Source organism: Kitasatospora sp. NPDC059795, assembly GCF_042732175.1.
In the GTDB taxonomy this organism is placed as follows: domain Bacteria; phylum Actinomycetota; class Actinomycetes; order Streptomycetales; family Streptomycetaceae; genus Kitasatospora.
The window spans coordinates 419018-474289 of sequence record NZ_JBHWID010000003.1; the positions used below are offsets into that span (position 1 = coordinate 419018).

A 55272-nucleotide genomic window follows, 5' to 3' on the forward strand; every position below is an offset into this window, starting at 1 on the left:
GACGTTCGCCATGGTGTGCTCCTCTGTGGTGTGTGCTTCCTCCGCCCGACCGGTCGGCCGGCGCGGTATGGCGGCAATGCGCCGCCGGACTTCAGAAGACCTGTGCGGGTCAGCAGCTGTGCGAGTCGCAGGACGAGATGCTCCAGGACTCCTGGTCCTTGGTCGCGTCGCCCTCGGCGGTGATCATCTTCTGCAGGTTCAGGACGTTCGCCATGGAGTGCTCCTCTGCGGTGTGTGCTTCGTCCGCCCGGCCGGTCGGCCGGCGCGGTATGGCGGCAATGCGCCGCCGGACTTCAGAAGACCGCTGCGGGTCAGCAGCTGTGCGAGTCGCAGGACGAGACGCTGACGGCGTCCTGGTCCTTGGTCGCGTCGCCCTCGGCGGTGATCATCTTCTGCAGGTTCAGGACGTTCGCCATGGTGTGCTCCTCTGCGGCATGTGCTTCGTCCGCCCGGCCGGTCGGCCGGCGCGGTATGGCGGCAGTGCGCCACCGAGGCCCCGAAGGCCTCTGCGGGTCAGCAGCTGTGCGAGTCGCAAGAGGAGATGCTCCAGGACTCCTCGGGCTCGGTCTTGCCGCCCTCGACGGTGATCATCTTCTGCAGGTTCAGGACGTTCGCCATGGTGTGCTCCTCGGTGTGTTTCCCTCCGCCCGTCCGGTCGGCCGGTGCGGTGTGAGACAAGAACACCAGGGCCCGCTCCGAGAGCACTCCGAGAGCACTCCGAAGCCTCCGCCGACAGTGCCGCGTGACAGACTCCGCGCCATGAACATCACTGCCACGCCCCATAGTTGGGACGAATCCGTCACGCTCTTCGAGAGCCGCGGACTACCTCTGAGCAGCTACCAGAACCTCTACGACGAGACCTACGACGTCCACTCCGGCAGCCTGGCCGTCACCGGCCCGCTCGACCTGGACGCGACCGAGCCGTACGGCACCGGGTTCGTGATCGACGGCGACCTGGAGGTGACCGGCGCGATCCTCAACGTGGACGACGGCTGCCCGGCGCTGGTCGTCCTCGGCGACCTCACCGCCGGCGCGATCTACCTCGGCGGCGACGCCAAGCTGCTGGTCCGCGGCACCGTCCGGGTCGGCGCGTTCGTCGGCCACATGACGGACAAGCTGGTGATGATCGGCGGCGACCTGCACGCGGGCGTCACCGTCCTGTCCGCCGGGTTCTTCCCCGACGAGATCACCGGTGCCCTGACCGGCCCCGTCCTCGCCCCGCCCTACGCCCTCGCCGAGTTGGACCGCGACGACGTCGCCACCCCGCCCGCCGCCGAGATCCTCCTCCCCGCCCTCCTCGGCACCGACCAGGACGAGGACGACGACGGCTGCTTCGACGCCCCGGGCGTCCACGGCGCCCGCCTCCTCGCCCACCTGGAATCCGGCCGCCCGGTCCTGCGCGAGTGACCTGCCGCAGAGCCGGCGCCTAACGGGCCGGCGCCGCCTTCGGCCGGGGCACCCGGCCCAGCACCGGCCGCAGCACCGGCGCGTGGCGGGCCAGGAAGTCCCACAGTTGGTCGGCGACCGGGCCGTGCGGCCGGTCGCGCCGGCGGGCCGCCGAGAGCTCTTCGACCACGCCGGGGAAGTGCCGTCCGGCGATGGAGAGCAGGCGGCCGTCGCGCAGCTCCGACTCGATCAGGAACCGCGGCAGGTGCCCCCATGCCATGCCGTGCAGGATCAGCTCCTTCTTCATGAGGTGGTCCGGCACGGAGCACCTGGGCGCGCCCTCGACCAGGAAGTGCCCTTGTTCGGACGGGCGCCGCGCCGAGTCCCGGACCACGCACTGGGTGAAGGCCTGCATCCGCTGCGGCGTGATCCCGGCGTCCGGGGCGAAGGGCAGGAAGCCGGGCGCCACGACGGGCACCAGCGCGACGCGGCCGAGATCGATCCACTCCATCCGCACGTCGCTCTTGGGGACGCGGTGCACGATGAGGTCGGCCTCGTCCTCCAGCAGCCGCTCCCACGGGCCGGTCACCGTCTCGAACTGCAGGTGCAGGCGCGTCTGCGGGCGTCCCGCGAAGAAGCCGCCGAGCAGCGCCAGCACCGGCGGCAGCGGGCACAGGTCCCCGAGCACCACGCGCAGCTCGGCCTCCTCGCCCACCGCCAGCTGCGCGGCGAAGATCTGCAGCTCCTCGGCCTCGTGCAGCAGGAGGCGCACCTTGCGGTGGAAGGCCTGCCCCGCCTCGGTGAGCCGCACCCGGTAGCCCGAGCGGTCCAGCAGCTCCAGGCCCAACTGGCGTTCGAGCTTGGCCACCGCCGCGAAGACCGACGGATGCGAGCGGTGCAGCCGCTCGGCGGCGGCCTGGAAGCCGCCGTCGCTCACGACGGCGTCGAAGCACTGCAACTCGTGGAGCGTGAAGTCGGACATTGTCCGGGCAACCTACAGGCTTCTGCCGATCTTTGTCATAGAACTCTGCGGGCGGCGTTCCTAGGCTGAGCACATAGCCGCTGGACCACTGGAGCCGAGATGACTTCCCAGACCCCCACCGCCGCCACCACCGCCACCGCCACCACCGCCGCCACCACCGCCGTCACCACCGGCGACGGCGTCCGCATCGCCTACCGCTTCGACGGCGACGAGAACAAGCCGGTGCTGCTGCTCTCGAACTCCATCGGGACCGACCTGCACATGTGGGACGGCCAAGTGCCGGCCCTCACCGAGCACTTCCGGCTGCTGCGCTACGACGCGCGCGGCCACGGCGCCTCCGACGTCCCGAGCGGCCCGTACTCGCTGGACCGGCTGGGGCGCGACGTGGTGGAACTGCTGGACGCGGTGGGCCTGCAACGGGTCCACGTGCTGGGCCTGTCCCTCGGCGGAATCGTGGCGCAGTGGCTGGGGATCCACGTTCCGGAGCGGGTCGACCGCCTGGTGCTCTCGAACACCGCCGCGCACCTCGGCCCGGCGGGCCAGTGGGACCGGCCGATCGCCGACCTGCTGGAGGCCCCCGACATGCGGGCCACCGCGGAGACGTTCCTGCGCAACTGGTTCCCGGCCCACCTGCTGGACGGGGGCGACGAGACGGTCGAGGGCTTCCGCCGCACCCTGCTCGCCACCCGACGCGAGGGCGTGGCCGGCAGCTGGGCCGCGGTACGCGACTTCGACCTGCGCCGCACCGTCGCGCTCATCGGCAGCCCGACGCTGGTCATCGCCGGCGAGCACGACACCGTCACCACGGCCGCCCACGGACGGGAGATCGCCGCCACCGTCCCCGGCGCACGGTTCACCGTCCTGCCCACGGTCCACCTGGGGAACGTCGAACGGCCGGCGGAATTCGTGGACGCCGTGGTGGCCTTCCTCGGCGAACGCCCCTGACGGCCACCGCCGGTGACCAGGACGAGTCACACCCCGACCGACGCCGAACCTCCGACCCGGGTCGCCGGCCGTTCGCGTCGGCCGGTGGGGGTCAGGCGTTCTGAACCTGGACCTCGCCGGTGGCGACGGCCTCGGTGAGGCGGGTGTGGTCGGCGGCGTTGAGCCGGGTGTAGTGGTGGGCGAAGGCGGCGATCGCACGGTCGAAGGTGTCGCCGCGGCCGAGGTAGGCGGCGAGGGCGATGCGGTCGCCGGAGCGGGCGTGGGCGCGGGCCAGGGCGGTGCCGCAGAGGGCCGCGTAGGCGCGGAAGGTGCGGGTGGTCATGGTGCCGACCTCCGCGGTGCCCTTCATGTCGCGCAGTTGCCGCCAGTAGAAGTGGCGGTCGGCGGGGCCGGTCATCCAGCCGAGGAAGATGTCGCTGGTGGCCTGGATGAGCTGCTGCCCGGCGACCACCCGCTCGCCGTGGTGCCGGTACCGGCAGGGCGCCAGATGGGGTTCGAGGACGGACGCCAGGGCCTCCTTGACCTGGAGGATCAGCGGGTCGGCGGCGTCCCGTCCTTCCAGCAGCACGATGTAGCAGCGGGTGCCGACGCTGCCGACGCCGACCACCTTGCGGGCGACGTCCACGAAGCGGTAGCGGTCGAGCAGGCGGCGGCGGTCGTCGGGGAGGCTGTCGGCGTAGTCGGTGAGCAGGCCGCGCACCTCGTCGGTGTCGAAGCCCATGTGCTCGACCAGCGGGGGCTGGTCCTTGAAGCGGCGGCGGCCGCTCGCGGTGGTCTCGGTGAGCTTGCCGGCGGCCTGGAGGCTGTCGCGGCGGCGGGCGGAGGCGAGGCCGGCCTCGATCCGGCGGCGGGGCTTGCCCTTGAGGGTGTCGGCCAGGCGCTGGGCGTCGATGCGCCGGTACCAGACGGCGAGTTCGCCGAGGCGGGCGAGTTCGCGGAGGTGTTCGCGGTAGGCGCGGACGGCGTCCAGCACCACCTGGTGGGCGTCCTCGGGGCCCTCGCCGTTCTCCCGGGCGGCGACGGCGAGACTGGCGGCGAGCCGCTGCACGTCCCATTCGAACGGGCCGGGCAGGGTCTCGTCGAAGTCGTTGAGGTCGAACACCAGGGCGCGTTCGGGCGAGGCGAACAGCCCGAAGTTGACCAGGTGGGCGTCGCCGCAGAGTTGGACGGTGAGGCCGCTGGTGGGGGCGGTGGCGAGGTCGTTCGCCATGACGGCGGCCGCGCCGCGCAGGAACGCGAACGGGGAGGCGGCCATCCGGCCGTTGCGGATCGGGACGAGTTCGGGCACCCGGTCGGCGGCCTGCGCGCGCAGCACGTCGAGCGGGTCGGGCCGGTCGGCGGCGGCCCGCCAGTGGCCGGCGGTGGAGCGCGGGGCGTGCTTGCGGGCGGCGCGGCCGATCTCGGTGCGCTCCTCGACCGTCAGGTACGGGACGTCCATGCGGGCCGACTCCTCGCGTCCGGGGGGGTGGTGGACGCAGAACGTACCGCCCCGGCGCCTTCCGTCGGGGGACGGAGGACGCCGGGGCGGGCCGGGCTCACCCGAACAGGGGAACTACATGTTGATCATGTGGCCGGCCAGGCCGTGCACGGCCTCCTTGACGGCCTCGCCGAGCGTCGGGTGGGCGTGGATGTTGCGGCCGACCTCGTGCACGGTGAGGTCCCACTGCTGGGCGAGCGTCAGCTCGGGCAGCAGCTCGGTGACCTCGGGGCCGATCAGGTGGGCGCCGAGCAGCTCGCCGTGGGTGTTGTCGCAGATCACCTTGACGAAGCCGACGGGCTGGCCGAGGCCGTGCGCCTTGCCGTTCGCGGTGAACGGGAACTTCTGCACCTTGACGTCGTGGCCGAGCTCGCGGGCCTGCGCCTCGGTGTAGCCGAACGAGGCCACCTGCGGCTGGCAGTAGGTGGCGCGCGGGACCATCACGAAGTCGATCTCCATGGTCTCGTGCTTGCCGATGGTCTCGGCGGCGACCACGGCCATCGCCTCGGCGGCGTGCGCCAGCATCAGCTTCGCGGTGACGTCGCCGATCGCGAAGATGTGGTCGACGCTGGTGCGGCCCCGGCCGTCCACGGCGATCGCGCCGCGCTCGGTGAGCTGCACGCCGGTGACCTCCAGGCCGTAGCCCTGGGTGCGCGGCGCGAAGCCGATCGCCTGCAGGACCTTGTCGGCCTCCAGCACCTCCTGCTTGCCGTCGCGGGTGACGGTGACCCGGACCGGCTTGTTCGGGTCGGAGTCGTCGATCGCGTCGACCCGGGTGGAGGTCAGCACCTGGATGCCCAACTTACGGTACTGCTTGGCGAGTTCGGCGGAGACGTCGGCGTCCTCCAGCGGCACCATGCGGCCCAGGAACTCGACGATGGTGACCTTGACGCCGTAGTTGTGCAGCACGTACGCGAACTCGACGCCGATCGCGCCGGCGCCCGCGATGATGATCGACTCCGGGAGCTGCTCGGTGAGGATCTGCTCCTCGTAGGTGACGACCCGCTCGCTGAGCGAGGTGCCCGGCAGCAGCCGGGTGGTGGCGCCCGCGGCGATGATGCAGTGGTCGAAGGTGACCAGTTCGAACCCGCCGCCGCGCAGCGCGACCTGCAGGGTGTGGTCGTCGACGAAGGTGCCCCAGCCGTCGTACTCCGTGATGTCGTTCTTCTTCATCAGGTAGTGGACGCCCTTGACCCGGCCGTCGGCGACCTGCCGGGAGCGGCTGAACGCCTTGCCGTAGTCGAAGGACACCTTGCCCTCGACCCGGATGCCGAACAGGTCGGCCTCCTTCAGCACGGTGTGCGCGAGCTCGGCGTTGCGCAGCAGCGCCTTGGAGGGGATGCAGCCGACGTTCAGGCAGACGCCGCCCCAGTACTTGGCTTCGATCACGGCGGCGCGCAGACCGAGCTGGGAGGCGCGGACGGCGGCGGTGTAGCCGCCGGGGCCGGCGCCCAGGACGACCACGTCGTAGTGCGTGCTCATGTTCCTCGTTCCTCCGAAGACTTCGACAACCGACGGTGGCTTCGCGGCCATGGGGTCAGTACATCAGGTCACGAACAGTCAGAGCTCGGGGAGGTCGGGCAGTGCGGGCCGGAACAGCCAGTCGTCGAGCAGCGGGCGCAGCGGGCGGTCGGTGTAGTGCGAGGCGTGGGCGGCGAAGTCGTCGGTGGTGACGACGGAGTGCCGGTGGGCGGTGGCCCAGCCGTGCAGCAGGCGGAAGAACGCGGCGTCGCCGAGGGCGCTGCGCAGGGCGTGCACGGTGAGGCCGCCGCGTTCGTACACCCGGTCGTCGAACATGTGCCGTTTGCCGGGGTCGCCGATGGCGAGGTCCTGGGGCAGGCCGCGCAGTTGGCGGTGGGCGTCGGCGGCCCTGGCCTGCGCGGTGGGGCCTCCGGTGCGCTCGGACCACAGCCATTCGGCGTACTTGGCGAAACCTTCGTTGAGCCAGATGTGCCGCCAGTCGGCGATGGTGACGCTGTTGCCGAACCACTGGTGGGCGAGTTCGTGGGCGACCAGGCGTTCCCAGCCGCGCTGCCCGTCGACGTGGTTGCGGCCGAAGGTGGCCATGCCCTGGGCCTCGACGGGGACGTCGAGTTCCTCGTCGACCACGGCGACGGTGTACTCGCCGAACGGGTACGGGCCGAACAGTTCCTCGAACAGGCTCATCATCTGCGGCTGCCGGCCGAAGTCGTGCTCGAACGCGGCCTGCAACGCCAGCGGCACCCAGGCGATCTGCGGGACGGTCCCGGGGACGCGTTCGGTCAGCGGGAACTCGCGCAGCGGGGCGATCGCCAGCCCGACCAGGTAGGACGCGGCGGGCGCGGGCTGTTCGTAGACCCAGGTGGTGGCGGAGGAGCGGGTGGTGCGGCTGAGCAGCCGTCCGCCGGTGACGACGGTGTACGGGGTCGCGGTGGTGACGGTCAGCTGGTAGGCGGCCTTGTCGGCGGGCCGGTCGTTGCACGGGAACCAGGACGGCGCGCCGATCGGCTGGGAGGCGACGAGGGCGCCGTCCTCGATCTCCTCGAAGCCGACGCCGCCCCACGGGCTGCGGACCGGGCGCGGGTTGCCGGACCAGTGCACCTCGCAGGTGAAGTGCGCGCCGGCGGCGAGGGCCTTGGCGGGCTTGATCCGCAGTTTGCCGTCGCGGTGCGCGTAGTGCGCGGGCCGGCCGTCGACGAGGACCTTGCCGAGCCGGAACGCGGCCAGGTCGAGGGTGAACTCGCGCAGCGGCTCCGGCCCCGCTATGGCGGAGATCCGGGCGGAGGCGGCCAGCCGGTTGGGGCCGGGCCGGTAGTCGAGGGCGAGTTCGTAGCGGTGGGCGCGGTAGCGGGGGTCCCCGTTGCGGGGGAAGTACGGGTCGGCGCTCACCGGTGCGTGTCCCCCTGCTGCGTGTCCCCCTGGTGCGCGTCCGCCTGGTGCGCGTCCGCCTGGTGCGCGTCTTCCTGGTGCGCGTCTTCCTGGTGCGCGTCCTCCTGCTGCCAGGCCTCGATCGGGTTGCCGAGCCAGCGGGTGTCGGCGGGCACCGTCTCGGCGCGCATCACCAGGGACGCCGGGCCGAGGGTGGTGCGTTCGCCGACGGTGCTGCCGGGCAGCACGATCCCGCCCGGGCCCAGGGTGGATCCGGCGCGGAGCTCCACCGTGTCCAGCCGCATGATCCGGTCGTGGAAGAGGTGCGTCTGTAGGACGCAGCCCCGGTTGACGCTGACGCCGTCGCCGAGGGTGACCAGGTCGGCCTCGGGCAGCCAGTAGCTCTCGCTCCACACGCCGCGCCCGATCCGGGCGCCGAGCGAACGCAGCCACAGCGTCATCAGGGGCGTGCCGGCGGTGCGGCCGACCAGCCAGGGCACGGCCAGCACCTCGGTGAAGGTGTCGGCGAGCTCGTTGCGCCACACGAAGGCGGACCACAGCGGGTGCTCGACGGCCCGGAAGCGGCCGACCAGCAGCCACTTCGCGGCGGCGGAGACGGCGCAGGCGACCAGGCCGGCGGCCAGCAGGACCAGCCCGGACAGCAGCGGCCGGTCGAGCGCGCACAGCGCGGCGGCGGTCAGCACGGCCAGTGCGGCGGAGGCCAGCACGGGGACGATCCGGCCGAGTTCGGTCGCCCCGCGCGCCCAGCGCAGCCGGGCCGGGGGCTCGTAGGTGAGGGCCAGGTCGGCGGTGTCGGCGGCCCGGGGCAGCTTGACCGGCGGCATGCCCAGGTAGGAGCTGCCGCGCTTGGCCTTCTTCGGCGTCGCCGACAGCACCCCGACCAGGCCCCGGTCCGGGACGGCCCGGCCGGGCGCCGTCATGCCGGAGTTGCCGAGGAACGCCCGCTCGCCGATCTCGGCCCGCCCGATCCGCACCCAGCCGCCGCCCAGCTCGTACGGGGCGATCAGGGTGTCGTCGGCGAGGAACGCCCCGTCGCCGACCGTGGTCAGGCTGGGCAGCGCGAGGACGGTCGACACCTCGGCGCCCTTGCCGACCCGCATGCCGAGCAGCCGCAGCCACACCGGGGTGATCAGCGCGGCGTACAGCGGGAACAGCGTCTCCCGGGCCAGGTCCATCAGTTGGCTGACCGTCCACGCCTGCCAGCCGATCCGGCCGTGCAGCGGGTGGTAGCCGGTGCGCAGCCCCCGCGACAGCAGCCGGACCCCGATCAGCACCTTCGCGGCGTACGCCAGCCCGTAGGCGAGCGTGGCGGGGACGAGGGCGAGCAGCGCGCCCTTCAGGGCCTGCGCCAGGCCGTCGCCGGGGTGCACGAACTGCGCGGCGATCAGCAGGGCGGGCAGCGCGGACAGCAGCGGCAGCGCGGACAGCACGAAGCCGGTGGCGCCGTAGACGGCCGACCAGCGCAGGGTGCGCGGCGGGCGCTGCTTGGGCCAGCCGCGTTCGGCCTTGCCGGTCTTCACGGCGGGCGCGCCGGCCCAGCGCTGGCCGGTCGGGACGTGCCCGGTGACGCCGGAGCCGGGCGCGACCTCGGCCCGCTTGCCGATCTTCGCGCCGGGCAGCAGCGTCGAGCGGGTGCCGACCACGGCGCCCGCGCCGATCCGCAGCGCGCCGATCTCCAGCCGGTCGCCGTCCAGCCAGTGGCCGGACAGGTCCACCTCGTTCTCGATCGAGCAGCCCTTGCCGAGCCGCAGCAGGCCGGTCACCGGCGGCAGCGCGTGCAGGTCGACGTCCGGGGCGACCCGGCAGCCCAGTGCCCGCGCGTACCTGACCAGCCACGACCCGGACAGCTGCACCGCGCCCGACGCCTCCGCCAGCCGCTCCGCCGTCCACAGCCGCAGGTGCACGCTGCCGCCGCGCGGGTACGTGCCCGGACCGACGCCGCGCAGCAGCAGCCGGGCGCCGCCGGCGGCGATCGCCAGCCGGCCGGGCGCCGAGTACAGCAGCGCCGCGCCGGCCGCGAGCAGCCACCAGGGCGCGGTGGGCGCCCACGGGTGGTCGCCGAGCAGGTTGAGCACGGTGCCGAGGGCGGCCAGCGCCAGCGACCACTTCAGTCCGGTGAGGGTGGCCAGCGGCAGCATCAGCAGCAGTTGCAGCAGCTGGGCGCGGCGCGGCGTCGGTTCGACGGTGCGGGCCGGGCCCTCGGACTGCGCGGACCTCTCCAGCAGCCGGGCCAGCTTGCGCAGCGTCGGCTGCTGGTAGATGTCGAGCACCGAGACGGCCGGGTAGCGGCCGCGCAGCAGGGTGGTCAGTTGGGCGGCGGCGAGCGAGCCGCCGCCGATCGCGAAGAAGTCGTCGTCCGCGCCGCGCACCGGGGCGCCGAGGATCTGCGTCCACTGCTCGGCCAGCCACGCCTCGGTGCCGTACAGCTGCTCGGCGGGCCCGGAGGTCTCCAGGTCGGGCAGCGGCCAGGGCAGCGCGTCCCGGTCGACCTTGCCGGACGTCCGGGTCGGCAGGTGGTCGACGGCGGCGAGCAGCGGCACCAGCGCGGCGGGCAGCTCGGCCCGCAGCGCGGCCACGGCCGCGTCCCGGTCGAAGCCGTCCTGGACCACCAGGTAGCCGACCAGCAGCTGGTTGCCGCCGCGTGCCGTCCGGACGGCGGCTGCCGCGCCGGACACGGCGGGCAGCGCCTGGAGCGCCGCGTCCACCTCGCCCAGTTCGATCCGCCGGCCGCCCAGCTTGATCTGCTCGTCGGCCCGGCCCAGGAACACCAGCCCCTCGGGCTCGGCCCGCACCAGGTCGCCGCTGCGGTACGCCCGCTCCCAACCCAGCGCGGCCAGCGGCGCGTACTTCTCGGCGTCCTTCACCGGGTCCAGGTACCGGGCCAGGCCGACGCCGCCGATCACCAGCTGCCCGCTGCCGCCCATCGGCACCGGCGCGCCGGCCTCGTCGACGACCGCCAACTCCCAGCCGTCCAGCGGCAGTCCGATCCGGATCGGCTGCTCGCCGGTGAGCAGCGCCCCGCACGCGACGACCGTGGCCTCGGTCGGGCCGTAGGTGTTCCACACCTCGCGGCCCTCGGTGACCAGCCGCTCGGCGAGCTCCGGCGGGCACGCCTCGCCGCCGAAGATCAGCAGCCGCACCTCGTTCAGCGCCCGGGCCGGCCACAGCGCCGCCAGCGTCGGCACGGTCGAGATGACGGTGATCTCCTGCTCGGCCAGCCACGGCCCCAGGTCCGCCCCGCTGCGCACCTGGGCGCGCGGCACCGGCACCAGGCACGCGCCGTGCCGCCACGCCAGCCACATCTCCTCGCAGGACGCGTCGAACGCCACCGACAGCCCCGCCATCACCCGGTCCCCGGGCCCGATCGGCTCGTCCTGGAGGAACATCGCCGCCTCGGCGTCCACGAACGCCGCCGCGCTGCGGTGCGTCACCGCGACGCCCTTGGGGCGGCCCGTCGAACCGGACGTGAAGATGATCCACGCGTCGTGCTCCGGCGTCGGGCTCCCGGCCTGGTGCCCCGACGGCTTCACCTTCTCCAGCCGCAGGTCCGCGCCGATCACCGCGTTGACGTCCGCCTCGCCGAACACCAGCTCGGCCCGTTCGTCCGGGTCCTCGAAGTCCACCGGCACGTACGCCGCCCCCGCCGCGAGCACCCCCAGGATCGCCACGTACAGCTCGTTGCCGCCCGACGGCACCCGCACCCCGACCCGGTCCCCCAGCCCGACCCCGGCGTCCCCCAACTGCCGTGCCGTCCGCTCGACTTCGCCCAGCAGGGCGGCATAGCTCAACGTCACCCGCCCGTCGTCCAGCGCGGGCTCCTGCGGGAACGCGGCCGCCGTCGCCGCCAGCACATCCACCAGCGTCCGCGGCGGGGAGGCGGGTCGGGCACGGAACAACGCGGTGTCGGAATCGGTGATCACGGCCATACGGTCCTTGTCCTGGGTTCCCCGTCAGTCAACCTAAGGCATCTGAAACGTGACAACCCGGACAAGTCTAGGTGAACAGGGGTGCACCAAACCTCGCAGTCGAGCCCCCGACAGCACCCAGGACTGTCGGGGGCTGTCGGGGACTCTGCGGCGCTACCGCCCCCTCGTGGGCTCGCCGCGCCGGACCGCGCCCGGCGCCCGCCCCGCCGGACGGCCGGTGCGGCGGCTCGCCGAGGTCAGCTGCCAGGGCACCGAGATCACCATCACGCCGGGGGTGAACAGCAGCCGGCTCTTCAGCCACAGCGCCGACTGGTTGTGCAGGAGGTTCTCCCACCAGCGGCCGACGACGTACTCGGGGATGAAGACGGCCACCGCGTCGCCGGGCCGCTCGGCCTTCAGCTCGCGGACGTGGGCGACGACCGGCTTGGTGATCTCGCGGAAGGGCGATGCCAGCACCCGGAGCGGAACGTCCAGGCCGCTGGCGTCCCACTGCGCCCGCAGGTCGGCCGTGGCCTCCGGCTCGACGTCCACGGTGACGGCCTCGACGGTGTCCGGGCGGAAGGCCTCCGCGTAGCCGAGAGCGCGCAGGGTGGGCTTGTGGAGCTTGGAGACCAGCACCACGGCGTGGACCTGGCGGGGGCGGGAGCTCTCCGCGGCGACGTCCTCGACGGCGAGTTCGGCGGCGACGGCGTCGTAGTGGCGGCGGATGCCGCGCATGGTGAGCCAGAGCAGCAGCGCGGCGACCACGGCCAGCCACGCGCCCTGGGTGAACTTGGTGATCAGGACGATCACCAGCACCAGCGCGGTGGTGACGGCGCCCAGGCCGTTGATCAGGCGCGAGCGCTGCGCGCCGGCCCGCACCGCCGGGTCGGTCTCAGTGGCGAGGGCCCGGTTCCAGTGCCGGACCATGCCGATCTGGGAGAGCGTGAACGAGGTGAACACGCCGAGGATGTACAGGTGGATCAGGCTGGTGACGTCGGCCTTGTAGAACCAGAGCAGTCCGCCGGCCACCACGGCCAGCGCGATGATGCCGTTGGAGAAGGCCAACCGGTCGCCGCGGGTGTGGAGTTGGCGCGGCAGGTAGCGGTGCTGGGCGAGGATCGAGGCGAGCAGCGGGAAGCCGTTGAAGGCGGTGTTCGCGGCGAGGATCAGCACCAGCGCGGTCACGGCCTGGATGAAGTAGAACAGCAGCGTGTCGGAGCCGCCGAAGACGGTCGCGGCGAGCTGCGCGATCACGGTCTGCTGGGTGTACGAGTGGCAGTCGCCGGCCAGGCCGGTCAACTGGCAGGCGTCCTCGACGTAGTGGACGTGCGAGGTGAGCGCGAGCAGCGTGACGCCGGCGAACATCACCACGGCGACGACGCCCATCACGGCCATGGTGGCGGCGGCGTTGCGGGACTTGGGGGCGCGGAACGCGGGGACGCCGTTGGAGATCGCCTCGACGCCGGTGAGCGCGGTGCAGCCGGAGGCGAAGGCGCGCAGGCCGAGCATCAGCAGGCCGAGGCCCTGGAGGGTGTCCTTGCCGTCGACGGCGGCGACGCCGAGGGCGGCGGTGGGGGCCTGCGGGTTGTCGCCGAAGGCGAGGCGGATCAGGCCGGTGACGACCATCAGCAGGATGCCGCCGATGAACAGGTAGGTGGGGGCGGCGAAAGTCCGTCCGGACTCGCGGACGCCGCGCAGGTTCATCGCGGTGAGCAGCGCGACGAAGCCGACGGCCAACGCCACCCGGTACTCGGCGAGCGAGCCGAACGCGGAGATGATGTTGTCCACGCCGGAGGCCACCGAGACGGCGACCGTCATCACGTAGTCGACCAGCAGCGAAGCGGCCACCACCAGGCCGGAGTTGGCGCCGAGGTTGCGGGAGACCACCTCGTAGGAGCCGCCGCCGCTGGGGTAGGCGTGCACCACCTGCCGGTAGGACATCACCACCACGGCCATCAGGCCGATCACGCCGAGCCCGACCCAGGGGGTGAGGTAGAGGAAGGCGGTGCCGCCGACGGTGAGGACGAGCAGGATCTCGCCGGTCGCGTAGGCCACCGAGGAGAGCGGATCGGAGGCGAAGATCGGCAGCGCGAGCCGCTTGGGGAGCAGCGTCTCGCCGAGCTCCTCGCTGCGCATGGCGCGGCCGATCACGAGGCGCTTGAGCGCCTGGGGGAGGTTGAACACAGCACGGGAGCGTATGCGTCATCACCGTTAAGACAAGCAGCCCGTCCGATGGTCGGACTTACCGCATTTCCGCAGGCCAGAGCGGGTGCGGGTGATCGAATCGAAGGCCTGGACGGCGTTAACGCCTGCCGTTAAGGATTCGTCAATGTCTGCGTCAGGACACCCCAAATCGTGACAGAACGGTCATCCGGCGGCGGGCAGCCGCGCCTCGATGGCGGCCAGCACGGCCCTGAGCGCCGCCACGTCGTTCTTGTCGGCGACCTGGTCGCCGTCCTTCAGCCGCACCAGCAGGGTGCCGCCGGGTTCCAGCACGATCAGCGAGGTCTCCTCGACGGAGTCGCCGCCCTGGTGGCGGATCGCCACGTCCAGGTCCGGCACCCGGATGCCCTGCCGGGCGACCTCCCGCCGGTCGTACGCGCCGTCCCGGCCGAGCACCGTCGGCGTGCCGTCCAGCAGCCGGTTGAACCAGTCCCAGCGGGCGGCCTGCCGCACCAGCACCCAGTCGGTGAGCAGCAGCACCAGCGCCCCGTACAGGCCGCCGACCAGCGAGTTGTCGTTGCCGATCACCGCGTTCTGCACCACGTTCGACAGCAGCAGCATGACCACCAGGTCGAAGGTGTTCAGCTGCGCGAGGCCGCGTTTGCCGATCAGCCGCAGCAGCACGAGCAGCGCCAGGTAGACCAGCACGGTGCGCAGCGTCTTCTCGCTGTACGAGATCCCTGCCTGGAACATGTCGTGCCACATGCCCGCCACCGTAGGCACCGGCACGATCGGCGTCCCCCGCCCCCACGCCCGCACTCCCCCATACGGCCCACCGGCCCCTGGTAGCTATCGGCGGCGGGTGGCGAGCAGCAGGCCGGTGGAGCAGTCCAGGTAGGTGGTGTGCAGGCGGGGGTCGGTGGTGAGCCGGTCGATCAGCGTGCGGACGGCGCGGGCGTGGTCGGTGGGCCAGTTCCGCTGCGGGAGCAGGTCGTCGACCAGGTACTGGCCGCCGGTGGCGAGCAGGTCGAGCGTCCGGTCGAGGTGGTGGAACGTGCCGGGCCGGGTGTCCGCGAAGATCAGGTCGAAGCGGCGGCCGGCCAGCGCGTCGATCAGTTCGCCGCCGTCGCCGACCACCAGCTCCAGCCGCGGGTCCGCGCCCAGGTGCGCGGCCGCGACCGCCGCCACCACCGGGTCCTGTTCGACGCTGAGCAGGGTCGCGTCCGCGTCCATCCCCTCCAGCAGCCAACCGGCGGAGACGCCGGTGCCGGTGCCCAGTTCCAGGATGCGTCCGCCGGGCCGGGCCGCCGCGAGGGTGCGCAGCAGTTGGCCGGTGACCTCGTCGCACGGCGCCGCGGGCCCGGGTGTCGTACGGCCGTCGGCGGGCGTGGCGGAGTGGGAGCAGGTGGTGAGCGTCATGGCGCAGCCCTCCGGAAGTGACGGTCCGTCAGCGACTGTCCCACCGTAGCGACGACGCCCGACAGCACTCGACTTGGTCCATACCTTGGACGGCCGGCCGGGTGCGCGGCCCGGCCGCCGTCGGCGCACGTCCGGTGGCGGATCGCGGGGCGGGCCGCGAGGGTGACTGTCGGGGGTACACCGGATCGCCTCACCGGAAAGAGCGAGAAATGCCCGAAGTCACCACACCGTACGCGACCGGCACGCCGTGCTGGGTCGATCTGATGGCGAAGGACCAGCAGGCGGCGCTGGACTTCTACCGCGACCTGTTCGGCTGGCAGGGCAAGCGCGGCCCGGCCGAGTTCGGCGGGTACGCGGTCTGCGAGCTGGACGGCAAGGCAGTCGCCGGCATCGGCCCGGCGATGGCCCCCGAAGGCATGCCGGAGCCGCCGACCGTGTGGACCAGCTACCTGGCCACCACCGACGCGCAGGCCACCCAGGACGCGATCGTCGCGGCGGGCGGCACGCTGCTGGCGCCGGTGATGGACGTCGGCAAGCTGGGCCGGATGCTGATCGCGTCCGACCCGCAGGGCGCGGTGTTCGGCGTCTGGCAGCCGGGCGAGTTCTTCGGCGCCAAGGTGGTCAACGAGCCCGGCGCGGTGACCTGGAACGAGCTGCACACCAGTGACGTCCCGGCGGCCACCGCCTTCTACGGCGACGCGTTCGGCGCCGACATCGAGCCGATGGAGGGCGCGGACAACTACTGGTCGCTGAAGGTCGGCGGCCGTGACGTCGGCGGTGTCACGCTGCTGGCCAACGACCCGCCCGGCACGCCCGCGCACTGGCTGACGTACTTCTCGGTGGACGACGTGGACTCCACCGTGGACGCCCTGGTGCGCGCCGGCGGCACCGTGCTGGCCCCGCCGTTCGACATGGTCGCGGGCCGGATGACGGTGGTCACGGACCCGCAGGGAGCGCCGTTCGCGATGATCAAGCCGAAGCCGATGTAGGCCGTCGTCGCCGCCGCGCCGCAACGCGCCGCACCGCCCGTCCGGGTCCGCCCCCGGCGGGCGGTGCGGCGCGTCGCGGGGCGGGCGGCGCGGCGCGTTTTGGGGCGGGCGGTGTGGCGCGTTTTGGGGCGGGCGGTGTGGCGCGTTGCGGGGCGGGCGGTGTGGCGCGTTGCGGGGCGGGCGCGGGTTCAGGGCAGCACCGGGCCGCAGGTGAATAGCAGCGGCAGGACGGGGGCGGCGGCTGCGGCGAGGACGGCGGCGGCGCGCAGCGCGGGGTGCGGGGCGGCGGCGGGGGCGAGCAGCCGGCGGACGCGCAGCACGGCGGCGGTGCCGGCGGCGGCGAACGCGGCCTGCGGGACCTGCCCGCCGGCCACCCGGTACATGGCGGCGGCGAGCGCGGTGCGCGGGTGTCGGCGCACCGCGCGGTCGTCGGCGGCCATCTCCAGCAGCAGCGGGGTCTCCCGGGCGGCCAGCCGGGCCAGCGGCAGGAACGGGAACGCGGCGGCGAAGGCGTCCGCGGCGGTGCGGGCGAGGTGGTGGCGGCCGGTGACGTGGGCGCGTTCGTGGGCGAGCACGGCGGCCAGTTGCGGGGGCGTCAGCAGGTCGAGCGCGCCGCGGGTGAGCACGATCCGGGAGCGGCGGCCGGGCAGGCAGTACGCGGCGGGGGTGTCGTGGTCGAGGACGTGCGCGCCGAGCTCCGGGTCGCGGGCGGCGACCAGGTCGAGCAGCTGCCGGTGGCGTCGGCGGTGCCGGGCCGCGCGGGCGAGGACGGCGGCGTACCGGCCGAGCGGCCAGAGCGCGGTCGCGACGGGTGCCAGCAGTCGCCAACCGCCGTCCAGGGCCTGCCCGTCGGGGTGGTCGACGCCGCACAGGTGCATCAGGCCGGCCAGCCCGAGGTGCAGGTGTCCGCCCGGCACGGCGAGGTGGTGGACGGCCAGCACCAGCGCCGTGACGAAGGACAGCGCGAGGCCCTGCCAGAGCGCGACGGCCAGCCGGGGCGCGCGGTGCGTCCAGTGCGCCCGGGCCAGCGGCAGCGGGGCGAGGACGCCGACCAGCAGCGCGTAGCCGAGCAGGGCGAGCGCGGCGGTCACCGCGGGCTCCCCGGTTCGCCGTTGCCGGTCCGTTTGCCGCTGCCGGCCCGTTCGCGGTCGGCGGCCTGCTCGCCGCTGCCGGTCGGCTCGGCCTGATCGGTCTGATCGGTCTGATCGGCCTGCTCGGTCTGCTCGCGGTCGACGGAGTCGAGGGCGGCGCGCAGGGCGTCGAGTTCGGCGGGGGTGAGCTGTTCGACGAGGTGGGCGAGGGCGCCGGTGGGGTTGGGGCTCTCGCCGAGGACGTCGCGCATCAGGGCGGCGCTGTACGCCTCGCGGGTGCAGGCGGGCCGGTAGCTCCAGGCCCGGCCGGACTTCTCGCGGCGCAGCATGCCCTTGCGGTGCAGGATGTCGGCGACCGTCATCACGGTGGTGTAGGCGAGCGGCCGGGACCGGTTGAGGTCGTCGACGATCTCGCGGACGGTGGCGGGGCGGCCCCAGGTCCACAGGCGGTCCATGATCTCCGCCTCCAGGTCGCCGAGTCTGCGCACTGCCGTTCCGTTCCTCGTTCCGTTGTCGTCCGGCTCATCGTAGTGGGCGGGGGGTGGCTTGCCGGTCGTTCTACTGAACTACTAAGTTGTCTCGTAGTGATCGCCCGGACGGCGGGTGCCCCGATCGAGAAGTGAGACGCAGCGATGGGAACGCACCGCCGCCCCCGCCCCGCCGGACGCACCCGGACCGCCGTCCTCGGCGCGGCCGCCGGCGCGGCCGTCCTGCTGCCCTCCACCGCGGCCTGGGCCGAACCCGCCACCGGCAACCTCGACCAGGTCAAGGCGAAGGTCGACAACCTCTACGAGGACGCCGAGGCGGCCACCGAGCAGTACAACAAGATGGACGAGCAGGCAGGCCAACTCCAGGACCAGGCCCGGAAGTTGCAGGAACGGCTGGCCGACCAGCAGGGGAAGATCCTGCAACTCCAGGACACCCTGGGCGCGTTGGCCGCCGAGCAGTACCGCAGCGGCGGGATCGACCCGAGCGTGCAGCTGATGCTCAGCTCCTCCCCCGACGACTACCTGCGGCAGGCCGGCCTCCAGGACCTGGCCGGCGGCCAGCAGGCCGAGGCACTGCGCAGCGCACTGCGGCTGCAGCAGTCCATCGACCAGCAGCGGACCGAAACCGCCGCCAAACTCGCCGAGTTGGAGCAGACCCGCGCCGCGGTCTCCGCCAAGAAGACCGAGGTCAAGGCCAAGCTGGCCGAGGCGACCAACGTCCTGAACGGCCTCAAGGCCGCCGACCGGGCCCGCGTCCTCGCCGACAACGAGCCGGCCGCGTCCCGCAGTTCGTCCCGCCCCCAGCCCTACACCGGCCCCGCCACCGGCCAGGTCAAGGCGATCCTCGACTTCGCCTACGCCCAACTCGGCAAGCCCTACGGCTGGGGCGCCACCGGCCCGAACTCCTTCGACTGCTCCGGCCTCACCCAGGCCGCCTTCCGCGCCGGCGGCGTCGGCCTCCCCCGCGTCTCCCAGGACCAGTGGAACGCCGGCAAGCGCATCGCCAAGTCCGACATCCAGCCCGGCGACCTGCTCTTCTACTACAACGACCTGCACCACGTCGGCATCTACATCGGCAACGGCAAGCTCCTGCACGCCCCGCGCACCGGCAAGAACATCGAGATCGTCCCCATCGACGTCATGCCGTACATGGGCGCCGTCCGCCCCTGATCCCCGGCGCTCCCCCGGTGACCCGCGCGGGCGGGCGCAGTACAAAGGAAGCATGGGAAGACAGCTGGGCCAGGTGCTGTACGTGCTGGCGATGGTGGCGCTGATCGTCGGGCTGGATGTGGCGTTCTTCCGGGGGCACTTCTGGCCCCGGTTGATGCTGAACGTCGGGATCGTGCTGGTGTTCCTGGCGTGCTACCTGCGGTTCTTCAAACGGTCATGAGCCCTCGGTCATGAGCCCCCGGCGACGGGGACGCACTCGGTGAGCAGGGCGACGACGTCGTGCCAGGCGCGGGCGGCCTGGCGGGGGTGGTGGGCGACACCGGGGAGGACGGTGAGGCCCGCGGTGGGGTGGTGGAAGGCGTGTTCGGCACCGCCGTAGACGGTGAGGCGCCAGTCGACGCCGGCGGACTGCATCTCGGCGGTGAACTCCTCGCGGCGCTCGGCGGGCATGATCGGGTCCTCGGAACCGACGCCGGCCCAGACCGGGCAGTGGATGTTGGCGGCTTCGCCGGGGCGGCCGGTGACGAGGCCGTTGACGGTGGCGATGGCGCGCAACGGGACGCCGGCGCGGCCGAGTTCGAGAGCGATGGCGCCGCCGGTGCCGTAGCCGACGGCGGCGATCCGGTCGGGGTCGGTGCGGGGTTCGGCGCGCAGGACGTCGAGGGCGGCACGGCCGATCTCGCGCATCCGCTCGGGGGCGGCGAGCAGCGGGAGGGCCCGGTCCAGCATCTGCTGCGGGTCGCTGAACCACTCGCCGCCGTTGATGTCGAACAGCAGTGCCACGTAGCCGAGTTCGGCGAGGGCCTCGGCCCGGCGGCGCTGGAACTCGCTGATCCCGGGCCCTTCGGGGCCGATCAGCACGGCGGGCCGCCGGCCGCTGCCGGCGGGCAGCGCGAGGTGGCCGACCATGGTGAGGCCGTCGGCGGGGTAGCGGACTGTGCGGGTGGTGACCGTCGTCATGTGTCCGGACTGTACGGAGCGTCGGAACCCGCCGGTACGTTTCTTAGCTGCAGGCAGACAGGAGAGGGGCGATCGGGATGCGACTGCGGGATGTCGGGCCGGGCGACGTCGAGGCGTACCTCCGGATGCGCTGCGACCCGGTGATGATGGCCGAGTTGGGCGGGCCGCAGCCGGTCGAAGGCATGGCGGAGAAGGTTCGGCTCGATGCGGAGCGGACCGCGGCGGACGACTGGTGGGTCCGGATGATCGTGCCGGACGGCGCTCCGCCGGAGACCGTCGCGGGGACGGTGACGCTGTGGCCGCACGAGGAGGACGGGGTGCCGATCTCCGAGATCGGATGGATGGTGCTGCCGGAGTTCCAGGGCCTCGGGCTGGCCAAGCGGGCGGTGCGCAAGGTGCTCGAATCGGCCGGCCGGGACGGGCGTTGGGGCCTGGTGCACGCGTTCCCGGGGACGGGCAACGGGGCGTCGAACGGGCTGTGCCGGGCGCTGGGGTTCGAGCTGCTCGGGGAGCGCGACACGGAGTTCGCCGGGCGGGTGCTGCGGACCAATCACTGGACCGTCGACCCGGCCCGGATCAACTCCGCTTCCTGACACGCACATTGGTGGCCCGTCCCCCGGCCGCAGGAGACGGTCGGCCGAGACGGGCCGGTCAGTGGGGTGTCCAGTCGATGGAGTGTCCGGTCGGCGGGGTGCCCGGTTGGCGGGGTGCTCGGTCGCCGGGGTGCCCGGTTGGCGGGGTGCCCGGTCGGCGGGGTGCCCGGTCGGCGGGGTGCCCGGTTGGCGGGGTGCCCGGCGGTCCGCGTTCGCGGCGGTCAGCGTTCGCGGCGGGTGCGCGGCGGCCGCGGGGTGCGGGCGGTCGGGCGCGCGGTGCCGAGCGGGCGGCGCGGGGCGGGGATGGCCGGCGGGCGGGACTTCTGGAACATGCGGGGATCCTCGTTCTCGTGCGGCGGCCCACCCGTGGGACGGGGCGGGTCGGGGTGCGACCAGGATGCGGCACCCGCTCGGCCGCATCCGGACGGCGCAACGGGAAGCCACCCGAACGGGCCACCGGGCCCGCCCGCGAGGGCCGGTGGGTGGCTGTGTCAGGATCGGGCAGCAGGCCGCCCCCGGTCAGGGCGCGGGCGGCCGGACCTGAGAAGGAAGAGGGACTGTGACAACCGTCGTCGCCCCCAAGCCGCTGCTGCTCCAGGACGGGCGGCCGGCCGCCGCCGGCTGGTCGCTGGACACATCGATGCGGCATCTCAACCACGGCTCGTTCGGGGCGGTGCCGCTGGCCGCGCAGCGCGCCCAGCAGGATCTGCGGGAGGAGATGGAGCGCGCCCCGGTGGTGTGGTTCCCGGAGCTCCCCCGCCGGGTCGCCCGGGCACGGGCCGCGATCGCCGAATTCCTGCGCGTCCCGGCCGAGTTCACGGCACTGGTGCCGAACGCCAGCGCGGGCGCGAGCGCCGTGTACAACAGCCTGCCGCACCGGCCGGGCGGCGAGGTGCTGGTCACCGACCACGGGTACGGGGCGGTCACCATGGGCGCGGCCCGGCTGGCCCGGCGCTGGGGCGGCACGGTCCGCACCGCGCACGTGCCGCTGGCGGCGGGGCCGGAGGAGGCCGCGGCCGCGATCCTGGAGCAACTCGGCGACCGGACGGCGCTGATCGTGCTGGACCAGATCACCTCCGCCACCGCGCGCCGCCTCCCGATCGACCTGATCGGCCCGGTCGCCCGCGAGCGCGGCATCCCGCTGCTGGTGGACGCCGCGCACGTCCCGGCCCTGCTGGAGGATCCGCGGGCGGGCCTGGACTGCGACGCCTGGGTCGGCAACCTGCACAAGTTCGGCTGCGCGCCGCGCGGCACCGCCGCGCTCGTCGCCCGGGGCGAACTCCGGCACACGCTCTACCCGTTGATCGACTCCTGGGGTGCGGAGGAGCCGTTCCCGACCCGTTTCGACACCCAGGGCACGGTGGACGCCACCAGCTACCTGGCCGCGCCGACCGCGCTCGACTTCGTCGCCGACCAGTGGGGTTGGCCGGAGGCCCGCCAGTACATGACCGAACTCGCCGACTACGCCGAGGAGTTGATCGGCGAGTCGTTCACCGCGGCGACCGGCGAGCCGGCCGCGGCCGAGGTCGGCATGCCGGTCAACGCGCTGCGGCTGGTCCGGCTGCCGGCCGGGCTGGGCCGGACCAGGCTGGAGGCGGACGCCCTGCGGGACCGGCTGGCAACGGAGTTCGGCGTCGAGTCGGCGTTCACCAGCTTCGGCGGGACGGGGTACTTCCGACTGTCCACGCACGTGTACAACACGGCCGCGGACTACGAGTACTTCGCCGAGAAGTGCGTCCCCGTGGTGTGCGACTGGGCGGCGAAGGCCCGGCAGGAGGCGTAGCGGGATGCCGAAGGGCGAGCGGCGGGTGCAGGTGGAGCTGCCGACGGAGCTCGCGGAGTGGCTCCAGGGCTTCGCCGAGATCTCGCACCGGACGGTCACGGACGTGGTGCGCGGCCTGGTGGAGGAGGAACGGCGACGGGTGGAGGCGAACTGGTCCCGCCCGTCGTGACCGCCGCGACCGGCCGGTGGCGGCCGTCACCGGCCGTCACCGGCTTTTGCGGCTACGGGAGTTGGTAGTCGAGGTGGATGCGGTGGGTGCCGTCCTCGTCGATCACGATGCCGCCGGTGCCGGTGATGCCGGCCAGGGCCCCGGTGCCGCTGCCGGGGACGACGACGAAGTATTCGCCGTCGCGGCCGGTGCCCAGCGTGGTGGCGGAGTGCGCGAAGTTGAACGCTCCCTCGGAGTCGTGCAGGCGGCCCGCGAAGGACTCCATGGCGAGGTAGGTGCCGACGCCGGCCGCCGCCATCAGCAGCAGGCCGAGCAGGCCCACCGCGCCGATCACCCCCACGGTCCGGGCGGTGCCGGGCCGGTCGCGGGACTCCACCGCGGCCAGCGGGATCGGGCCCCACATCCGGGAGTCGATCGAGTTCGCGCGCCAGTCGCCCAGCACGAACATCTCGCCGTCGGGAACGGTGGTGTCGAAGCAGCGGTAGCCGTTGACTCCCCCGCCCCGCAGGTACGGCTCGTCGAGCGGCGCGCCGTTCAGCTGCACGGGCTGGTCGCCGCACTGGGAGACGTGGTCGCCGCCGACGGCGATCACCCGCTTCAGGGCGGAGATGGCCGGCTCGTCGGGCGCGACGGGGTAGCGCAGGATCACCACGTCCCCGCGCCGGACCTGCTCCGGCTCGACGGCGGTCACCACGACGGCCGTACCGGCCGGGTAGGTGGGCCGCATCGATCCGGAGGAGATCACCACCCGCCGGGGCCCGAGGTGAATCCCGTACCCGATCCCGCCGGCCGTCAGCAGCACACCGAAGACCCCCAGGATCACCGCCGCCTTGCCGAGCTTGCCCCATCGCCGCATCTGTACACCCGCCGCTTGCCGAACATGCCGAACGCCCGCACTGCTCGCACGGGCGTTCGGGATTCTAGCGATGAACGACGGCCTGTCGGTCCGCCGTCCGGGCCTGCACCCGCCGCTGGTCGTCGGAGGCCTTGACACGGCGCGGCTCCTCGGTGGGCGGTCTGCGTCCGGAGCGTAGGCGAGCGGCCGTGCGGGCTGCGAGTGGTTTGTCGGGCCGCGAGCGATCTATCGGGCCGCGGTCTCCGCGCCCAGCCAGGCCAGGTAGCCGGACGCCCCGGAGGTGATCGGCACCGCGATCACCTCCGGGGTGTCGTACGGGTGCAACTCGACGATCCGGTCGGCGAGTTGTTCCGCGAGGGAGGCTCTGGTCTTGAGGTCGACGCGCCATTCGGCGGTGTCCTGGACCTCGCCGTCCCACCAGTACACGGAGCGGACGGCGTGGACCTGGGCGCAGGCGGCGAGGCGCTCGGAGACCAGGGTGGCGGCGAGGGCGCGGGCGGCGTCCTCGTCGTCGTGGGTGGTGGTGACCACCAGGTGCTGGGGCTCGGTCATGGGCCGAGCCTACGGGGGTCGGGGAGGGAGGCACTGGGTTGCTTCGGGTGGGAAGCGCCGAGAGTTCCGGGCGGTGTCGCCCGGCGTCCCGACGGTGGTGCGCCGTGGCGGCCCGGGCACCCCGCGCTCGGGCCGCCACGGCGCTTGACGGTTGACGGCCGCACCTCCGGTTTTCCCCTCCCGGGTGTGGGGCCGTGCCGCCGCTTCGGATGGCTCGTCACCGTCCGGCGGGCCGGAGCCCGCCGTCGGGCGAGTGGCGCCGCTGGCCGCGCCGCGTGGGGGTGGGCGCGGTCAGCGGCGGGACCAGAGGGCGGGAACGTTCGGGGGCTCCCAGCCGGCGAAGGCGGTGTGCGCCTGGATGCAGACGTAAGTGACGCCGTTGTAGGTGACCTGGTCGCCGGCCTTGTAGCTGGTGCCGGCCTGCCAGGTGGTGGTGCCGCCCGGGGAGGAACTCGGGCTCGGGCTGGGCGAGTTGCCGGTCGGGCTGCTGCTCGGCTTCGGCGTGCCGTTGACGTTGAGCACGAAGTCGAAGCTCGCCTGGCTGCCGTTGCCGACCTGGCGGACCGTCATCACCAGCTTCGGGTCGAAGATCGAGTCGGTGGCGTTGCGCGGCTCGTTCGGGAAGTACAGCTGCGTGGTCAGGATCGACTGCCCGGGGGCCTGCACCTTGACGTGGATGTGCCGGGTGCGGCCCGGGTAGAGGCCCGGGATGATCGTGGTCAGCGTGTACGCGCCGTTGGCGTCGCTGAACTGGTGGCCGCGGAAGGTGTAGCCGCTGTTGTCGTAGTTGCCGTTGGTGTCGGCCTGCCAGAAGTCCAGCAGCGCACCGGAGATGGGCGCGCAGTTGCGGCCGAACACGTAGCCGCTGACGGTCAGCGGAGTGCCCTGGGTGCCCGGGGTGACCAGGTTGGTGCGCAGCGGGGAGCCGGGCTTGAAGTAGGGGCCTTCGATCTGCGCGCCGGTGGGCGCGTCGCCGTCGTGGCAGTCCGGCGTGAGCGGGACGGACGTGCCGCCGGCCGCGGCGGTGTCGCGGGCCAGGGCGGTCCCGCCGCCGATCAGCACCGGGACGGCGCCGGCCAGGGCGGCGGCCTTGAGCAGACTCTTCCGGCTGATCTGCCGGTCGCCCAGGGGGTTGTGGGGGGTGGACATGGCTCTCCGTTCGGCTGCTTCGTCGGACGCCGCACGCCCGGATCCCGTGGTTGGGACATGACACCTGGAGAGGTCGGGTGCCCCCGTGCGGCGCGCTGTGGGGTTCCTCAGACGCTAGGCCCTGCCGGGCGGGCCGTCGATGGACGGGGGCCGCCGGACGTGGTGCATTCCTCAGCCGAGCTTTACCCGCCGTTGACGCTCCGCCCCTTCATCCCACGCGCTCACGGAACTGCCCCGGGGTGCGGCCGACTTCGCGGCGGAAGAAGCGGCAGAAGTACGCCGGATCGGAGAATCCGGCCGCCACGGCCACCTGACGGATCGTCATGTCCGTGGTGGCGAGCAGGCGTTTGGCCTCCAGGGTCTGCTGCTCGCGGATCAGCCGGGCCGGGGTGCGGCCGGTGGCCTCCTTCACCACCTCGTGCAAGTAGCCTGCGGAGACGCCGAGTTCGCGGGCCAACGCGAGCACCGAGCGGTCGGCGCGGTCGGCCTCGGCGATCAGTCGGGCGAACCGGTCCACCAGCGGATGCACCGCCGGACGCGGCGCGGCCGCCGCCTCCCCGCCCTCGCCCTGCCGGGCTGCCCGCAGCGCCCGCACCAGCAGCACGTGCAGCAGCGCCTGCAGCACGCCCAGCCCGCCGTCCAGGCCGGCCTGGTACTCGGCGGTCAACTCCGTGAGCAGCCGGGAGAGTTCGCCGTGCCCCTGGCGCGACGGCCGGGACACCGCGGTGCCGGCCAGGGCGCGCAGCAGGGCGAGGTCCTCCGGGTGGCGGTGCAGGAAGTCCTCGTTGAACAGCAGTACCCAGCCGTCGAGTTGGCGCGCCCGCGCCCAGTGGTGCACCTGCCCCGGCAGCACCACGTACAGTGCCGGCGGCTCGATCCGGTACTCCGCGAGGTCGACGACGTGTGTCCCGCTCCCCTTGGTCACGTAGATCATTTCGTAGAACGAGTGCCGATGCGGGAAGTCCGCCCTGGACAGTGGCCCGATGGAGTCGAAGCTGCCGGCGGCGAACGGCAGCAACCCCGGGTCCGGGACGTCCAGGTCGTGCAGTTCCAGGCCGGCGGGCGGTCGGAGCGTCATGCGGGCCAGTGTGCGCGGACTCCCCGCCCACCGTCCAGTGGTACAGACCAGGGGCGGGTGGTGGCACCCGGCCCGGGGTAGGGAAAAGTCGACCACCAGGTCTCGACCTGGGCCCGCTGACGTCGGCCTCCCCGCCGACTGGACTGGACGGGTGTCCACCACTCCCCTTCAACTCCTCTCCCACCAGCGCTGGTTGTGGCCCGCCGGCTGGCTGCTCTGCGCCGGCTGGGCGGCCGCGTTTCCGCTGCTCTCGCCGCTCGGGCCGCACCGCGACTGGGGCGTCGTCGCCGCGTTCGGCTACCTGCTCGCCGCGGCCCTCTCGTGGCACCGCAACGGCCGGCTGCTCTCCGCCCTCGTCGCGCTGGTCGCGTCCGGGCTGCTCCCGCTCGCCCACGCCGTCCTGACCGGCGAGGGCCAGAGCGAGGTCACCGTCATCGGCCGCGCCGGCGCCTCGCTGCTGACCCACGGCTCCCCGTACCTCGCCTCCCCCGCCTCCGTCCTGGAGCTCACTCCCTATCTCCCGGCCATGGCCGCCTTCGGCCTGCCCCGCGCCCTGCTCGGCCCGCACGCCGCCCTGGGCGACCCCCGCCTGTGGTGCGCGGCGACGTTCCTGGCGACGGCGGGCGGCACCTGGCGGGTGCTGCGCCGGGGCGGACGCTCCGCACCGCACCGCACCCGGTCGCAGGCGTCGTGCGCCCTGGCGCTGGTGGCCTCGCCGGTGGTGGCCTTGCCGTTGGCGGTGAGCGGGGTCGATCTGCCGATGACCGGGCTGCTGTGTCTGGCGCTCGCGCTCGCCTCGCGGCGGCAGGCGGGTGGGGCCGGGCTGGCGCTGGCGGTGGCGTGTGCCATCAAGTGGACGGCGTGGCCGGCCGTTCCGGTGGCGGTGGCGTTGCTGGCGGCGGTGGCCGGTCGGCGGGCGGCGTGGCGGTGCGCCGGGGTCGCGGTGACGGTGGCGACCGCGCTGATCGCCCCCTGGATGGTGCTGGCGCCCGGGCCGATGCTGCGTCAGGTGTTCGCGTTCCCGCTCGGCCTCGGCGAGTGGAAGACGCCTGCCGCGAGCCCGCTCCCGGGCCGCCTGCTCACCCAACTCGTCCCCGGTGGCTGGTGGTTGGCCCTCGCCCTGCTGCTGTTCGGCGGGGCCGCGGTCGCGGTGTCGCTGGTCCGACGCCCGCCCCTGGACGCGGTCGCGGCGGCCGACCGCCTCGCGGTCGGGCTGGCCCTGGCGTTCCTGCTCGCACCGGCCGGCCGCTTCGGCTATCTGGCGCTGCCCGCGTTCCTGGCCGTCTTCACCCGCCTGCTCGCCGACCGGACGCGGCCACCGGCGACCGTCGGCCACCCCAGCCCCACGGCCCCCCGACCCGCCGCCGCACTGGCCACCTGACCGTCCACCGTCTCGCGGTCGGGCCGGCCTTGGCGTTCCTGCCCGCACCGGCCGGCCGCTCCTGCTACCCGGCACTGCCCGCGCCCCTGGCCGCCCTCACCCGCCTGGCCGCCGACCGGACGCGGCCACCCCTCCCCCCCCTGACCATCACCCGAACTGCGAGGCGCACCATGGCCACCACCCTCATCGTCACCAACGACTTCCCACCCCGGCAGGGCGGCATCGAGACCTTCGTCCACGCGATGGCCGTCCGGGTCCCGGACCATGACGTGGTCGTCTACACCTCCGCCGAACCGGGCGCGGCCGCGTTCGACGCGACGCTGCCGTTCCCGGTGGTCCGCGACCCGTCGCGTCTCCTGCTGCCCACCCGCAGGGTGACCCGGCGGGCGGTCGAGCTCGCCCGGGCACACGGCTGCGACCGGGTGTGGTTCGGGGCAGCCGCGCCGCTCGCGGCGATGGCACCGGCCCTGCGGCGCGACGGCGGCGTGCAGCGGCTGGTCGCCACCACGCACGGGCACGAGATCTGGTGGGCCCGGACGCCCGGCGCCCGGAGCGTGCTGCGACGAATCGGCGCCCACTGCGACGTGGTCACCTACCTCGGCGAGTACACCCGCCGCCGGATCGCCCCCGCGCTCGGCCCGCAAGCGACCCTCTCCCGCCTGGTCCCGGGCGTCGACCCGTCGCTGTTCCGCCCCTCGGCGACCGCGCGCCGGGCCGTTCGCGAGCAATTCGGCCTGGGGAACGCACCGTTGATCCTCTGCGTGGCCCGCCTGGTACCGCGCAAGGGCCAGGACATGCTGATCCGCGCCCTCCCGGCGATCCGCCGCCGCGTCCCGGGCGGCACCCTGCTGCTGGTCGGCCGGGGCCCCGACGAGACCCGCCTGCGCGGGCTGGCCGCACGCCACGCCCCGGGCGCGGTCGTCTTCGCGGGCGGCCACGAGCACGCCGCCACCGCCTCCTTCTACGCGGCGGCCGACGTCTTCGCCATGCCGTGCCGCACCCGCCGCGCAGGCCTGGAAGCAGAGGGCCTCGGCATCGTCTACCTCGAAGCGTCCGCCACCGAACTCCCCGTCGTGGCAGGCCGATCAGGCGGCGCCCCGGACGCCGTCCTCCCCCACCGCACCGGAGCCGTGGTCGACGGCCGCGACCCCGCCGCCGTCGCCGACGCCGTCTCCTCCTACCTCGAAGACCCCTCCCACGCCCGGGAGTTCGGCCGCACCGGCCGCCACTGGGTCCAGCAGGAATGGACCTGGGACACCTCCGCCGCCCACCTCAACGCCCTCCTCGCAGCGAGGGAGCCTCACCGGGCGAAGTAGTCACCCAGCATGTCGCTGCTCCACTGCGCCTGCCGGACCTCCCCGCGCGGACCGAACTCGGCGAACCAGGGCTTCACATCGAGCACGGGCGTCCCGTCGACGGCGTCGAGGTCCTCGACGTGCAGGTCCAGGCCGTCGACCTTCAACAGCCGGCAGCGGGAGACGCCGAGCCAGTTGAGCCGGCGCATGTTCCGGTGGCCGAAGATGCCGACCTCCGGCCAGTCCGGGTTGTCGCGCGGGCGGCGGGCGCCGAGGTTCAGGTCGGCCGGGTCGGTGAGGTGGAAGCGGAAGACGACCTCCAGGTGCGAGAAGTCCTCCAGCCCCTTGGTCGCGTCCGCCGTGAACCGGCTGCCGTCGAGCCGGATCACCGCACGCGTCCCGCCCCAGTGGTCATCGGTGGGCTCGGCCCGGCCGCCGACCACCCGGCCGAGCGCCTCCACCTCGAACATCTCACGATCGGTCATGCTCAATTCCTCTCCCCTGAGGGTCAGTTGGTTCACGCGGTGGCGTCGAGGTACGCGGCCGCCCTGGTGTCGACCGCCTCGATGCTGCGGATGCCCCGCTGCCGGAACGGGGACAGTTCGGTCCGCATCCGCTGCGCGAGCTTCCGGGTCCGGCCCGACCGGACCGGCCCCATCGCGTCCAGGGCGGCCGTCCACGTCGCGCACCCTTCCTCAAGATTCTTCAACTGCACCTGGACGGCGCCCAGGTAGCCCAGCGTGACGGCATAGGTCCGAGCGAACGCGGTCGCCTTCCTGGTCGCCACGCTGTGCCGGAACTCCTTCTCCGCACCCGCAAGATCACCCATGTCGCGCAGCGCGTTGGCGGTCTCGTGCGCGAGGCTCGCTTCGGCGAAGAAGAACACCCGGGCCGGCTCCTCGTCGTCCGATTCGGCTGCGGCCAGGTCCCGTTGGGCCCGGAGCAGCGCACCGGTCGCCGCCGAGTGCCGGCCGGTCGCGGCCAGCCCTCGGGCGTGGATCACGCCGAGCAGCGCACGCTCCCTCGGGCAGGCGCGGGCGTAGCGGTCCCCGCCGATCGACGCGGCGGCGAGGTCGAGCGCCTGCTTCGGATGCCCCAGGTCGAGCGCCTGGTGCGCCATCGCCCGCAGGACGTGTCCGGCCAGCGCCGGGTCCTCGGCCTCGGCGGCCAGCCGGACGGCCAGCCCGAAGTACGTCTGCGCCGCCGCGTGATCGGCGTTGTCGAACGCCATCCACCCCGCGACGTAAGCGAGTTCGGCTCCCGCCGACATCATCCGGCGACGCGTCTCCGCCGAGCCGAACGAGCCTTGCAGGAACCTTGTGACGTCACTCGTCAGATACTGGGCGACGGCGGTTCGAGCATGGCCGCCACCACGCCGCTGATCGACCTGCGAGAACAGGCCCGTCATTTCGCGGACCGCCTCCACGTCCGCCACCCCGACCCGCCGCCCGTCGGCCCCATCCCGCCCCGCGCCCGCCCTCGCCATCGAATCCCACCACCCCTCGCCGGGCAGGACGAGCGCACCGAGCGAGTAACTCATCAGCCGTAGTGCGGTGCTGCGATCCACGTCCACGTCATCCACGTCGATTCGTCGAAGACCGGCAAGGACGCTCAGCGTATCCAAGCTCCAATCCCGGAGATCGCTCACCTCCTCGGCCAGGCCCAGGTCGGCCGCCGTGACGGTCCGCCGCAGCCGACCGGACAGCACAGCGGCCAGGTGGAGCGGCATGTTCCCCGACGGGATGACGCTGTAGCGCACCCAGTGACTGATGAGCGACTTGCCCGGCCGGGCATCGTCCCCGTGCCGACCAGCGACGATCGCCAACTCGTGAGCCAGCCGGTCGTAGGTCATCCGGGACTCCTTGATGGCATCCCGAAGGCGCTCGTTGACCCGAACCCGCCTCGCCACCACGACCCCTGACCACTCGTTAAACGCCTCAAACTGCCCAGAGTAGCCAACACCTTACTGCCCGTGGTCGAGTGCGGTTGTCTTGAGCGGGCGGACGGGGTCGGTCCGCGCATCCGCGACAGTGGAGGGAACGGGTATGGACGCCACGGTGCACGGGCTTCGGGTGTGGGAGCAGGCGTTAGCGGCAACGCCCGCCTCGGTGCGGCTCGCCCGACACGGCGTCGCCGAGGCCCTGCAGGCCTGGGGCTGGCATCCGGACCGGGCAGCGGATGTGGTGCTGATCTGCTCGGAACTGGTCACCAATGCGATCCGGCACGCCTGCCGCATCGGGGAGTCGGTGCCCGTTCGGCTTGAGGAGGCCGACGGGGGCTGCCGGATCGAGGTCCGCGACGGCCGGTCCGACGTGACGCCCGTGCTGCGCCCGTCCGGGATTCGTGGCGACGGCCAGGGCCTGCGGCTGGTGGCCGAGTTGGCGGTGGGCTGGGGCGTGGGAACCGGGCGTGGGACGAAGACCGTGTGGGCCCGAGTGGCGGCCGGCTCCTCGGTGTCCGAAGCCCTGTCTCAGGACGGGTCGGCGGTGGCGTGGTCGCGGTAGGCGAGGACGGCGAGGACGCGGCGGTTGCCCTCGGTGGGGTCGAGGTCGAGCTTCATGAAGATGTTGCCGGCGTGTTTGACGACGGAGGCTTCGGTGACGGTGAGGCGGTGGGCGATGGTCTGGTTGTTGAAGCCTTCGGCCATCAGGGCGAGGACTTCGTGTTCGCGGGGGGTGAGGCGGCGCAGCGGGTCGTCGGCGGTGCGGTGGGCGAGCAGGATGCGGACGACTTCGGGGTCGATGACGGTCTGCCCGGCGGCGACGCGTTCGAGGGCGTCGGTGAAGTCGGCGACGTCCATGACGCGGTCCTTGAGCAGGTAGCCGAGGCCGCCCCGGTCGGCGGTGGACGCGCCGAGCAGGCGGGTCGCGTAGGCGGTGGCGACGTACTGGGAGAGGACCAGGACGGGCAGGCCGGGGTGGCGTTCGCGCAGGTAGAGCGCGGCGCGCAGGCCCTCGTCGCGGTGTTCGGGGGGCATCCGGACGTCGGTGACGACCACGTCGGGGCGGTCCTCGTCGACGGCCCGGATCAGTTGCTCGGCGTCGCCGACGGAGGCGATGACGCGGTGACCGAGCCGGGTGAGGAGTTCGGCGAGACCGGCCCGGAGCAGCACGGCGTCCTCGGCGATCACGATCCGGAGCACGGCACCTCCAGGCGCAGGCGGGTCGGCCCGCCGGTGGGGCTGGTCACGGTCAGGCGTCCTCTCAGGATGGCGACCCGATCGGCGAGGCCCTGGAGGCCCGCGCCGGTGGCGGGGTCGGCGCCGCCGCGACCGTTGTCGGTGACGGACAGCACCAGTGTGTCACCGTCCAGCACGCCGTGAACGGCGATCTCGTCGGCGTCGCTGTGCTTGGCGGCGTTGGTGAGCGCCTCGGTGACGGTGAAGTACGCGGCGCTCTCGACCGGCCCGGGCAGCCGTCGCGGCAGGTCCATCTCGACCAGCACCGGCACGGGGTGCCGCAGCGCCAACTCGGCGACGGCGGCGGGGAGTCCGTGGTCGGTGAGGACCTGCGGGTGGATGCCGCGCACCAGCGTGCGCAGCTGGTCGAGCGCGAGCCGGGCCTCGCCGCGGGCGCGGGCGACGAGCTCGGCGGCGGGGCCTTCCTGGCCGCGCAGTTCGAGTTCGGCGAGGCCCAACGTCATGCCCAGCGCCACGAGTTGCTGCTGCGCGCCGTCATGCAGGTCGCGCTCGATCCGTCGCCGCTCGGCCTCGAACGCGTCCGCCAACCGGGCCCGGGAGCGGGTGAGTTCGACCACCTGCGCACCGAGGTCCTCGTCCCGGACGGTCAACAGCAGCCTGGCGAGGCGGACTTGCGCGCCGGCCACCAGCGCCCCGCTGTACCCGGCGACCACCAGCCCGAGCAGGCCGAGGGCACTCGCCGCCAGCCCGTCGAGCGGGCCGGACACCGGCCGCCCGGGGATCAGCATCACGGTGTCCGGCTGCACCGCCCAGATGAACACCGGTGCGGCCAGCAGGAGCAGGGAGCACCCGAGCACCACGGCGAACGCCAGCCCGACGGCGGCGAAGACGGTGGACTGCACGGCGACGTACCCGAGTTCACGCCAGGTCGCCCGCTCCCGCAGCCGCGCGCGAAGCCACTGCCGCGCCACCGTCCGGTGCGGATCGGGCAGCGGGGACGGCTCGACCAGCCGCAGCCGCCGACGCTCCACCGCGCCGACCGGAACGCCGAGCGTCGCCGTCGCGGCAAGGATCGGCAGCCCGACGCCGAGCACCGACAACGCGACGCCCACCACCAACCCGACGACCAGCATCAGCAGCACCAGCACGCCCTGCACCGCGCCGCTCAGCAGCAACGCCCAGACCCGCCACGGCCACCCGGACACCAGGAACCGCACGGGCCGCCGCCGCACCGCCGCCCACACCGCGACGTCCATCCGCGCGCCTCCCCGTTGCCGTTCCCGCCCGACTCTAACCGGCCGGGAGGCGCGGGAGTTCGCCCACGTCACCCACGTCGCCCTCGTGGTCGCCGGGCCCTGCGGATCGGAGGCCCGGGGTGTCAGGACCCCGAACCCCCGGACGTCAGGACCCCGAAGCCCCGGGCGTCAGGCGTCGGCGTCCTTGCGGAAGCGCTTGGCGAGCGCCGGATCCGACTCCCACCACAGGCCGCTGCCGCCGCCCTCCTCGGCCGCGCCGGCCGGGGCGGGGAGCGCGGCGAGGGGTTCCGGGTCGGCCCGCAGGCGGAACATCAGGCCGGGGGCCAGGTAGAAGACCGCGCCGAGCAGGAAGACGGTCGTCACCGCGTAGATCGGGGGCACGGTGAACCCGGCGACGACCGGGAGGAACAGCGCGTAGCCGAGTCCGGTGCTGCGGGCGGTGATCGAGGTGTCGCTGTCCTCGCCCACCTGCACCGTCAGGGCATTGGATCTGGTGCGGTCCTTGGAGGTGACCCGCACCTCGCGGGTGCCGGCCGCGGCCGGGAACCGGGCGACGTCGCCCTGTCGCACCCGGCCGACCGGCTCCCCGTCCACCAGGACGGTGAACGTCCCCGCCCGTCCGATCCCCGACTGCTCCGCGCGCACCACGACGGTCCCGGCCATTGACCCCCCAAACGTGTCTGATCATGAGTGAAGCGGGGCCAAGGATAGGGCTCAGACGAGCAGGAGTTCGCCGCAGGCCTCGGAAAGGGCCGCCCGGGCGTCTGCGGGGAGCTCGTGGTCGGTGATGAAGCAGTCGAGGTCGGTGAGGGCCGCGAAGCTGCTGAGGCCGACGACGCCCCACTTGGTGTGGTCGGCGACGGCGACGGTGCGGTGGGCGGAGGCCATCAGGGCGCGGTTGGTCTGGGCCTCGGCGAGGTTGGGGGTGGTGAGGCCCGCGCGGTCGCTGACGCCGTGCGCGCCGATGATCAGCAGGTCGACGTGCAGGGAGCGGATCGACTGGTCGGCGAGCGGGCCGACCAGCGCGGCGGAGCGGGTGGGCGCGCCGCCGGTGAGCAGGAGCGCGGGGGCGTCCTCGCCGCGTTCGGCGGTGTGCGTGCGCAGGAGTTCGGCGACGGGGAGGGAGTTGGTGACGACGGTGAGGCCGGGGACGTCGAGCAGGCGGGCGGCGACGGCGTAGGTGGTGGTGCCGGCCGAGATCGCGACCACGCTGCCGGGCTGGACCTGCGCGGCGGCGGCTTCGGCGAGCGCGGCCTTGGTGTCGGTCTCCAGGCCGGACTTGGCCTCGAAGGCGGGCTCCTCGGCGGCGGCGGTGCGGGCGACCGCGCCGCCGTGGACCTTGCGGACGGCTCCGGTGCGGGCGAGGGCGTCCAGGTCGCGGCGGACGGTCATGTCGGACACGCCGAGCCGCTCGACGAGTTCGGCGACCTTGACGGCTCCGTCGCGGCGCACCTGGTCGAGGATCAGCGCCCGTCGCTGGGCGGCGAGCAGTACGCCGTCGGTCACTCGGATCCTCCGCCTGGGCACAAGGGGGTGCTGGGAAGCCGTCAGCATAGTCGACCGGGCGGATCACTGTTCGGCTCTGGTGCTGTGTGTTTGAATATGTTGGATATCCCCTGCCTTGAATATCCCTCGCCTGCTGGAGTGCCCGATGACCACCGACGCCGCCGACGCCTTCATCGCCGCCTACGGCGACGCCCCCGACGGCGTGTGGGCCGCGCCCGGGCGGATCAACGTGATCGGTGAACACACCGACTACAACGAGGGGTTCGTACTTCCGGCGGCGCTCCCGCACACCACCCGGGTGGCGGCCCGCCGCCGCACCGACGGCGTGATCCGGCTGACCAGCGCGCAGGGCGACGGCAAGGTCACCGAGCTGGCCCTGGACGGGCTCGCGCCGGGCGCGGCGCCGGGCTGGGCGGCGTACCCGGCGGGCGTGTTCTGGGCGCTGGCGCAGGCCGGCCACCCGGTGGGCGGAGCGGACCTCGCGTTCACCTCGGACGTGCCGACCGGCGCGGGCCTGTCCTCCTCGGCGGCGCTGGAGTGCGCCACCGCGATCGCCCTGGACGAGCTGTTCGGCCTGGGCCTGGACGCGCCGACCCGGGCGCTGCTCGCACAGCGCGCCGAGAACGACTTCGTGGGCGTGCCGTGCGGCGCGCTCGACCAGATGGCGTCCAGCTGCTGCGTCGCGGGCCACGCGTTCTTCCTCGACACCCGGACGCTGGCCGGCCGCCAGGTGCCGCTGGACCTGCCCGCGGTGGGCCTGTCGCTGCTGGTGATCGACACCCGGGTCAAGCACGACCTCGGCGACGGCGCGTACGCGGCGCTGCGGGCGGGCTGCGAGCGGGCCGCCGAGCTGCTGGGCGTGCGGGCGCTGCGCGACATCGGCATCGCGGAGCTGGCGGCGGCCGAGGAGCGGCTGCCGGCCGAACTGCGGCCGCTGCTGCGGCACGTGGTGACGGAGGACCAGCGGGTGCTGGACACCATCCGGCTGCTGGACGCGGGCGAGCCGCGGGCGCTCGGCCCGGTGCTGACGGCCGGGCACGCCTCGCTGCGCGACGACTACCGGGTGTCCTGCCCGGAGACCGACCTCGCGGTGTCGGCGGCGAACGCGGCCGGCGCGCTGGGCGCGCGGATGATGGGCGGCGGCTTCGGCGGCTCGGTGCTGGCCCTGGTCGACACCGACCGGCTGGCGGACGTCGAGCGGGCCGTGCGCGCGGCGTTCGCCGAGGCCGGGTACGTCGACCCGCAGGTCTTCCCGGCCGTCCCCTCGCAGGGCGCGCACCGCATCGCCTGAGCGCGCACGCGGAACGAAGCGGCAGGAACGACGACGCACGAACGAAGCCGCAGGAACGACGAAGCAGGAACGACGAAGCCCCGCCCGGGAACTTCCCTTCCCCGGGCGGGGCTTCGCGGCTGAGGAGGCCAGGGGGCCTACAGCTCGCGCAGGGTGCGGGCGGCGGTCTCGGGGCGGATGTCGTTCATGAACGCGCCCATGCCGGACTCGGTGCCGGCCAGGTACTTGAGCTTGTCGGCCGTCCGCCGGATGGTGAACAGCTCCAGGTGCAGGGCGAGTTCGGCCTCTGCGGGGCGCGGCGCCTGGTGCCAGGCGGAGATGTAGGGGGCGGGTGCGGGGAACAGCCGGTCGAAGCGGCGCAGCAGGTCGAGGTAGATCCGGGGGAACTCGGCGCGGGCGGCCTCGTCGAGGGCGGTGAGGTCGGCGACCCGGCGGTGCGGGTACAGGTGCACCTCGTAGGGCCAGCGGGCGGCGAACGGGACGAACGCCGTCCAGTGCTCGCCGGCCAGGACGACCCGGGAGTCCGGCCGGCCGGTGGTGGCGCGTTCGGCGGCGAGGACGTCGTCGTACAGGTTGCGGCCGGTGGCCTCCCGGTGGGCGGCGACCTTGGCGAGGGCCTGTGCGGTGCGCGGGGTGACGTACGGGAGGGCGTAGATCTGGCCGTGCGGGTGGCCGAGGGTGACGCCGATGTCCGCGCCGCGGTTCTCGAAGCAGTAGACCTGCCGGACGTCGGGGCGGGTGTGCAGTTCGGCGGTGCGGTCGGTCCAGACGTCCAGGACGAGGCGGGCCTGCTGTTCGGTCAGGTCGGCGAAGGACGCGCCGTGGTCGGGGGTGAAGCAGACCACCTCGCACCGTCCGGTGCCGGGGGCGAGCGTGTACGGGCCGTCCGACCAGGGGGTGACGTGCTGGGCGGAGGAGCCGGCCAAGGACGGGAAACGGTTCTCGAACACCGCCACCTGGTAGTCCCGGGCGGGTACTTCACCGGCCCTGCCGTCCCGGGACGGGCACAGCGGGCACTGGTCGGCCGGCGGGTGGTAGATGCGGCCCTGCCGGTGTGCGGCGATGGTGACCGCGTCCCCGGTGAACGGGTCGACCCGGACCTCGGAGGCGCTCGCCGCCGGGTCGAGCGGCCGCGTGTCGACGACGTCGCGCACGGCGGGCTCGGTGTCGAAGTAGATCAGTTCCCGGCCGTCGGCCAGCTTGGTCACCGTCTTGTGCACGGCGGCGCTCCCTCGGTATTCGACCATCACATCAAACATTTTCAAACATGAAGCAGCACAATGCAACATCCGCGGGTCGGGAGGGTCGAACCCGGGGTCGCACCCGGGGCCGGCGGCGCACCGGGAAACCCGGTGCAGGGCCGTCGGGGCCATCGGCTAGAGTCCGCCCCGAAAGACCGAAACGCCAGGGGGAGTTCAGATGTTCAGGACCGGACGTACGCTTCTTGCCGCCACCGCCGTCGTGCTCGCACTGACCGCGACGGCCTGCGGCAGCAAGGGCGCCGACGGAAGCGCCGCGGGCACCGGAAAGGCCGCGGACAGCAAGAGCTCGGGGACCGACGCGGCCAAGGAGCTGACGCCCGCCGCGATGCTCGCGATGGTGGGCGAGAAGACCAGCGCGGCCAAGTCCGCCAAGACCGAGGCCACCATGCAGATCGGCGCCACGAAGGCCAGCAGCATGAAGGGCGCGATCTCCTGGGAGCACGGCCTCAACGGCGAGCTGACCGGCACCATGGGCGGCCCGATGGCGGAGACCCTCAGCAAGGCCGGCAGCGACGGCACCTTCACCGCGCGGTACCTCGACGACGCGATGTACGTGAACATGGGCGCCGCGATGGCCGGTCAGCTGGGCGGCGCGCACTGGATCAAGTACGGGTACGCGGACCTCGCGAAGCTGATGGGCGCGGCCGGCGACAGCATGAAGAACCAGCTGCAGAACGCCGACCCGGTCTCGTCGGTGCGGGCGCTGATCGCCTCCGGCAAGGTCGACAAGGCCGGCACCGAGAGCGTGAACGGCGTTCAGGCCACCAAGTACGCCGGTGACCTCTCGGCGACCGACATCGCCCAGGCCACCACCAAGGGCCTCACCCAGGCGCAGGCGGACGCCCTGCAGAAGCAGTTCGCCGCCGCCGGGATCACCAGCGACCACATCGAGGTCTGGGTGACCGCCGACAACCTGCTGGTCAAGAAGGTCGAGCAGATGCAGAGCAAGGCCGGCGAGATCACCTCGACGGCGACCTACTCCGACTACGGCACCGCGGTCAGCACCACTCCGCCGAGCGCGAGCGACACGGTGGACTTCACCAAGCTCGTGCCGGGCGCGAAGAGCTGACCCGTCCCGACGACGCAACGCCCCGGCACGGACGATCCGTGCCGGGGCGTTCGGCTGTCCACGATCAGCGATCAGGCGGTCAGCGGTCCGGGTCGCGGGCTACTTCTTCTTCGCGGCCGGCTTCTCCTTCGCGGCCGGCTTCTCCTTGAGGCGCTGGGTCTCCTTGCGGACCTCGGCCTGGATGGTGCGCTCGCGCTGCAGCCAGTCCGGGTTCTCGTCGCGCAGGGCGTTGATCTGCTCGGTGGTGAGGGCCTCGGAGACGCCGGCCCGGTTCAGGCCGGTGACGGAGATGCCGAGGCGGGCGGCGATCACCTGGCGCGGGTGCGGGCCGTTGCGGCGCAGGTCGGCGAGCCACTGCGGCGGGGTGGTCTGGAGGGCGTTGAGCTCGTCGCGGGAGACGACGCCCGCCTGGAACTCGGCGGGGGTCGCCGCCAGGTAGATCCCCAGCTTCTTGGCCGCGGTCGCGGGCTTCATGGTCTGGGAGCTCTTGGGCTTGGGCGTAGTCATGGACCAAGGGTATAGGGAGTGCGCACCTGCCCAGGTCACGGTAGGTAGCCTGGACGGTGTGACCGAGATCGAGCAGCCCTCCGATTCCTTCCGCCTGGTGTACGTGCCGGGCGTGACCCCGACCAAGTGGCTGCGGGTGTGGGGTGAGCGGCTGCCCGACGTCCCGCTGGAACTGGTGCAGGAGACGCCCGTCGCCGGGCACGGCCTGCTGCTGTCGGGCGGCGCGGACGCGGGCCTGGTGCGGCTGCCGGTGGACCGGACGGTGCTGAGCGCGATCCCGCTGTACACCGAGACCACCGTGGTGGTGTTCCCGAAGGACCACTGGCTGGCCGCCGCCGAGGAGGTCTCCGTCGCCGACCTCGCCGAGGAGGTCGTCTTCCACCCGCAGGACGACGTCCTGGACTGGCCGGACGGCGCTCTGCCGGGCCGCCCGGCGTTCGAGCGGCCCGCGACGACGGCCGACGCGATCGAGCTGGTGGCGGCGAACGTCGGCGTGCTGGCCGTGCCGCAGTCGCTGGCCCGGCTGCACCACCGGCGCGACCTGACCTACCGCACGCTGGCGGACGTCCCGCAGTCGCAGGTGGTGCTGGCCTGGCCGGAGGCGGCGACCACCGACCTGGTCGAGGAGTTCATCGGCATCGTCCGCGGCCGCACCGCGAACAGCTCCCGCGGCCGGGCCGCCACCGAGCCGGCGAAGAAGCAGCCCGCGGCCAGGAAGGCCCCCGCCAAGGCCCAGCAGAAGCCCCAGCAGAAGTCGCAGCAGAAGCCGCGGACGGGCCAGCGCGGTACGACGAGCCGTCAGGCCCCGGCGAAGCGCGGGCGCAAGCGGTAGGGCCTGTCCGGTCTCCCGGCGGCGTTCCCGCAGGTGGCGCGGTGTGGCCCCGATGATGGTCGGCGGGCATCCTTGCCGTACCGACCGAGGAGAGAAGCCACGATGGTGCATGCACGGGCCGGGCAGCCGGCGCAGCCGCAGGACCTGATCGACGTCGCTCGCCTGGTGACGGCCTACTACGCCTTGCACCCGGACCCGGCGGAGGTCGGGCAGCGGGTGGCGTTCGGCACGTCCGGCCACCGGGGTTCCTCGGTGAAGTCGGCGTTCAACGAGGACCACATCGCGGCGACGGCGCAGGCGATCTGCGACTACCGGGCCGAACAGGGCACCACGGGGCCGCTGTTCCTCGGCATCGACACGCACGCGCTGTCCGAGCCGGCCCGGGCGACGACCCTGGAGGTGCTGGCGGCGAACGGCGTGACGGTGCTGCTGGACACCGCGGACGGCTACACGCCGACGCCCGCCGTCTCGCACGCCGTGCTGGCGCACAACCGCACGCTGCCCGCGGCGCTCGCGGACGGCATCGTGGTGACGCCCTCGCACAACCCGCCCGCCGACGGCGGGTTCAAGTACAACCCGCCGCACGGCGGCCCGGCGGACTCCACGGCCACCGGCCGGATCGAGCGGCGCGCCAACGAGCTGCTGGCGGGCGGATTGAAGGAGGTCCGCCGGATTCCGTACGCGCGGGCGCTGGCGGCCGACACCACCGGCCGCTACGACTTCCTGGGCCGGTACGTGGACGACCTGCCGGCGGTGCTGGACCTGGACGCGGTCCGGACGGCGGGGGTGCGGATCGGCGCGGACCCGCTGGGCGGCGCGTCCGTCGCCTACTGGGGCCGGATCGCCGAGACGCACCGGCTGGACCTGACGGTGGTCAACCCGCTGACCGATCCGACCTGGCGGTTCATGACGCTGGACTGGGACGGGAAGATCCGGATGGACTGCTCCTCCCCGTACGCGATGGCCTCGCTGATCGAGCAGCGGGCGGCGTTCACGCTGGCCACCGGCAACGACGCGGACGCCGACCGGCACGGCATCGTCACGCCCGACGGCGGGCTGATGAACCCCAACCACTACCTGGCCGTCGCCATCGACTACCTGTACCGCAACCGGGAGGGCTGGCCGGCGGCGGCCGCGGTCGGCAAGACGCTGGTGTCCTCCTCGATGATCGACCGGGTGGCGGCGGGGCTGGGCCGGGAGCTGCTCGAAGTCCCGGTCGGCTTCAAGTGGTTCGTGGACGGGCTGCTGAACGGGACGGTGGCGTTCGGCGGCGAGGAGTCCGCCGGGGCGTCGTTCCTGCGCCGCAACGGCACGCCGTGGAGCACCGACAAGGACGGCATCCTGCTCGCTCTGCTGGCCTCCGAGATCACCGCCGTCACCGGCCGCACCCCGTCCGAGCACTACCGCGACCTGACGGCCCGGCACGGCGACCCGGTGTACGCCCGGGTGGACGCCCCCGCGAACCGTGAGCAGAAGGCCGCCCTCGCGGCGCTGGACGCCTCCCGGGTGACGGCCTCCGAGCTGGCGGGCGAGCGGATCACCGCCGTGCTGACCGAGGCGCCGGGCAACGGCGCGGCGATCGGCGGGCTCAAGGTCTGCACCGAGAACGCCTGGTTCGCGGCCCGGCCGTCCGGCACCGAGGACGTGTACAAGATCTACGCGGAGAGCTTCCTCGGCGCCGACCACCTGGCGCGGGTGCAGGACGAGGCCCGCGGCCTGGTCGGCGAGGTGCTGGAGCAGGCCTGACCGCGTACGGAGGGCCCGCCGGGTTCCCGGCGGGCCCTCCGCACACGGCGGTCAGTGCGCGGCGGTCAGTGCTGGCGGCGCAGGTGGGCGTGCAGGTCGGTGAGGTGGTCGGCGACCTGCGGTTCGCCGATCTCGCGGCACCAGGCGGCGGCCTGCTCCAGCCGGGTCAGCGCCTCCTGGGTGCGGCCGAGGCGGTTGCCTTCGAGCAGCGCGGCCCAGCGGATGGACTCGGCGCGGGCCCGGTTGCCGTCGGCGCCGTGGGCGGCGAACGCGGCGATGGCGAGTTCGATCTCGACGAGGGCCTCCTCGGGGGCGCCGACCTCGGCGAGGGTGCGGGCCCTGGTGTCGTGCAGGGTGCCCTCGACGCAGCCGAGCGAGACCTCCAGGCCGTCGCGCTCCGCGTCGGCGACGATCCGGGCGGCCTCGTCGAGTCGGGCGAGCGCCTGGTCGCGGCCGTCCTTGCCGCGCGCGCCGGCGGTGAGCCGGGCGAGGCGCAGCAGCATGTCGACGGCGGCGTCGGGGTGCGGCGCGGCGCGGTGACTGTCGAGGGCGCGCTGTCGGGCGAGGTCGGCGGCGGGCCACTGGTCGGCGCGGGCCAGGGCGACGGCGGCGTCGCAGGCGACCAGGGTGTGCACCTCCCGGTTGTGGTCCCAGCCGGCGGCGAGGTCGGCGACGTGCAGAAACTCCTCGGCGCTGGCGCGGTGTTCGCCGAGTTCGCGCAGCGAACGGGCCAGCGTGAGGCGGATCTGGGCCTGTTCGGTGGGGGCGAGGTCGGCGAACGCGGCCTCCAGCCGGACGGCTTCCAGGACGGCGGCGGCGTCGGCGTACCGGTCGGCCGTCGCCAGGACCTGGCCGAGTCGGCCGCGCGCGGTGGCGGCCTCGTCGGCCTGTCCGGCGTGGTCGTGGCGGGCCGCGGCGTCGGTGAACGCCCGTACGGCGGCGTCGAGTTCGCCGCGGGCGAGGTGGATGCGGGCGACCAGGTTCTGCAGCCGGGCGGGGGCGGCGGTGCGGTCGCCGTGCTGGGCGGCGATCGCCAGCGCCCGGTGGGCGAGTTCCTCGGCGCGCTCCAACTCCCCCTGTTCCATGGCGAATTCGGCCTGCCAGCCGTACACGGCGACCAGCTTCCAGGGCAGTTCGGCGGCCTCGATGCGGCGTTCGGCCTGCCGGATCATGTCGGCCGCGTCGTCCCGGCGGCCGGCCACGAAGTAGGCGCGGGCGAGGAGTTGGTCGGCGTTGATCTCGGCCGGCGGGTCGTCCTGGCGCTGCGCCTCCTCGCGCAGTCGGGCGACGGCGGCTTCCAGGCGGGTGACGTCGCGCGGCCCGGGACGGTCGTGGTCGCGGCCGTCGTCGTCGTGGTCGCGGTCGCGGCCGTCGTCGTGGTCGTCGTCGTGGTCGTGCGGGTCGGCGCCGGCCAGGTCCAGGTGGAACGCGGCGACGGCGCGGGCGTGCAGCACGGTGAGCAGGGCGTCGCCGGCCCGGGCCGCGCCGGCCTCGACCAGTTCGCGCACCTGCCGTTCGTACGCGTCGAGTTCGGCCGTCGGGTCGGTGTCCCGTTCGGGGATGGCGGCGGCGAGGGCGCGGCAGCCGATCGCCCGGGCGGGGCGGTCGGCCTGCTCGTAGTGGTCGGCGGCCTCGGTGAGGTGGGCGACCAGTTCCTCGTCGGGCAGGCCGTCCTTGCGGGAGCGCTGTTCGGCGAGTTCGGCCCGCAGCAGGACGTGCGGCCCGAGGTCGGGGTCGTCGGGGTGCTGGTAGCCGTCGGCGGTGACGAGGGCGTCGATGCGCCGCCACAGGGCGACTGCCTCGGGGTGCCGCCGGTCGTGCAACTCGCGGGCGCGGGCGACGAGTTCGGCGACGGTCTCGGGGGTGCCGGCGGCGGCCCGGTCGGCCGGGCGGGCCGGGGCGGGGGCGGGCGCGGGGGTGGCGGCGCGCAGGCCGAGGGCGAGCGGTTCGGCGAACAGCGGTGCGCGGCCGAGGCGTTCGCGGCGGGCGTCGCCGACGGCGGTGGTGCCGTTGCGGGCGTCGAAGCGGGCGGCGAGGGCGTCGCCCTCGGCGGTGAGTGCGGCGAGCAGTTCGGCGGCGGTGTGCCGGGTGCCGGGCGGGCCGGCCACCGGGACGTCGCCGTGGCCGGTGGCGTTCAGCCGGGCGAGCAACTGCTGGGCGCCGGTGAGGAAGTGCAGGCGGGCCAACGGGTCGCCGTGCTGGTCGAACAGGTCGCGGTTGTCGGCGAGGATCTCCAGGCCGCGCGGTTCGTTGCCGGTGAGGGCGCAGAACTCGACGTGCAGGCCGATCTCCTCGGCGGCGCGGGAGCGGCCGCGGGCCCACCGGTAGCCGGTGAGGTGGGCGGAGCGGGCGTCGTCGGCGCGGCCGGCGCGCAGCAGCGGCAGCAGTGCGTGGGCGCGGCTGACGTGCGGTTCCTCGGCGCAGGAGTGTTCGCCGTCGAACACCGGCTGCCAGATCGCGAGCGCCCGGTCGTCGTCGCCGAGCCGGACGAAGTGCCTGGCCTGGGCGCGCAGTTCGCAGGCCTGGCAGTCGCTGAACGCGGCGCGGGAGCGGGCGGCCCACAGGTCGAAGGCCTGCTCGACGTCGCGGCCGGTGAGCGCGGCGAGGTGGTACTGCTCGCCGTAGTAGGGCTGCAGGTCGTGGCCGGCGGTGCGGTAGTGCTCGCGCAGTTCGCCGTGCCAGCGGCGGACGGCCTCCAGCGGGACGTCGGGGACGCTGCGCAGGGCGTGCGCGACCCACTTGTAGCGCCAGTCGGTGGCGCGCTCGGCCCAGCCGTCGAAGGCGTCGGGGTGCTTGCTGCGCAGGGCGGCGATCCGGGCGAACACGACCGGGAGCTTGCGCCGTTCGGCGTCGTTCTCGTAGGCCTCCATCAGGTCGAGGAGGGCGTAGGCGAGCAGCTCGTGGTCGTCGAACTGCTCGGCGGCGTCGACGAGTTCCTCGGCGGTGACGGTGCGCCCGCGGCCGTGGGGCTGTTCGTCGTTGGCTCGCAGGGCGGCGCGGACGGCGTCGATGGTGTCGAGCATCACGGCTCCCGGTGCGGCGTGGTGGGCTCGTGGCCGAGCATCGCGTGGTCGAGCAGGGCGAGGAACGAGCGGTTCAGCAGGGCGGATTCGCTGGCCTTCAGCGGCCGCCGGGTGAGCAGCAGGGCCTGGCCGTAGAGCGCTTCCACGGTGGTGGTGGCGAGGTCGGGGTGCCGGATGGCGGCGGCGCGGCGGACCAGCGGGTTGAGGTGGTTGAGGACGAGTTGGGCGCGGGGCGCGGAGCTGCCCAGCGAGCCGAGGATGTCGGCCCACAACCCGTCGGCCTGGTCGGCGAGTTGGCTGCGGGTGCGTTCGTGCCGGGCTTCCCGGTCGTCGAGCAGCAGGGCGGGGGCGCTGCTGGGGTGGAAGGTGCGCAGCGCGACGTCGCAGTCGAACCGGCCGAGGACGTCGCGGGCGGCGGCGAGGAACGCGGCGGCGGCGAGTTCGGTGGCGGGGTCGACGTTGTCGAGGTGCGCGGTGACGGTGGCCGGGTCGAGGTCGGCGACGGTGGCGCCGCGGCGGATCTCGGGCAGCCGGTGGACCAGGTCGCGGTCGTAGGTGTAGCCGCCGTTGACGACGCCGAGTCCGGCCGCGCCGGCGATCGGGGCGACCTGGCGGAACTCCTCGACGGTACGGGTGACCAGGATGACGGGGTGGGCGCGGGCGAACTCGTCGAGGGTGACGTTGCCGTCGGTGGTCTCGAACGGCAGCCACGGCAGCAGCATCTTCAGCAGCTGGTCGTCGTGCCGGGCGAGCGACTTGACGGCGAGGTGGTGGATGGACAGGAAGCGGTGCAGCAGCGCCGGGTCGCTGGCGGACAGGCCGGTCAGCCAGTCGCGGATGCGCAGGCCGAGGGCGTCGCGGACGGCGGCGAGGGTCTCGTCGGCGTACAGCGCCTCGCGGGAGGCGGTGGGGCGCAGGCGTTCGGCGTCGACCACGCAGCGCACGAAGAACGCCCAGTCGGGGAGCAGTTCGTCGGCCTGGTCGGAGAGCAGCATGCCCTTGAGGTGGACGCGGTGGCCGGCCCGGCGGGACGGCGGGACGGCGTCGGGCAGCACGTAGGCGACGCCGCTGAGACCGACCAGCGGCAGGTCGAGGTCGATGACGTCGAGCGGGGTGAAGTCGAAGGTGTCGCGACAGTGCGCGGTGAGCGCCTCGCGGCGGGCCGCGGGGGTGTCGTGGCGGCGGGCCCACGGGGTGGGGGTCTCGCTGATCCGGGTGGAGCGGCCGGCCGCGTCGACGACCGTCACCTCGTGGCGCAGCAGGCTGCCGTAGTGGCGGGCGAGTTCGGTGACCCGGCGGGTGGAGGTCCACTCCTCGGCGTCGGCGCGCGGGGTGAGGGTGACGGTGGTGCCTGGCTGGGGGCGGGCGGAGCCGGGCAGGGTGGTGATGGTGTAGCGGCCGTCGGAGCGGCCGCGCCATTCGATCACCGGGGCGTCGGGGGTGCGGGCGGAACGGGTGCGGACGGTGATCTCGTCGGCGACCACGAAGCAGGCCAGCAGGCCGATGCCGAACTGACCGATGAACTCGGCGCGGGCGTCCGCGAGTTGGCCGGCGTCCAGGGCGCCGTCGGGGGTGCGCTTGGAGCTGCGGCCGATGGTGGCGAGGAAGGTGTGCACGTCGGCCTCGGTGAGGCCGACGCCGGTGTCGGAGACCGAGAACTCGTCGCCGGTGGTGACGGTGATCGCGGCGGGCGCGGCCGGGTCGAGCTGCCGGCGGGCGGTGATCGCGTCGACCGCGTTCTGCAGCAGTTCGCGCAGGTAGACGCGCGGGCTGGAGTACAGGTGGTGGGAGAGCAGGTCGACCAGTCCGCGCAGGTCCACCTGGAAGGTGTGCGCGCTGGAGTCGTTCGGGGTCACCGGGCGGGTCCTTCGCTTCGAGGTTCGGTGCGGGGTACGGGGTGCGGCCGGTCGGCGGCGCAGCGGTGGCGGCGCGGGCTACGCGGCGGCGTCGCGGCGGCGGGTGTAGACCGTCACCGGGTCGCCGAGGTAGCCCCACGGGGACTTGGTGACGCGGCCGTCGAGTTCGGTGAACACCCGGTGCGCGGCCTGCCGTTCGCCGCACAGCGAGAACGCCATGGCGAAGGTGTTGTGCGCGCCGGCCCACGTCCGGCCGCGGACGGCGTCGGGGTGCCAGATGGAGCGTTCGGCGGCCTCGTGCAGCGACCGGGCGACGGCGGGGCTGCACATGTAGCGGCTGTCCTCGCCGCGGTCGAGGGCGAGCCAGTGCTCGATGTGCGCGTAGGCGACGAGTTCGCCGAGCGGGCTGCCCTCGGGGGCGGCGAGCATCGACGCGCGGGCGAAGGCGTGCATCTCCTCGTGCGAGCCGCCCCACTTGGCGCACAGCTGCTGCAGCCGCTGCCGGTGGGAGGCCGCGTGGTGCGGGTGGCGGCGGACGGCGGCCTCGAAGCGGCGGGCGGCGGCCTCCTTCGGCACCGAGACGCCGCGCCCGGTGATCTGCAGGAAGTACCAGGGGCCGAGCCAGTCGGGCTGCCGTTCGGCGACCTCAAACAGCTGCTCCTCGGCGCGTTCCAGCCGTTCGCCGAACACCTTCCACTGGTCGGCGCCGACGTACTTCGCCTGGGCGTTGCTGCGGGCCTCCCAGCCCCAGACCAGCTGCCGGGCGCCGGCGACCAGCAGCGCGAGGTCGTCCTCGGGGTGCTGCTCGACGGCCTGCGCGAGCCACACCTGGGTGCCGCTCAGGTCGCTGACGAGGTCGACCATGGTGACCAGGTCGGCCTGGTCGCGGGCCTGTTCCAGGACGGCCCGGACGCCCGGCCAGTCGCCGGCCGCGCCGCGCTCGATCAGCAGCGCCAGCTCCGGATCGCCGAACGTCGGGTCGAGCGCGGGCCCGCCCTTGGCCCGTCGCCGTATCAGCCTGTCGAACAGCCCCATCCCGATGGTCCCCTTGTGCCGTGCCGATCCGCCGGGGCAGCCGCGCGGCCTCCCCGGACGGAGATTCCTATCACGTCCGTACGACAGGTGTGCGAATCAATTCCGCATGCCGGGCAGACACAGCGTCGCGGCGTCGGCGCCTGTGCCGTCGTCAGGCGGCGCACACGGCACGGATGTGGCGGAAGGCGGCCACCGGGTCGTCCCCGAGCCGGTCCCACGGGCTTTCGCAGACGGCGTCGCCGATCTCCTGGAAGACCAGGTTCGCCGCGTACGGCTGCCCGGCCAGGTAGAGGGCCGCCGCGAAGGTGATGAAGGCCCGCGGCCAGTCCCTGCCGCGCACGAAGTCGGGGTGCCGGATCGAGCGGCCGGCGGCCCGGTCCGGGACGGCCCGGACGCCGGGCCAGTTGTGCGAGGCCGGCGAGCGGGGAGGTGGCGGCGTACTCGTGGTGGTCGGCGTGCCGGTGGACGGCGTACAGCGCAGCGGTTCGGGCTCCGCGCTGTACGCCGTCCCGGGCGACGGGCGACTCGGCGGCGTGCCGATCGCCCTGTCGGGGGGCCGATCACTCCGCGGTGAAGACCTGCCGTCCGCCGACGTAGGTGCGCAGGACGCGGGTGTGGGCGATTTCTTCGGTGGGGGCGGCGAAGGGGTCGCGGTCGAGCAGGACCAGGTCGGCGAGGTGGCCGGGGCGGAGGGTGCCGGTGTCGTCGAGGCCGTTGAGGTGGGCCGTGCCGGCGGTGTAGGCGGCGAGCGCGGTGGCCAGGTCGAGCCGCTGGGCGGGCAGGAAGACGGGCGTGCCGGGGGCGGCGTCGGGTTCGCGGCGGTTGACGGCGACGTGCAGGCCGTCGATGGGGACGGCGCTGGAGACCGGCCAGTCGCTGCCCGCGGCGAGGGTCGCGCCGGCCCGCAGCAGGTCGCCGAACGGGTACTGCCAGGCGGCGCGTTCGGGGCCGAGGAAGGGGATGGTGAGCTCGTCCATCTGCGGCTCGTGGGCGGCCCACAGCGGCTGGATGTTGGCGATCGCGCCGAGCTCGGCGAACCGCGGCAGGTCCGCGGGGTGGACGAGTTGCAGGTGCGCGAGGTGGTGCCGGTTGCCGCGCCGGCCGTTGGCGGCGATGGCGGCTTCGACGGCGTCCAGGGCCTCGCGGACGGCGCGGTCGCCGAGGGCGTGGAAGTGCACCTGGAAGTCGAGTGCGTCGAGTGCGGTGACGTGCTCGCGCAGCGCGAGCGGGTCGACGAAGCTCAGGCCGCTGTTGCCGGTGGCGCAGCCGCAGCCGTCCAGGTAGGGGCTGGTGAGGGCGGCCGTGAAGTTCTCCGCGATGCCGTCCTGCATGATCTTCACCGCCCCGGCGCGGAACCGTCCGTGGCTCAACTTCTCGCGTCGGGCGACGAGTTCGGGGATCTGGTCGGCGCCGCGCTCGCGGTCCCACCAGAGCGCGCCGACCACCCGGGCGGTGAGCGTGCCCTGCTGCGCGGCGGTGAGGTAGGCGTCGGACGGGTCGGGGTGGCCGCCGAACTCGCCGAGCAGGGCGTCCTGCCAGGCGGTGATGCCGAGCGAGTGCAGCATCTGCTGGGCGCGCAGCAGTCCGGCCAGCCGGTCGGCGGCGGTGGGGCGGGGGGCGTGGATGCCGACCAGGCCGACGGCGCCTTCCTGGAGCATGCCGCTGGGCGTGCCGTCGGGTTCGCGTTCGATCCGGCCGTCGGCCGGGTCGGGGGTGTGCCGGGTGATCCCGGCGGCTTCCAGCGCACGGGAGTTGGCCCAGGCGCCGTGGTGGTCGCGGTTGGAGAGCAGCACCGGCCGGTCGGGCACCACCCGGTCGAGCAGCTGCCGGGTGGGCAGTCCGCCGTCGAAGCTCTCCAGCGACCAGCCGCCGCCGGTGATCCACTCCTGTTCCGGGTGGGCGGCCGCGTAGTCGCCGATCAGGCGCAGGTAGTCGTCCACGCCCACGGTTTCGCTGAGGTCGCAGGAGGTCATCTCCATGCCGCCGTACACCGCGTGCACGTGCGCGTCCTGGAAGCCGGCGGTCAGCAACCGGCCGCGCAGGTCGACGACTTCGGTGCGCGGGCCGATCAACTCCCGGACCTCGTCGTGGCCGACGGCGGTGATCCGCTCGCCGGTGACGGCCAGCGCACTGGCCCGGGTGCGGGCGGCGTCGCCGGTGTGGATCGGTCCTCCGGTGAAGACCAGGTCGGCGTGGTTCATGGGTGCTTCCTCAGCTCTTCGGGGTGTTACAGGGATTGGGCGCGGGTGAAGTACGGCGAGCGGCGCACCCAGCGCGACCAGGCGGCGGCCACCAGACCGGAGCCGATCATCAGGACCGGCACCGAGAGCTCGAACCACCCGTTGTCGGCGGCGAGTTCGAAGTGGTCGGCGGAGTCGTACAGGCTCCAGGCGAGGTAGCCGCCGACCAGCAGCAGCACCGACCCGCCGAGCAGCGGCGCGACCACGGCCTTCAGCCCCTGCACGAGGTCCTCGCGCAGCAGGTGCCGGAAGCGCACGGCGGAGGCGATCGCCACCAGCGCGTAGTAGAGCGCGACCACGATGCCGATCGCGTTGACGGTCGCCGAGATCAGCTCGGTGACGGTCGGGATGACCAGCGACAGCGCGGCCAGCGCCAGCGCGATGCCGGTGATCAGCCAGGTGCCGGTGGCCGGGGTGCGGTGGCGCGGGTGCAGCCGCGTCCAGACCCGGCCGAGGGTGCCGTCGCGGCCCATCGCGAGCGCGCCGCGCGCGGTCGGGATCACCGAGGCCTGCAACGAGGCCGCGGCCGAGCAGGTCAGCGCCACCAACGGCAGGGCGGCCAGCGGCTGGTGGGCGAGCCGGTCGGCGAAGTACGCCAGGCCGGTGGCCCCGTTGTCGGCCAACTCGTCGAGCGGCAGCACCCGTTGGAAGGCGGTGCCGGCGAACAGGAACAGGCCGAGCATCAGCAGCAGCGACAGGAACCCGCCGCGGCTGGCGTCCTTCGGGTCGCGCACCTCCTCGCCGACGCTGAACACCGACTCGAAGCCCCAGTAGCAGAACACCGCCAGCACCATGCCCTGGGCGAGCGCGCTCGGCGAGGTCAGCTCGAACGGGTTGTACCAGGACAGGCTGAACGGCTGGTCGCCGGCGAACAGCCCGTACCCGCAGAACGCGATCAGCACCGCGTACTCGAAGATCAGCAGGTACTTCTGCAGCGCCGCCGCGAGGTCGAGCCCGCGCACGGCGACCACCGTCGCTCCCAGCAGCACCACCATGCCGATCAGCGTGCACTGGAAACTGGAGTCCGGGTCGAGTTCCACGCCGGGCAGGGAGTGCAATCCGGCCGTGCCGGCCAGCTGGACGATCGCCGAGCCGGTCACCGTGGTGGTGTACGCCATGAACACGATGGTGGTGACGATGTTGACCCAGCCGGTCAGGAAGCCCAGCCACGGGCTGAGCACCCGGCCCACCCACCGGTACGAGCTGCCCGCGTCCGGCTCGACCCGGTTGAGCCGCCCGTAGCCGCAGGCGATGCCCAGCACCGGCAGGAACGCCAGCAGCATGATCGCCGGCAGGTGCAGGCCGACCACCCCCGCCATCAGGCCCAGCCCGATGCCGATCGAGGTGGTGGCGGCCGTACTGGACGCGGCGATCACCACCACCGCGCCGACACCGACCGATCTGCGCATCGTCTGCGGGGCGGAACCGTCGCCCGGGACGGGTCCGCCGTCCTCGACCGTCGTTGCCAAGGGATCACCACCGATTCAGTTCATGGGGGAGGAACGCCCGTACGGCGAACGCGAGTTGGGGGGCGCGCCGGGGCGGGGTGGGGGGACCGGCGGAAGCGCCGGTGGCACGTCATGAAACCCGTCGTCCTCTTCACACGTCAATGGCGTTGTCATAAGCTCGGGTCCATGACCGAACGAGCGGCCGACCGGGCGAGCGAACGAGTGGTCCCGGAGGCGGCGCGCAGGCGGCGGCGCCCCACCAAGCAGGGCACCGTGCTCTCCGAACAGGTCATCGTCGACACCGCGCTGCGCCTGGTCGGGCAGCACGGCGCGGGGGCGTTCACCGTCCGCCGCCTCGGCGCGGCGCTCGGCGCGGACCCGAGCGCGGTCTACCGCTACTTCCACAGCACGGACGACCTGCTGATCGCCGTCGCCGACGAACTGATCGGGCGGGGCCTGCACGGCTGGCAGCCCACCGGCGACTGGCGCGCCGACCTGCGCGAGGTCGGCCTGCGCGTCCACGCCCACTCGCTGGCCCACCCGCAGGCCGCCGTGCTGGCGGCGTACCGCACCACCGGCCGCGCCAACGAGATCCGCACCATCGAGACCATGCTCGGCATCCTGCGCGACGCGGGCTTCCCCGACCCGGACGCCGTCGCCCTCTACCACGCCTTCATCGACCAGGCCCTCGGCTTCGCCGTCCTCGACTCCGCCGCGCTCGCCCTCCCCGCGCCCGCCCAGCGCGCCGACCTCGACGTCTGGGACACCGCCTACCGGGCCCTCTCCCCCGCCACCCATCCGCACATCGCCGCCACCGCGCACCTGCTCGCCGCCGACATGCGGCGCAGCGCCTACCCTCTCGCCCTCGACCTCCTCCTCGCGGCCGTCGCCGCGCGCCTTCCGCAGCCGTGACCGCCCGGGTCGGCGCGCCGCCCGGGGCCGGGGCGGCGGCCGGCCGTAGGGTCGGGCCCGATGCCACGGCTCGGAGGGCGGCGGGATGCGGATCTACATCACCTCGGTGTTCGTCGAGGACCAGGAGAAGGCGCTGCGCTTCTACACCGCGGTGCTGGGCTTCGTGAAGAAGCACGACGTGCCGCTCGGCGGCGGGGCGCGCTGGCTGACGGTGGTCTCGGCCGAGCAACCCGGGGGCACCGAGCTGCTGTTGGAGCCGTCCGGGCATCCGGCCGTGCCGCCCTACAAGGCGGCGCTGGTGCGGGACGGCATTCCGGCGGCGTCGTTCGCGGTGGACGACGTGCAGGCGGAGTTCGAGCGACTGCGCGGCCTGGGCGTGGAGTTCACGATGGAGCCGACCCGGATGGGACCGGTGACGGCGGCGGTGTTCGACGACACCTGCGGCAACCTGGTGCAGATCGTCCGGCCCGGGCCGTGACGTCCGGCCGTCAGTCGCCGAACCCGACGATCCGCTCGGCAACCAGGGCGGGCTCGTCCATCGGCAGCGAGTGGCCGGCCCCGGGGACGACCTCCACCCGGGCGGTGGGCAGCACCCGGCCGATCCGGGCGGCGACCTCGGCGGAATCGTGCAGGGCGCTGCGGGCGCCGAGCAGGAACTGCGCGGGCAGGTCGATCCGGCGCAGTTCCTCGTCGGTGAGCACCGGCGGGACGGGCAGCGCCCGGCGGAAGCCCATCGCGGCGCGGGTCAGCTTCATCAACTCGTCCTCCAGCACGGCGCTGTTGGCGACCGCCCGGGCCAGCCGGGGCCGCAGGGCGCGGGGCGCGCTCGCGGCCAGGCCGCCGGCGATCAGCCAGGCGTAGAACCGGACGCCGAAGCCGTTGAACCCGGCCGGGTCGAGCAGCGTCATCGCGCCGACCCGGCCGGGGTGGTGCAGGCGGTGCTGGAGGGCGACCCAGCCGCCGTAGGAGCAGCCGACCAGGTGGACGTCGGTGAGGTCGAGCGCGGCGAGGACGTCCTCCAGCCAGGCCGCCGCGTCCGCGCCGTCGGCGATCGGGGCGCGCTGCACGCTGGCGCCCGGTTCGCCGATCGGGTCGATCGCGAACACCGGGTGGCGGGCGGCGAGTTCGGGCAGCTGGTGGTGCCACATCAGGGCGTTGCCGCCGGACGCGGGGAGCAGCACGACCGGCCGTCCGCCCGCCGTTCCGGTGCGCAGGACGCGGGTGAGGCCGTGGGCGGTGGGGGCGTCGATCGGGGTGCGGGGGCCGGGCCAGAGCGCGGCCAGGGCGTGGTCGTAGGCGGTGCGGAACCGGTCGGCGGCCTGGGCGTTCCTGAACTCGCTGATTCGCATGGTACATGTGTATCACGGCATGATACGGGTGTACCAGGGAGGCCGGATCATGAACACGAAGGTCGAACACGAGGAGCGCCGACGGCAGATCGCCGAAGCGCTGCTGCGGATCGCCGACACCCAAGGACTGCAATCCGCCAGCATGCGCGCGGTCGCCGCCGAGGCCGGCGTCTCACTGCGCCTGGTCCAGTACTACTTCGAGACCAAGGAGGGCCTGCTGCTCGACGCCCTCGCCCGCCTCGGCGCCCAACTCCAGGACCGGATGGCCCGCTGGATCGCCGCCGCCGGCAACCCGCCCACCCCCCGCGACCTGATCACCGCCGTCCTCTCGTGCATCCTCCCCACGGACGCCGAGAGCCGCCGCATCGCCCGCACCTACACCGCGTACTACGCCTTGGTCCTCAACGACCCCGAGGCCCTCGAAAAGCACGGCACCGGCCAGGCCGACCTGCTCGAATCCTTCCTCGCCAAGCAACTCCGCACCGCCCGACAGACCGGCGCCCTCTCCCCCGCCCACACCCCCGAGACCACCGCCGCCCTGCTCGCCGCCCTCGTCAACGGCCTCGGCCAGAGCGTCCTCGGCGGCCAACGCGACGGCGACGCCGCGCTCGCCCTCCTCACCCACCACCTCGACGAGCTCTTCACCCCCTGACGCCCCGTCATCGGCGCCGGTCGTCCAGCCACGTCACCGAGCCGTCGTCCCCGACCCGCCACGACCTGCTGTGCCGGGCCGCCCGCCACCCCTCGGGGGCGTTGCGGGCGGCGGCGATCCATGCCGCCAGCGCGGGCAGCGCCTCGGCGCGCAGCGCCTGCCGCGCGGCGGCCCGCCGGGCGGAGGGCAGGGGCGAGACCCAGATCTTGAACGTCTCCCACAGGTGCGGGTGGGTGCCGCCGTAGTTGCCGCGCCGCTCCGGCAGCCACTCGACCGCCAGCAGCTCCCCGTCACCCCGGGCCAGCCACCAGAACGTGACGTCGACGGACGCGTCGCCCTCGCGCGCGCCTTCGCCTTCGCCTTCGCCCGCGCCCTCGCCCTCGGCCTCGCCCTCGCCCTCGCCGAGTACGGAGCGGATGTCGGTCGACGTGAGCGGCCATGAGAGGCCGCGCGGCAGCATGCGGTTGCGGGCGGGCATCCGCCGATGCTGACACGCCGCCGACCGCCCCTGCCACGGGTTTACCGCTCGGGAGCTTCGACGGGGGCGATGGTGCGGTCTTCGGCCGATTCGCCCGAGAAGCAGCTGCCGCGCCAGGGCGTCCGGTAGGTTGCCGGGCATGGCTGATCTTGGACCCGAGGGCTGGCTGGCCGCTCCGCTCCGCACCGGGCGGTTGGTGCTGCGTGAGCCGGAGGCGCGCGACCGGGGGGCGGTCGTCGAGCTGTTCACCTCGCCGGAGGTCGGGACGTACCTCGGTGGGGCGCGTCCGCGGGAGGAGTTCGAGCGGGCGGTGCCGGAGACCCCGAGGCGGCGGCCCGGGCTGTTCGTGGTGGACCTCGACGGCGCGATGATCGGGATCGTCACCGTGGACCGGCGCGCCCCGGAGCATCCCCGCCGCGTCCGGCCGGAGGGGCAGGAGACCGAGCTCGGCTACATGTTCCTGCCGCACGCGTGGGGCCACGGCTACGCGACCGAGGCGTGCGCGGCCGTCCTCGACTGGTGCGCCGAGGAACGGGCCGGCGAGCCGGTGGTGCTCTGCACCCAGACCGCCAACGGCCCGTCGATGCGCGTGGCGTCGAAGCTGGGCTTCACCGAGGTGGAGCGCTTCGAGGAGTACGACGCCGAGCAGTGGTTCGGCGTCCGCCACCCCGCCTGAGCCCGCGATGGCCCCGATCCGCCGCCGCACCTCCCGCATCCTGCTGCTCGACCACCGCGACCGTCTGTTGCTGCTGTGCGGTCGCGACCCGCGCGCCGACGGGGCCCGCTGGTGGTTCACCGTCGGCGGCGGGATCGAGGACGGCGAGGACGCATTGGCGGCAGCCGTCAGGGAGTTGGGCGAGGAGACCGCGCTGACGGTGGCCGCCGACCGGCTCGGCCCGCTCGCCTGGACGCGGCGGGCCGCGTTCAGCGTCGACGGCCGCCGCTTCGACCAGTCCGAGGAGTACCGGC

Annotated in this window: 50 protein-coding genes and 1 pseudogene (1 of these 51 running past the window's edge); 20 read left to right on the plus strand and 31 right to left on the minus strand. The window is 73.7% G+C overall.

The features are described 5' to 3' along the window. The first annotated feature begins 759 nt into the window (after window positions 1-759). The gene (locus ACFV4P_RS09090; protein WP_380468932.1) at window positions 760-1407 is read left to right on the plus strand and encodes a hypothetical protein; all 648 of its coding nucleotides are present in this window, start codon (window positions 760-762) and stop codon (window positions 1405-1407) included. Window positions 1408-1426: 19 nt separating this feature from the next. Here the strand turns inward: ACFV4P_RS09090 and ACFV4P_RS09095 are convergent, their stop codons facing one another. After that, window positions 1427-2368: a LysR family transcriptional regulator gene (locus ACFV4P_RS09095; RefSeq protein ID WP_380468933.1), complete on the minus strand. Its 942-nt coding sequence runs from the start codon at window positions 2366-2368 to the stop codon at window positions 1427-1429. Window positions 2369-2467: 99 nt separating this feature from the next. Between ACFV4P_RS09095 and pcaD the strand changes: the two genes are divergently transcribed. Next, window positions 2468-3313, plus strand: coding sequence for a 3-oxoadipate enol-lactonase (gene pcaD, locus ACFV4P_RS09100; RefSeq protein WP_380468935.1), 846 nt, complete (start codon window positions 2468-2470; stop codon window positions 3311-3313). Between the two features lie 91 nt (window positions 3314-3404). On the opposite strand, the gene ACFV4P_RS09105 is transcribed toward pcaD, so the two are convergent. From ACFV4P_RS09105 to ACFV4P_RS09135, 7 genes are all read right to left on the minus strand, one after another. Next, complete coding sequence (locus ACFV4P_RS09105; protein WP_380468937.1) at window positions 3405-4751, minus strand: DUF2252 domain-containing protein; 1347 nt, start codon at window positions 4749-4751, stop codon at window positions 3405-3407. Window positions 4752-4865: 114 nt separating this feature from the next. Beyond that, window positions 4866-6272, minus strand: a complete 1407-nt coding sequence (gene lpdA, locus ACFV4P_RS09110; RefSeq protein WP_380468940.1) for a dihydrolipoyl dehydrogenase — start codon at window positions 6270-6272, stop codon at window positions 4866-4868. 78 nt (window positions 6273-6350) lie between these two features. Then, complete coding sequence (locus ACFV4P_RS09115; protein ID WP_380468943.1) at window positions 6351-7658, minus strand: M1 family metallopeptidase; 1308 nt, start codon at window positions 7656-7658, stop codon at window positions 6351-6353. After that, a complete protein-coding gene (locus ACFV4P_RS09120) occupies window positions 7655-11578 on the minus strand; it encodes a Pls/PosA family non-ribosomal peptide synthetase (protein ID WP_380468945.1) in 3924 nt (1307 codons plus the stop codon). Before ACFV4P_RS09120 ends, ACFV4P_RS09115 begins: the two co-directional genes overlap by 4 nt. A 159-nt stretch (window positions 11579-11737) precedes the next feature. Next, complete coding sequence (locus tag ACFV4P_RS09125) at window positions 11738-13702, minus strand: APC family permease (RefSeq protein WP_380469137.1); 1965 nt, start codon at window positions 13700-13702, stop codon at window positions 11738-11740. A 231-nt stretch (window positions 13703-13933) separates the two neighbouring features. Continuing rightward, a complete protein-coding gene (locus tag ACFV4P_RS09130) occupies window positions 13934-14494 on the minus strand; it encodes a DUF421 domain-containing protein (RefSeq protein WP_380468947.1) in 561 nt (186 codons plus the stop codon). Between the two features lie 84 nt (window positions 14495-14578). Continuing rightward, window positions 14579-15148, minus strand: a complete 570-nt coding sequence (locus ACFV4P_RS09135) for an O-methyltransferase (RefSeq protein ID WP_380468950.1) — start codon at window positions 15146-15148, stop codon at window positions 14579-14581. A gap of 209 nt (window positions 15149-15357) precedes the next feature. Here ACFV4P_RS09135 and ACFV4P_RS09140 point away from each other — a divergent pair, with 209 nt between their 5' ends. Further along, window positions 15358-16137 carry a VOC family protein gene (locus tag ACFV4P_RS09140; protein ID WP_073809304.1) on the plus strand — a complete coding sequence of 260 codons (780 nt, stop codon included), beginning with the start codon at window positions 15358-15360 and terminating at the stop codon, window positions 16135-16137. A gap of 188 nt (window positions 16138-16325) precedes the next feature. On the opposite strand, the gene ACFV4P_RS09145 is transcribed toward ACFV4P_RS09140, so the two are convergent. Both ACFV4P_RS09145 and ACFV4P_RS09150 read right to left on the minus strand, forming a co-directional pair. Then, window positions 16326-17228, minus strand: coding sequence for a M56 family metallopeptidase (locus tag ACFV4P_RS09145; RefSeq protein WP_380468953.1), 903 nt, complete (start codon window positions 17226-17228; stop codon window positions 16326-16328). Window positions 17229-17356: 128 nt separating this feature from the next. Continuing rightward, window positions 17357-17716, minus strand: a pseudogene (locus ACFV4P_RS09150) (BlaI/MecI/CopY family transcriptional regulator); the annotation flags it as partial. A 144-nt stretch (window positions 17717-17860) separates the two neighbouring features. Here ACFV4P_RS09150 and ACFV4P_RS09155 point away from each other — a divergent pair. Together ACFV4P_RS09155 and ACFV4P_RS09160 are read left to right on the plus strand one after the other, a co-directional pair. Then, window positions 17861-18886: an NlpC/P60 family protein gene (locus tag ACFV4P_RS09155; RefSeq protein ID WP_380468955.1), complete on the plus strand. Its 1026-nt coding sequence runs from the start codon at window positions 17861-17863 to the stop codon at window positions 18884-18886. A gap of 52 nt (window positions 18887-18938) precedes the next feature. Further along, window positions 18939-19106: a hypothetical protein gene (locus tag ACFV4P_RS09160; protein ID WP_198953243.1), complete on the plus strand. Its 168-nt coding sequence runs from the start codon at window positions 18939-18941 to the stop codon at window positions 19104-19106. Between the two features lie 8 nt (window positions 19107-19114). On the opposite strand, the gene ACFV4P_RS09165 is transcribed toward ACFV4P_RS09160, so the two are convergent. Next, the gene (locus ACFV4P_RS09165; protein ID WP_380468957.1) at window positions 19115-19846 is read right to left on the minus strand and encodes a dienelactone hydrolase family protein; all 732 of its coding nucleotides are present in this window, start codon (window positions 19844-19846) and stop codon (window positions 19115-19117) included. 77 nt (window positions 19847-19923) lie between these two features. Here ACFV4P_RS09165 and ACFV4P_RS09170 point away from each other — a divergent pair, with 77 nt between their 5' ends. The 3 genes from ACFV4P_RS09170 (at window position 19924) to ACFV4P_RS09180 (ending at window position 22391) form a co-directional block, all read left to right on the plus strand. Then, the gene (locus ACFV4P_RS09170) at window positions 19924-20439 is read left to right on the plus strand and encodes a GNAT family N-acetyltransferase (RefSeq protein ID WP_380468959.1); all 516 of its coding nucleotides are present in this window, start codon (window positions 19924-19926) and stop codon (window positions 20437-20439) included. Between the two features lie 559 nt (window positions 20440-20998). After that, window positions 20999-22222: an aminotransferase class V-fold PLP-dependent enzyme gene (locus tag ACFV4P_RS09175; protein WP_380468961.1), complete on the plus strand. Its 1224-nt coding sequence runs from the start codon at window positions 20999-21001 to the stop codon at window positions 22220-22222. A gap of 4 nt (window positions 22223-22226) precedes the next feature. Beyond that, window positions 22227-22391: a hypothetical protein gene (locus tag ACFV4P_RS09180; protein ID WP_380468963.1), complete on the plus strand. Its 165-nt coding sequence runs from the start codon at window positions 22227-22229 to the stop codon at window positions 22389-22391. 52 nt (window positions 22392-22443) lie between these two features. Here ACFV4P_RS09180 and lepB read toward each other — a convergent pair whose 3' ends face one another. The 4 genes from lepB to ACFV4P_RS09200 form a co-directional block, all read right to left on the minus strand. Next, a complete protein-coding gene (lepB, locus tag ACFV4P_RS09185; RefSeq protein ID WP_380468965.1) occupies window positions 22444-23247 on the minus strand; it encodes a signal peptidase I in 804 nt (267 codons plus the stop codon). A 225-nt stretch (window positions 23248-23472) separates the two neighbouring features. After that, complete coding sequence (gene cutA / locus ACFV4P_RS09190; protein ID WP_380468967.1) at window positions 23473-23799, minus strand: divalent-cation tolerance protein CutA; 327 nt, start codon at window positions 23797-23799, stop codon at window positions 23473-23475. A gap of 291 nt (window positions 23800-24090) precedes the next feature. Beyond that, entirely contained in the window at window positions 24091-24948 is an 858-nt protein-coding gene (locus ACFV4P_RS09195) for a carbohydrate-binding protein (protein WP_380468970.1), read from the minus strand. Between the two features lie 208 nt (window positions 24949-25156). Next, window positions 25157-26026, minus strand: coding sequence for a helix-turn-helix domain-containing protein (locus ACFV4P_RS09200; protein WP_073809326.1), 870 nt, complete (start codon window positions 26024-26026; stop codon window positions 25157-25159). A 151-nt stretch (window positions 26027-26177) separates the two neighbouring features. Here ACFV4P_RS09200 and ACFV4P_RS09205 point away from each other — a divergent pair, with 151 nt between their 5' ends. Both ACFV4P_RS09205 and ACFV4P_RS09210 read left to right on the plus strand, forming a co-directional pair. Then, the gene (locus ACFV4P_RS09205; RefSeq protein WP_380468973.1) at window positions 26178-27407 is read left to right on the plus strand and encodes a glycosyltransferase 87 family protein; all 1230 of its coding nucleotides are present in this window, start codon (window positions 26178-26180) and stop codon (window positions 27405-27407) included. Between the two features lie 170 nt (window positions 27408-27577). After that, window positions 27578-28723, plus strand: a complete 1146-nt coding sequence (locus ACFV4P_RS09210) for a glycosyltransferase family 4 protein (protein WP_380468975.1) — start codon at window positions 27578-27580, stop codon at window positions 28721-28723. On the opposite strand, the gene ACFV4P_RS09215 is transcribed toward ACFV4P_RS09210, so the two are convergent. Both ACFV4P_RS09215 and ACFV4P_RS09220 read right to left on the minus strand, forming a co-directional pair. Then, window positions 28708-29187 (minus strand): TrmO family methyltransferase, encoded by a 480-nt coding sequence (locus tag ACFV4P_RS09215; RefSeq protein WP_380468977.1) that lies wholly within the window; start codon window positions 29185-29187, stop codon window positions 28708-28710. The two genes, ACFV4P_RS09210 and ACFV4P_RS09215, sit on opposite strands and share 16 nt — an antisense overlap. A gap of 32 nt (window positions 29188-29219) precedes the next feature. After that, entirely contained in the window at window positions 29220-30554 is a 1335-nt protein-coding gene (locus ACFV4P_RS09220) for a Tat pathway signal protein (RefSeq protein WP_380468979.1), read from the minus strand. Window positions 30555-30747: 193 nt separating this feature from the next. Between ACFV4P_RS09220 and ACFV4P_RS09225 the strand changes: the two genes are divergently transcribed. Beyond that, on the plus strand, window positions 30748-31206 hold the full coding sequence (locus ACFV4P_RS09225) for an ATP-binding protein (RefSeq protein WP_380468981.1): 459 nt from the start codon (window positions 30748-30750) through the stop codon (window positions 31204-31206). Here ACFV4P_RS09225 and ACFV4P_RS09230 read toward each other — a convergent pair. The 4 genes from ACFV4P_RS09230 to ACFV4P_RS09245 form a co-directional block, all read right to left on the minus strand. Further along, window positions 31173-31844, minus strand: a complete 672-nt coding sequence (locus ACFV4P_RS09230) for a response regulator (RefSeq protein WP_380468985.1) — start codon at window positions 31842-31844, stop codon at window positions 31173-31175. The two genes, ACFV4P_RS09225 and ACFV4P_RS09230, sit on opposite strands and share 34 nt — an antisense overlap. Beyond that, a complete protein-coding gene (locus ACFV4P_RS09235) occupies window positions 31829-33097 on the minus strand; it encodes a sensor histidine kinase (protein ID WP_380468987.1) in 1269 nt (422 codons plus the stop codon). The genes ACFV4P_RS09230 and ACFV4P_RS09235 overlap by 16 nt, the downstream gene beginning before the upstream one ends. Before the next feature lie 168 nt (window positions 33098-33265). Next, a complete protein-coding gene (locus ACFV4P_RS09240) occupies window positions 33266-33760 on the minus strand; it encodes a hypothetical protein (protein WP_380468989.1) in 495 nt (164 codons plus the stop codon). Between the two features lie 51 nt (window positions 33761-33811). Then, a complete protein-coding gene (locus ACFV4P_RS09245; RefSeq protein ID WP_073809337.1) occupies window positions 33812-34603 on the minus strand; it encodes a DeoR/GlpR family DNA-binding transcription regulator in 792 nt (263 codons plus the stop codon). A 145-nt stretch (window positions 34604-34748) separates the two neighbouring features. Between ACFV4P_RS09245 and galK the strand changes: the two genes are divergently transcribed. Beyond that, window positions 34749-35894 (plus strand): galactokinase, encoded by a 1146-nt coding sequence (gene galK / locus ACFV4P_RS09250; protein ID WP_380468991.1) that lies wholly within the window; start codon window positions 34749-34751, stop codon window positions 35892-35894. Between the two features lie 137 nt (window positions 35895-36031). Here galK and galT read toward each other — a convergent pair whose 3' ends face one another. After that, window positions 36032-37114, minus strand: a complete 1083-nt coding sequence (gene galT, locus ACFV4P_RS09255; RefSeq protein ID WP_380468993.1) for a galactose-1-phosphate uridylyltransferase — start codon at window positions 37112-37114, stop codon at window positions 36032-36034. 199 nt (window positions 37115-37313) lie between these two features. Here galT and ACFV4P_RS09260 point away from each other — a divergent pair, with 199 nt between their 5' ends. Next, on the plus strand, window positions 37314-38225 hold the full coding sequence (locus tag ACFV4P_RS09260) for a hypothetical protein (RefSeq protein ID WP_380468995.1): 912 nt from the start codon (window positions 37314-37316) through the stop codon (window positions 38223-38225). 99 nt (window positions 38226-38324) lie between these two features. Here the strand turns inward: ACFV4P_RS09260 and ACFV4P_RS09265 are convergent, their stop codons facing one another. Next, window positions 38325-38732 carry a DUF5997 family protein gene (locus ACFV4P_RS09265; protein ID WP_380468997.1) on the minus strand — a complete coding sequence of 136 codons (408 nt, stop codon included), beginning with the start codon at window positions 38730-38732 and terminating at the stop codon, window positions 38325-38327. A gap of 58 nt (window positions 38733-38790) precedes the next feature. On the opposite strand from ACFV4P_RS09265, the gene ACFV4P_RS09270 reads away from it, so the two are divergent. Both ACFV4P_RS09270 and pgm read left to right on the plus strand, forming a co-directional pair. Continuing rightward, window positions 38791-39564, plus strand: coding sequence for a LysR family substrate-binding domain-containing protein (locus ACFV4P_RS09270; RefSeq protein ID WP_380469000.1), 774 nt, complete (start codon window positions 38791-38793; stop codon window positions 39562-39564). Between the two features lie 102 nt (window positions 39565-39666). Then, window positions 39667-41310, plus strand: a complete 1644-nt coding sequence (pgm, locus tag ACFV4P_RS09275; protein ID WP_073809355.1) for a phosphoglucomutase (alpha-D-glucose-1,6-bisphosphate-dependent) — start codon at window positions 39667-39669, stop codon at window positions 41308-41310. Between the two features lie 65 nt (window positions 41311-41375). On the opposite strand, the gene ACFV4P_RS09280 is transcribed toward pgm, so the two are convergent. The 6 genes from ACFV4P_RS09280 to ACFV4P_RS09305 form a co-directional block, all read right to left on the minus strand. Further along, complete coding sequence (locus ACFV4P_RS09280; protein WP_380469002.1) at window positions 41376-44333, minus strand: hypothetical protein; 2958 nt, start codon at window positions 44331-44333, stop codon at window positions 41376-41378. Next, window positions 44333-46189 (minus strand): HSP90 family protein, encoded by a 1857-nt coding sequence (locus ACFV4P_RS09285; protein ID WP_380469004.1) that lies wholly within the window; start codon window positions 46187-46189, stop codon window positions 44333-44335. The genes ACFV4P_RS09280 and ACFV4P_RS09285 overlap by 1 nt, the downstream gene beginning before the upstream one ends. Window positions 46190-46267: 78 nt before the next feature. After that, on the minus strand, window positions 46268-47224 hold the full coding sequence (locus ACFV4P_RS09290) for a hypothetical protein (protein WP_380469007.1): 957 nt from the start codon (window positions 47222-47224) through the stop codon (window positions 46268-46270). A gap of 151 nt (window positions 47225-47375) precedes the next feature. Continuing rightward, window positions 47376-47564 carry a hypothetical protein gene (locus tag ACFV4P_RS09295; protein WP_380469009.1) on the minus strand — a complete coding sequence of 63 codons (189 nt, stop codon included), beginning with the start codon at window positions 47562-47564 and terminating at the stop codon, window positions 47376-47378. A gap of 220 nt (window positions 47565-47784) precedes the next feature. Continuing rightward, entirely contained in the window at window positions 47785-49425 is a 1641-nt protein-coding gene (locus ACFV4P_RS09300) for an amidohydrolase (RefSeq protein WP_380469011.1), read from the minus strand. A 26-nt stretch (window positions 49426-49451) separates the two neighbouring features. Then, complete coding sequence (locus tag ACFV4P_RS09305) at window positions 49452-50873, minus strand: APC family permease (RefSeq protein ID WP_380469139.1); 1422 nt, start codon at window positions 50871-50873, stop codon at window positions 49452-49454. Between the two features lie 225 nt (window positions 50874-51098). Between ACFV4P_RS09305 and ACFV4P_RS09310 the strand changes: the two genes are divergently transcribed. Beyond that, window positions 51099-51824, plus strand: a complete 726-nt coding sequence (locus tag ACFV4P_RS09310) for a TetR/AcrR family transcriptional regulator (RefSeq protein WP_380469012.1) — start codon at window positions 51099-51101, stop codon at window positions 51822-51824. Between the two features lie 85 nt (window positions 51825-51909). Further along, window positions 51910-52302, plus strand: a complete 393-nt coding sequence (locus ACFV4P_RS09315; RefSeq protein ID WP_380469014.1) for a VOC family protein — start codon at window positions 51910-51912, stop codon at window positions 52300-52302. Between the two features lie 10 nt (window positions 52303-52312). On the opposite strand, the gene ACFV4P_RS09320 is transcribed toward ACFV4P_RS09315, so the two are convergent. Further along, window positions 52313-53173, minus strand: a complete 861-nt coding sequence (locus ACFV4P_RS09320) for an alpha/beta fold hydrolase (protein WP_380469016.1) — start codon at window positions 53171-53173, stop codon at window positions 52313-52315. 49 nt (window positions 53174-53222) lie between these two features. Between ACFV4P_RS09320 and ACFV4P_RS09325 the strand changes: the two genes are divergently transcribed. Then, window positions 53223-53825 (plus strand): TetR/AcrR family transcriptional regulator, encoded by a 603-nt coding sequence (locus ACFV4P_RS09325; RefSeq protein ID WP_380469018.1) that lies wholly within the window; start codon window positions 53223-53225, stop codon window positions 53823-53825. Between the two features lie 7 nt (window positions 53826-53832). On the opposite strand, the gene ACFV4P_RS09330 is transcribed toward ACFV4P_RS09325, so the two are convergent. Continuing rightward, the gene (locus ACFV4P_RS09330) at window positions 53833-54303 is read right to left on the minus strand and encodes a hypothetical protein (protein WP_380469020.1); all 471 of its coding nucleotides are present in this window, start codon (window positions 54301-54303) and stop codon (window positions 53833-53835) included. A 139-nt stretch (window positions 54304-54442) separates the two neighbouring features. Between ACFV4P_RS09330 and ACFV4P_RS09335 the strand changes: the two genes are divergently transcribed. Together ACFV4P_RS09335 and ACFV4P_RS09340 are read left to right on the plus strand one after the other, a co-directional pair. Then, a complete protein-coding gene (locus ACFV4P_RS09335; protein ID WP_380469022.1) occupies window positions 54443-54979 on the plus strand; it encodes a GNAT family N-acetyltransferase in 537 nt (178 codons plus the stop codon). A gap of 7 nt (window positions 54980-54986) precedes the next feature. After that, window positions 54987-55272 carry the 5' portion of an NUDIX hydrolase gene (locus ACFV4P_RS09340; RefSeq protein WP_380469024.1) on the plus strand. 215 nt of this gene lie beyond the right edge of the window, so 286 of the gene's 501 nt are visible here — the first part of the coding sequence; it begins with the start codon at window positions 54987-54989; its stop codon lies off the right edge, out of view.

Excerpts from the sequence above, each read along its gene's own strand:
- pgm (WP_073809355.1), top strand. The coding sequence starts at position 39,667 with ATGGTGCATGCACGGGCCGGGCAGCCGGCGCAGCCGCAGGACCTGATC.
- ACFV4P_RS09305 (WP_380469139.1), bottom strand. The coding sequence starts at position 50,873 with ATGCGCAGATCGGTCGGTGTCGGCGCGGTGGTGGTGATCGCCGCGTCC.
- ACFV4P_RS09105 (WP_380468937.1), bottom strand. The coding sequence starts at position 4,751 with ATGGACGTCCCGTACCTGACGGTCGAGGAGCGCACCGAGATCGGCCGC.
- ACFV4P_RS09130 (WP_380468947.1), bottom strand. The coding sequence starts at position 14,494 with ATGTGGCACGACATGTTCCAGGCAGGGATCTCGTACAGCGAGAAGACG.
- ACFV4P_RS09260 (WP_380468995.1), top strand. The coding sequence starts at position 37,314 with ATGTTCAGGACCGGACGTACGCTTCTTGCCGCCACCGCCGTCGTGCTC.
- ACFV4P_RS09210 (WP_380468975.1), top strand. The coding sequence starts at position 27,578 with ATGGCCACCACCCTCATCGTCACCAACGACTTCCCACCCCGGCAGGGC.
- ACFV4P_RS09300 (WP_380469011.1), bottom strand. The coding sequence starts at position 49,425 with ATGAACCACGCCGACCTGGTCTTCACCGGAGGACCGATCCACACCGGC.
- galK (WP_380468991.1), top strand. The coding sequence starts at position 34,749 with ATGACCACCGACGCCGCCGACGCCTTCATCGCCGCCTACGGCGACGCC.
- ACFV4P_RS09165 (WP_380468957.1), bottom strand. The coding sequence starts at position 19,846 with ATGACGACGGTCACCACCCGCACAGTCCGCTACCCCGCCGACGGCCTC.
- ACFV4P_RS09200 (WP_073809326.1), bottom strand. The coding sequence starts at position 26,026 with ATGACGCTCCGACCGCCCGCCGGCCTGGAACTGCACGACCTGGACGTC.
- ACFV4P_RS09160 (WP_198953243.1), top strand. The coding sequence starts at position 18,939 with ATGGGAAGACAGCTGGGCCAGGTGCTGTACGTGCTGGCGATGGTGGCG.
- ACFV4P_RS09215 (WP_380468977.1), bottom strand. The coding sequence starts at position 29,187 with ATGACCGATCGTGAGATGTTCGAGGTGGAGGCGCTCGGCCGGGTGGTC.
- ACFV4P_RS09155 (WP_380468955.1), top strand. The coding sequence starts at position 17,861 with ATGGGAACGCACCGCCGCCCCCGCCCCGCCGGACGCACCCGGACCGCC.
- ACFV4P_RS09280 (WP_380469002.1), bottom strand. The coding sequence starts at position 44,333 with ATGCTCGACACCATCGACGCCGTCCGCGCCGCCCTGCGAGCCAACGAC.
- ACFV4P_RS09315 (WP_380469014.1), top strand. The coding sequence starts at position 51,910 with ATGCGGATCTACATCACCTCGGTGTTCGTCGAGGACCAGGAGAAGGCG.
- ACFV4P_RS09225 (WP_380468981.1), top strand. The coding sequence starts at position 30,748 with ATGGACGCCACGGTGCACGGGCTTCGGGTGTGGGAGCAGGCGTTAGCG.
- ACFV4P_RS09220 (WP_380468979.1), bottom strand. The coding sequence starts at position 30,554 with ATGACCTACGACCGGCTGGCTCACGAGTTGGCGATCGTCGCTGGTCGG.
- ACFV4P_RS09320 (WP_380469016.1), bottom strand. The coding sequence starts at position 53,173 with ATGCGAATCAGCGAGTTCAGGAACGCCCAGGCCGCCGACCGGTTCCGC.
- ACFV4P_RS09310 (WP_380469012.1), top strand. The coding sequence starts at position 51,099 with ATGACCGAACGAGCGGCCGACCGGGCGAGCGAACGAGTGGTCCCGGAG.
- ACFV4P_RS09170 (WP_380468959.1), top strand. The coding sequence starts at position 19,924 with ATGCGACTGCGGGATGTCGGGCCGGGCGACGTCGAGGCGTACCTCCGG.
- ACFV4P_RS09195 (WP_380468970.1), bottom strand. The coding sequence starts at position 24,948 with ATGTCCACCCCCCACAACCCCCTGGGCGACCGGCAGATCAGCCGGAAG.
- lpdA (WP_380468940.1), bottom strand. The coding sequence starts at position 6,272 with ATGAGCACGCACTACGACGTGGTCGTCCTGGGCGCCGGCCCCGGCGGC.
- pcaD (WP_380468935.1), top strand. The coding sequence starts at position 2,468 with ATGACTTCCCAGACCCCCACCGCCGCCACCACCGCCACCGCCACCACC.
- ACFV4P_RS09265 (WP_380468997.1), bottom strand. The coding sequence starts at position 38,732 with ATGACTACGCCCAAGCCCAAGAGCTCCCAGACCATGAAGCCCGCGACC.
- ACFV4P_RS09125 (WP_380469137.1), bottom strand. The coding sequence starts at position 13,702 with ATGCGCAGCGAGGAGCTCGGCGAGACGCTGCTCCCCAAGCGGCTCGCG.
- cutA (WP_380468967.1), bottom strand. The coding sequence starts at position 23,799 with ATGACCGAGCCCCAGCACCTGGTGGTCACCACCACCCACGACGACGAG.
- ACFV4P_RS09180 (WP_380468963.1), top strand. The coding sequence starts at position 22,227 with ATGCCGAAGGGCGAGCGGCGGGTGCAGGTGGAGCTGCCGACGGAGCTC.
- ACFV4P_RS09140 (WP_073809304.1), top strand. The coding sequence starts at position 15,358 with ATGCCCGAAGTCACCACACCGTACGCGACCGGCACGCCGTGCTGGGTC.
- ACFV4P_RS09095 (WP_380468933.1), bottom strand. The coding sequence starts at position 2,368 with ATGTCCGACTTCACGCTCCACGAGTTGCAGTGCTTCGACGCCGTCGTG.
- lepB (WP_380468965.1), bottom strand. The coding sequence starts at position 23,247 with ATGCGGCGATGGGGCAAGCTCGGCAAGGCGGCGGTGATCCTGGGGGTC.
- ACFV4P_RS09325 (WP_380469018.1), top strand. The coding sequence starts at position 53,223 with ATGAACACGAAGGTCGAACACGAGGAGCGCCGACGGCAGATCGCCGAA.
- ACFV4P_RS09135 (WP_380468950.1), bottom strand. The coding sequence starts at position 15,148 with ATGACGCTCACCACCTGCTCCCACTCCGCCACGCCCGCCGACGGCCGT.
- ACFV4P_RS09330 (WP_380469020.1), bottom strand. The coding sequence starts at position 54,303 with ATGCCCGCCCGCAACCGCATGCTGCCGCGCGGCCTCTCATGGCCGCTC.
- ACFV4P_RS09290 (WP_380469007.1), bottom strand. The coding sequence starts at position 47,224 with ATGGGGCTGTTCGACAGGCTGATACGGCGACGGGCCAAGGGCGGGCCC.
- ACFV4P_RS09235 (WP_380468987.1), bottom strand. The coding sequence starts at position 33,097 with ATGGACGTCGCGGTGTGGGCGGCGGTGCGGCGGCGGCCCGTGCGGTTC.
- ACFV4P_RS09090 (WP_380468932.1), top strand. The coding sequence starts at position 760 with ATGAACATCACTGCCACGCCCCATAGTTGGGACGAATCCGTCACGCTC.
- ACFV4P_RS09240 (WP_380468989.1), bottom strand. The coding sequence starts at position 33,760 with ATGGCCGGGACCGTCGTGGTGCGCGCGGAGCAGTCGGGGATCGGACGG.
- ACFV4P_RS09335 (WP_380469022.1), top strand. The coding sequence starts at position 54,443 with ATGGCTGATCTTGGACCCGAGGGCTGGCTGGCCGCTCCGCTCCGCACC.